Raw genomic sequence first — 57671 nt, forward strand, 5'->3', positions numbered from 1 at the left:
CCATCGCGCCCGATTACGCGCTGGGAGCGCACACGGCCTCGCTGGGGCTGGCGTTCTACGAGGGCAAGCTGTTCCCGCAGCCGTACCAGGGCGGCGTGTTCATCGGCCAGCACGGCTCGTGGAACCGCAAGCCGCACAGCGGCTACAAGGTGGTGTTCATCCCGTTCAGCGGCGGCAAGCCGTCCGGGCCGCCGCAGGATTTCCTGACCGGCTTCCTCAACCGCGAGGGCAAGGCGCAGGGCCGGCCGGTGGGCGTGGCGGTCGATGGCCAGGGCGCGCTGCTGGTGGCGGACGACGTCGGCAACGTGGTGTGGCGGGTGGCGCCGGCGGCAGCGCAATCGGCCAGCCGCTGATAAAATCCTTGTTTGGTTTTCATACAAACGAGGATTTACCATGCGCATCCTGCACACCATGCTGCGAGTTGGCGACTTGCAGCGCTCCATCGATTTCTACACCAAGGTGCTCGGCATGAAGCTGCTGCGCACCAGCGACAACCCGGAATACAAGTACACGCTGGCCTTCCTCGGCTACGGCTCCAACCCGGACCACGCGGAGCTGGAACTGACCTACAACTACGGCACCACCAGCTACGACATGGGCACCGCCTACGGCCACATCGCCATCTCGGCCGAGGACATCCACGCCACCGCCGCGGCCGTGAAGGCCAACGGCGGCAACGTCACCCGCGAACCGGGCCCGGTCAAGGGCGGCACCACCGTGATCGCCTTCGTGACCGACCCGGACGGCTACAAGATCGAACTGATCGAACGCAGCTTCGACGGTCAGGGCGCCGGGCTGTAAGCCTTCAGACCGCGGCCGCGCCCAGCGCGGCGCAGGCCGCGATCACGGCCAGGCTGACGAAATCCTTGCTGACGTACAGCAGTGGATCCTCGTTGACCTCGCCCCGGAACGACAGCACCCACAAGCGCCCCAGCCACAACATGGCCAGCGGCACGATGCCGTACAACCAGGCTGGATGACGGTACAGCTTGAGCACGTTTTCCGAATTAAAGTACAGCATAAAAATCACCACCGACACAAAGGCGCTGTTCATGCCCAGCATGCCGATCGGCGCGCGGTCGGCGGTGGCGTAGCCGCGTCCCGACGTTTTCTCCTTGCCGACCCGCTCCAGGTTGAACAGTTCGCTGTGCCGCTTGAGCAGCGCCAGTGACAGGAACAGGAAGAAGGAAAACGCCAGCAGCCAGAACGACGGCTCGATGCGCGTAGCGGCGCAACCACCCAGCACGCGCAAGGTGTGCAGCAGGGCCAGCGTGACGGTGTCCACCATCAGCAAGCGCTTGAGCCAGGCCGAGTACGCCACGGTCACACCGAAATACACCGCCACCGCCGCCAGCAGCAGCCAGCCATAGTAGGCGCACAGGCCCAGCGCAGCCAGCGCCAGCACGGCGCTCACCGTGCGCGCCAGCGAGGCCGGCAGCGCGCCACTGGCGATGGGCCGATGGCGCTTGATGGGGTGATGACGGTCGTCTTCCGCATCCATCGCATCGTTGAGCAGATAGGCGCTGGAGGCGCACAGGCAGAACGCCGCGAAGGCCAGCAGCGATTGCAGCGCGGTGGCGCCGCTGATCGCATGTCCGGCCAGCATGGGGACGAAGACCAACAGGTTTTTCAGCCAGTGGCGCGGCCGCAGTCCCTGCCACAAGGCGCGCGCGGTCGAGGGCTGGCGGCTGACTTGCAGTTCGACATGGCTCATGGCGCGCTCTTGCCGCGGTTGGTCAGCCACAGGGCGGCGAACGGAATCAGCATCGGGTACAGGCCCCAAATGGCGCGGCCGTCCACACGCACGCACAGCGCGGCGTACAGCGGCGGCAGCAACATCAATAACAGCAGCGTTTTCAACGGCCGCAGCGCGGTGGCGCTGGCGGCAGCCGCGCCGCGCATGCCCAGCAGCGCCAGCGGCACCACCACGCCCACCGCCGTCGCCAGCGAAGCCAGCGAGCGCACGTCACGCAGCGCCGTGACGACGGTGTACACGCTGGGCGCCCACACATAGCTGGGCAGGCTGGGAATCAGCCACCAGCGCACCGCCACCATCCAGCCGCCGGCCGCCGCCAGCGCGGCCAGCCCCGGCAGAATGGCGATGCGGCGCATGACCAGCAGCCACACCAGCAGCAGGATGTTTTCCTCACGCACCGCCGAGCCCAGCATGCCGGCCACGGCCGCCAGCCATGGCTGGCCGGACAGCACCGCCAGCACGAACGCGGCGCGGGCGCAGATCGAGGCCGGATCGGTCAGCAGGTAGGGCGCGTACCAGAACGTGGGCACAGACAAAATCATCAGCAGGCCGGCAATCACGGCGGCGTTGCGGCCGGCTTGCACGCGCAGCATGGTCAGCGCCATCATGATGGCGGTGGCGCTGACGCACAGCCAGTTGAACAGGGCAAAGCTCTGGCGGGTGTCGCCGGGGATGGCGGCCGCCAGCGCCGGCGCCAGCAGGCGATACGGGAACGGCGCGCGCAATTCGCTGGCCGGGATCTCGCCGCGCAGGTAGCGCGCGGTGTTAAAGTAGGCCAGCGAATCCTCAACGGTGCCGCCCCAGCGCCAAATCATGATCAACAGCGCCAGCGCGGCAAAAGCGCCGGCCATTAGGAAAAATTGCTTGCGGGTGAGTGTTGCGGAGGTAGTCATGCGGCTTTAACGATTTGCTAACAGCGCCGGATACTACCTCCTCTTTGACTTTTAGTCCATCGTTGCCGCCGAAGGGCGCAGCAGGTCGGCGATGCCGATGCGTTCGGCGAACTCCACGCGCACCCGCTCGGCCACCTCGGTCACCGCCGTCACGCCGTCGTCGACAAAGTCGGTGATGGAGCGGAACGGCCGCGTGCCGTGCGGCAGACCGACGATGCGGGCGATGTCGGCCGCCACCGCCGCCGGATCGGCCTCCGGCGGCATCAGCTCGCTCAGGCGCGCGCCGACCTGGTCCATCAGGCCGTCGTACACCGCGTAGGCGGCGCTGGTGGCCGCGTCGGCCGGCTTGCCGGCGTTGGCGAAGTGGTCGGTGCCGGCCGTGAACGCGCCCGGCACCACGATCGAGGTCTCGATGTTGAAGCGCGCCAGCTCAAAGGCCATGGTCACCGCGATCGAATCCATGGCCGCCTTGGCCGCCGCGTAGGGGCCGAGGAAAGGCGGGAAGCCGCCGCGCGTAGTCGAGCTGCTGACCCACAACACCAATCCCTGCTTCTGCGCCCGCATCACCGGCAGCACCGCCTTGTTGACCCGCTGGGTGCCGAGGAAGTTGGTGTCGAACACCTTGCTGATTTCCTCCGGCGTATAGGCCTCGGTGGGGCCGATCACCAGGTGGCCGGCGTTGTGCACCACCACGTCCAGCCGGCCGCGCTCGGCCATGATGCTGGCGACCGCCGCGTCGGCCGAGGCCTGCGACAGCACATCCAGTTCCACCGCCCGCACATCGGCGCCGTTGGCGAAGGCCCAGTCGCGCAGCTCGCGCACCCTGGCGGCGTTGCGGCCGTGGATGTCGCGCATCGAGGCGTACACGGTGTGGCCGGCCAGCGCCAGCGCTTTCACCGACAAGTGGCCGATGCCGGTGCCGGCGCCGGTGACGAGAACAATCGATTTGCTCATGATGTCCCCTCCTTACACCATGCCGCCGTTGGCGCGCAGGGTTTGACCGTTGATCCAGCCGCCGTCCGGGCCGGCCAGGAAGGACACGGCGTTGGCGATGTCTTCCGGCAAGCCGAGGCGCTCCAGCGGCGGCATCTTGGCCAGGCGCTCGATCAGCTCCGGCGTTTTACCGTCGAGGAACAAGGCGGTGGCGGTGGGGCCTGGCGCCACGGCGTTGACGGTGATGTTCTTGCCGCGCAACTCCTTGGCCAGGATGCTGGTCATGGCTTCGATGCCGGCCTTGGTGGCGACATAGGCCGAGTAGCCGGGCAGCAGCGTGCCGACCAGGCTGGACGAGAAATTGATGATGCGGCCGCCCTGCGCCAGCTTGCTGGCGGCCTCGCGCATGGTGTTGAAGCTGCCCTTGAGGTTGACGGCCACCAGGCGGTCGAAGGTGTCGTCGTCGGTGGCGGACAGCTGCGGCAAGTGCGGCGGCATGATGCCGGCGTTGTTGACCAGCACGTCCACCCGGCCCAGCTGGGCGATGGTCTGGTCAAACAGGCGGCGCACGTCGGCGCTGCTGGCGACGTCGGCCTGGATGGCGATGGCGCGGCCGCCGTCGGCGTGGATGGCGGCGGCGACCTTGTCGGCCTCGGCGGCGTTGCCGGCGTAGTTGACCACCACGGCAAAGCCGTCCTTGGCCAGGCGTTGGGCGATGGCGGCGCCGATGCCGCGCGATGCGCCGGTGACGATAGCGACTTGTTTCATGGTCTTGCTCCTTCGTTGTGTTGGTGACGATGGAGCTAGTATCCGCCCGCACAAGAATGGAATAAATCCATGAAAATTGCTATCACTATGCAATTTTCGCTAATAATCCACGTAAACGTCGTTCCGGCGAAGGCCGGAACCCATGGAACGCGAGCGCCAGGACAGCGCAAGCCTTGCATGGGTTCCGGCTTTCGCCGGAACGACGGTGACTCGGGATTAGTGCGTCAGCAGCGCGTTGATCGGCGCCAGGTCCGACTCCTTCAGCGAGCCGGCCGCCGCCTTCAGGCGCAGGCCGTTCATGATGGTGTCGTAGCGCGCCTTCGACAGATCCTTCTGGGTCGAGTACAGCAGCTTTTGCGCATTCAGCACGTCGATGTTGATACGCACGCCGACCTGGTAGCCCAGCTTGTTGGAATCGAGCGAGGACTTGGACGACACTTCGGCCGCCTCCAGCGCCTTGACCTGCGCCAGGCCGCTGTTCATGCCGAGGAAAGCCTGGCGCGCGCTTTGCGAGGCGGCACGCTTGGTGGCCTCCAGGTCGTTGCGGGCCTTGTCCTCCAACGCGATGGTCTCGCGCACCTTGCTGGTGATGGCGAAGCCGTTGAAGATCGGGATATTCCAGCTGACGCCGATGGCGTTGTTGTTGATGGTGCTGCCGCCGCTGCCGGTCTGGCGCTGGTGCGAGGTGCTGGCGATCAGGTTGGCGGTCGGCAGGTGGTTGGCGCGGTTGCGCGAGATTTCGCGCTTGGCGATTTCCACGTTCAGGCCGGCCGCGACCACGGCATAGTTCTGGCTCTCGGCCGAGCTGATCCAAGGCTCCACCGTGGCCGGCGACGGCGGCGCGATGGTCACGCCGGTGCGCAGCGGCGCCAGTTCGCCCGGATTCTGGCCGATGATCACCTGCAGCGCGGTGCGCTTGTTGTCGAGATCGTTGATGGCGGCGAACTCCTGCGCCACCACCAGGTCGTAGGCCGCCTGCGCCTCGTGGGTATCGGTGATGGTCTGGGTGCCGACCTCGAAGTTGCGCTTGGCCGAGGCCAGCTGCTCGGTGGTGGCCACTTTCTGCGCCTGGGTGGCGGTCAGGTTGTCCTGCGCGGTCAGCACGTCGAAGTAGGCCTGCGCCACGCGCACGATCAGGTCCTGCTGGGCCTGCGAGAAGGTGGCTTCGGCGGTGGCCTGGGCCAGCTTGCTCTGCTGGTAGGTTTCCCACGCGCCCCAGTTGAACAGCGGCTGCGACAGCGACACGGTGTAGGTGTTGGCGTGGTACTCGGTATCGTTCTTGACCAGGTTGCCGGTCAGGAACTCGGCCGAGGTGGCGTCGCCGGAGTTGCGGGTGTTGCTGCCGCTGGCGGCGACGGTCGGCAGCAGGCCGGAGCGCCCCTGGGTGATGCGTTCCTGGCCGGCGGCAAGCGAAGAGCGGGCGCTGGCGTAGGTCGCGTCATTGGCCAGTGCTTGCTGGTACACCTGGAGCAGGTCGGCCGCCTGTGCGTTGAGCGTCAAGAAGGCGCTGGCGATCAGCACGGCGATAAGGGGTCTCTGCATTGCAATCTCCGTTGGAGTCATCAAAAAAGTTGAACAAATCAAAAACACTACTACCCTGGCGCCGCGCCGGCCGACAGCGCGCCGGCCGTCAGTATTTGGCCATCGTGCTATCGACTTGCAGCGCCCAGGCGTGGATGCCGCCGGTCAGGTTGATCATCTTGCCGAAGCCGTTACGCTCCAGGAAGGCGGCCACCTGCATACTGCGCGCGCCGTGGTGACAGATGCAGACGATCGCCGCATCCTCATCGAGGTCATCGATGCGCGCCGGTATGGTGTTCATCGGGATCTGGACCGAGCCGTCGATGCGGCAGGTCTCGAACTCCCAGTTTTCACGCACGTCCAGCAACATCGGGTTGGGACGCGCGTCGTCCGCCAGCCAGTCGGCCAGCTCCAGCGCGGTAATCTGCTGCATGCCTGCCCTTCCCGCTTAGAACTTGAACTGCGACGGCGCCACCGCCGAGGCCAGCGGCTTGACGTTGGTCTCGAACAGGGTGCGGGTGTCGTAGCCGGCCTCGCCGGTGCGGGTGACCAGCTGCGCCTTCATCGCCGGCGCCTGGCCGATGATGACCGCCAGACGGCCGCCCACCTTCAGTTGTTGCAACATCGCCTCCGGCAACACCGGCAGCGAGCCGGACACCACGATCACATCGAACGGGGCACCGTTGGACCAGCCCTGCGCGCCGTTGCCCAGCTCCACCGTCACATTGGTGACGCCGTTGTCGGCCAGGTTCTTTTCCGCCAGCGCCTTCAGCTCCGGCGACAGTTCCACCGCCGTCACCTTCTGCGCCTTGTGGCCCAGCAGCGCGGCCAGGTAGCCGGAACCGGCGCCGATCAGCAGCGCCGACTCGTGCTTCTTCAGGCCCAGGTCCTGCAGCAGGCGGGCCTCGATCTTCGGCGCCAGCATCACCTCGCCGCCCGGCAGCGGGATTTCGATGTCGGCGAAGGCCAGCGCCTTGTGCGCGGCCGGCACAAAGTTTTCACGTTTGACAACGTGCAGCAACTCCAGGACTTCGGCGTCGAGCACGTCCCAAGGACGGATTTGCTGTTCGATCATGTTGAAGCGGGCTTGTTCGATATTCATCTTAAGACTCAGGTCGGGATTAAATAATCCGTCATTTTATCGTTGAACTGGCATCGAGGCACATATTAACGATTCGACGACGGATTCGCGGGAAATTGCGACAGGTTGCAGTTTACGGGGGGTGAACCTGCGAAAAAGGCAAGTTGGACGGAAAAACCGGGGCGGCGGATCACGCTGGATCCGCCTTCAAACCGCGCAGCGTGGTGCCGATGAAGGTCTCCATGAAGGCCTGCGGCGTGATCGGCGGCATCTCGCAGGTCGGCATGAAGGAGTGGGTCCACATCATCAGCATGATGACCGGGGCGATCAGCACCTGCGTCATGACCACCGGATCGACCGGGCGGAACTCGCCGCGCTCGACGCCGCGCGCCAGCACGCGGGCGAACAGGTTGCTGCCGCGCGCCACCACCTCCTCGTTGTAGAACTGGGCCAGCTCGGGGAAGTTGTTGCCCTCGGCCAGCATCAGCTTGGTGATGCCGCCCAGCGGGGTGGCGCAGATTTCCTCCCACCACTTCATCAGCAGGGAGCCCAGCAGCTCGCCGCTGGGGCCGTCGAAGGCGTCGGCGTCCTGCTCGGCCTCGCCGATGGTGGCGACGATGTTGGCGCGCACCACGGCCTTGAACAGCTCCTCTTTGTTGGCAAAATACAAATACAGCGTCCCCTTGGACACGCCGGCGTGTTTGGCGACGTCTTCCAGGCGGGTGGCGGCATAGCCGCGCTCAACGAACTGATCCAAGGCAGCCGCCAGCAATTCCTGCGGCCGCGCATCCTTGCGCCGCTCCCAGCGTGGCTTGGTATCTTGAGGGGCTTGCATGGGTGTAGGAGAAAGTAACTTACTTGTGAGTCATTAATATAAACGCATGGAAGGGGAGCGTCAAGCGACCCGGGCCGACGATGGTCCCCATCGGTATCCCATGAAAATCCATCGGTAGTTGCTCATATAGCCAACGTAGGGCTCTGTATCTCATCTGCGGAACTTGCAAACGCTATCTTTTGCCTGTATTGTAAAATTTCTCAAATGAAACAAATGATATCTGGAAACGATGCAAGAACTTTAACTTGATTCCCACGGTCTAGTCGAGTACTTCGAACACCAACAGGGCCCCACTGTCCAAACTTTCATGCAGATTTTTATGCCCCGAGACATTAAAGCCTTTCACCGCCTTTCATTTCTTAACAGTGTCAAACAAAGTCCCAACCGAATTTACACTTGGTACCTAAACGCGGCGTCATATCGAAGGACTTGGGTTTCCAGTAGTGGGATGCTTTGGCCCACGGCATTGATACTTTTGACTTTTGTACTTATTCAAAATGTTGGGCAACTTCGCTCGTTAGGCAGCGCTTTGGCCGCGGCAATGCACGGCTACGATGGATACTATGACGGGGGCTTCGCAGCCGGCGTCTGCGATTTGCTAATTTGGTGGGCTTGCTGCTGGCTTGCCCTGCTTGCGTGCGCAACGTTTAGCAGCACGAAAGAAGAAGCCCAAAACAAACAGATCAAAAATGAAAATAGAGCGGTGCGAACTGATTTGTCACTGCATCTGTTGTCTGCTTTGCTCGTACTCTCACCTTTGTTTGCAGGTGGGCTCGACGTATGGCGGCCTGAAGTTCTGGTATCAATCGCTACAATTTCGTTGCTGACGACTTGGGCCGCCAGGCTCGGCAAGTACTACTTCTTGTCGTTTGTCATTTGCATTGCTGTTTCCATTGTTGCTAACCACCACAAACTATGGCCCCTAGGTGCCGTGTCCGCGACAGCATGGGGGCTCGCTTTTATATTCCACCCACGGTGGCGCAAACGTAAGTGGTCCATGCTCGCGGTTGGCGTCGTTTGTATGATTACGGCTAATGTGGCCATTGTCGGTCCCATATTCGCTAACTCTCTACTGGCCAGGCAAGACCCACAACATATTTCTTGGAATGGCCGGGCCCTTCTTCTCGCTGCATGGTGGCTATTACCAGCTTTGCTTGTTTGGTCTACGAAAATTGTTCGATCACGATTTACAGGGCGTCAGATCAACTTCCTTACCATCGTGCTTGTGCTAGTTGTGTTTGTCGTTGCAGCTATATGGCCTACGTTGGTCTTCGGCTTAAATACCTTATGCCTGTTCCTTACCGGACTGCTTTCCGTTGGCAACTTAATGCGAACCAGCCGGATTGGCTTAATTCGTCGTGTCATGATTTACTCCTATCTCGTTGCTGGGGTGCTGGCAGCGAATGAACTAACCTCAACACCGGATTTTAGTAACTACGATGCTCCGCTAGCTACCGGGCAGTTTCGCTCGTCGAGCTTCTTTGAATATTATGAAAAATGGTTGAAGGCACGAGGCGAGACACCTCGGGACCATGGTCCCTTAGTCTTAGTTGCTGTGGCAGGCGGAGGCGTGCGAGCTGCCGCCCATGCCAGCGTCGCGCTTTCTCTGGCGGACGACAGCACAGCAGGAAAATTTGGCGAGCGAACGCTCATGATCAGCGCCGTTTCGGGGGGCTCACTAGGAGCAGCGACCTGGTTGGCACAGCGTGTAGATGGCTTGCCACCAGCTGATCCTGCGCGCATTCGATCGGGAGGGGCATCTCCACGTGGCTTAGCTCTCTCTCGTTTTTATAGGAACGACTTCTTAAGTCCTGTTGTTAATCGCATGCTTTTACACGATCTGCCGTTGGCAGCTCTACCTAAATTTATCGGCTATTCTGATCGGGATACTGTGCTAAAGGATACATGGCAGACGGCTTGGCAAAATCTGCTAAGCGAAGAGAACGTCCTACATAAGAAAGGCCAGTTCTTCGAAAGGGAAATGGGAGCTCTTTCGAATGATGGTTCTCTTCCCTTAATAGTTTTCAACACCACGTCCGCGACAGATGGTCGTAGTGCTACGTACTCTAGTTACCCGGGCGCAGTACGATGGTCGTGGCAGCTAGACCCCCATGCGACAGTTGGACGCGCTGTTCTCGATAGCGCGCGCTTTGCCGCAATATCACCTGTAGGTGTGGCCTGTGCACAGGATGGGGCCTTTGATATTCCACGAATGCTGACACCACCAATCAACTGTAAGCCAGGGTTTCGCCCGTTAGCTGTCGCTGACGGCGGCTACCGCGACAATTCGGGCTTGGCAGAAATCGCCGTGGTTATCGATGAATTGGCTCGATACGGAGATACGCTGGATAAAGTCTTCGTTGTCCAGATCACGAGTAATCCAGATGAAGGAATTAGACAAGTGGAAGGAACACGATTCGACAATGGGAGGTTGCTCTCAGAGTTGTTGTCTCCCGCTATCGTGCAAGAGTCCGCTCGCGGAGGGCACAGCGAAGCCTACCAACACCAAATAATGGGGCATCGCTACCAACCGCATATGTTGACTTGGGGGCTTTCTCACTACATTGAAGCTGAAAACTTATCATTGCAGCGCGAAGAAAATCGCTGGCGCTTCGCGTGGCTAAATAAGCGCGCGCATCAGGCTGATCTAGAGCGACAACTGCGGTTGCCTCCGTTAGGCTGGACGATCGATCCACAGTCCTATTGGAGGTTGTATGGCGACTCGCTAAGAATTCCAGAAATGCCCTCCATTGTAAAATGCGGAGATCTCTTGCCCCAATACTCGACTCTATGTAAGGCCTTAGAGACTGCAAACTCGGTGGTCCCTCAACCGGCACAATGAATGGGCCCGCTAAATCGCCCAGCTTCATTCAGACCGCCTTCCCGAAGGCCTCGAATTTGCGAACGGGCGCCACGAAGGGAGAATTCCGTCGCAGCGCGGCCGCACGAGATGGACGCTCTTGAAGAATCTGGGCAGCCTGGAGTGGGTCTTGTAGCAGTTCCTTCCAGGCGTCGATGTAATCCTGACTGCACAAGTTCTGCTGCTCCCAGAGCGTGATCTGCGTGTGCGCAAGCGCCAAGACCTCGTTTGCGCCAGTTGCAGGCCCGCCACGAAGAGCGATGGCCACTGGACGATGTTTAACCAGCCGTCGCTCGCTGGCGTCGGACGCATGCTGCAAGGCTTGTTTTGGATTGAGATAGTGATTTTCCATAAGCTTAGATGTCACAAGCTTGGGGGCTATGCAGTAATCGTATCACCAGGACGATCACTCCCGAGCCGAACTTGTCCTGGGAGGCTATTCGAGAGAAGTTCGAAGTCGAGTGGCGTGAAATAGCTCTAAGGTTTGTGCCGAGCTAGGCTTGGTCCATGTGGTTGTGGAGAGCAACGCGGGCCATGGCGTTAAAAAGATTGTCCAGCCGGTGGCGGAGAACATTGAGATCAGCGCCGCCGTACTTTGACCTAAGCTATCGCAGGATGGCAGGCATCCTTTCCCAAAAAGCCTCGCCAACGGCTTGCAGCGCCGCCTTCAATGACAAATCGCCGTGCGCCAGCGTGGCCGAGAGGGTTTGCGCCGCGTGATTGATGGCCAGCTGCTGTTCGACCCAGCCGAGTTCATCGAACGTGATGTGGTGCGCGCGGCCGGCCTGCGGGTCCAGCACCGACAGCAGCGTCTGCGCGGACAGGCCGGCGAAGCCCAGCACCAGCGCCGGACGCCGCTCGATGCGCGTGACGAACAACGCCAGCTCGACGTCCGCATGCGCCAGGAAGGGCGTGATCAGGTGCAGCCATAACGCCGCGACCGGGTTGCGATACGCCGGGTCTTCCGGCAACGGCAGCACCAGGCTTTTTTCCAGCTGTCCGGTGCCGCTGGCCAGCACCGGCTGCAACAGCATGCCAAGGGCCGGCAGCAGCTGACGCGTGGAGCCGGTGTAGCCGGTTCGCGCCAGCATCGCGTCGAGCGCGCCGAGCGTTTGCTGCTCGAGGAAGTCTTCGAACGCCGCATCGTAGGCGGCGACGCGCAGGTCGAGCGCGATCGGCTCCTCGGTGAGCGCCTGCAGCGGTCCGGCCGCATCGCCGGTGTCGCGCACCGAGACGGCCAGCGCCTCCAGGCGACGCCACAGGCGCGTGAGCACCAGCGGCGCGTTGCGCGCGAACGAATCCGGCTCGGCCACTTCCATCGCGCCGGCGACCAGGAACGGGTAGCGCCGGCTGAACTGGTCGCGGCTGGCAATCAGATGCCCGCCGATCGCGTGATGGCGGCGCGGGCAGACGAAGGCGAAATGCAGCGGCGCGACGGCGTCATACGCCAGTTGCCAGCGCGCGTTCCCGCTCATCAGCTCCATCGCCTTGGACAGCCAGCCGTCCAGTTCCCGCATCAGGGCCGGGCTGGCGCTGCCCTTGACGAAGTCGCCATGGCTGGGCAGCTTGCCGAAGTAACCGACCTCGACCGGCGTGAAGGCGCCGCGCCGCCCCACCGCCCGGGGCGCCATGGCGGCGTAGGACGCCGGCGAAAACCGCAGCGCCATCACGGCCAGCACCAGGCCGCCAACGGCCATCGCCACCCAGGCCGGCGCCAGGTCCGCCATGCTGTCGCGCAGCAGGCCGGCCAGCAAGGGCATCAGGCTGGCGATCAGATAACCACCGCCCTGCACGAAGGCCGCCAGCTCGCCGGCTTCCTGTGGATCCTCGAGGTGATCGAGCGTGAGAATCAAGCTGAGCGGGAACAAGGCGCCGATGCCCAACCCGAGCAGGCCGCTCGCCAGCCATGCCAGCGACAAGGGCGCCAGCACCAGGCAGGCCAGCCCGGCGACCAGCAGCGCGAGGACCATCACAAGCGGACCGCGCCGGTCCGGAAAGCGCGCCGCGAACGCCGACACCAGCAGCCCGGCCAGCACCTCCGTCATCGTCAGCGCGCCCAGCAGGTAGCCGGCCTCCTGTGGCGTCCAGCCGAGCGAGGTGTAGTACGCCGGAAGCCACGCCAGCACCAGGGTGTAGGCGCCGGTGCCCAGGCCGAAAAACACCAGCAGTTCCCAGGCGCGCCGGCGCCGCCACCAAGCCACCCGGCGCGCATCGCCCCCCAGCGCGCGGGCTGGCGGTTCCGGCTGGCGGGTCGCGGCGATCCACAGCGGCAGCGCGATCAGGGCGGGCAGCGCCCACAGACCCAGCGCCCCTGCCAGGCCCAACCAGTCGGCACCCGGCGCCGACGACGCGGCGGCGATCGCCGCACCGCCCATGATGGCGGTCGAATACAGCCCCAGCATGGCCCCTGCGCCGCCGGCATAGCGGCGCTTGATGAAGACCGGCAGCAGCACCTGCACCAACGCCACGCCGATCCCGGCCAGCACGGCCGTCACGATCAACCCGGTTTGCGACGGCCAAACCAGGCGGGCAAGACAGGCCAGCGCGATCAAGGCGACACCCAGCGTGGTGCCGGTCCGTTCGCCGAACCACGCGCGCAGGCGCCGCCCCAGCAAGGCGCACAGGCCGATGACGGCGACCGGGATCGTCGTGAGCAGACTGGCCTGGGTGTTGGTCAGGCCGGTCGCGGCGCCGATCTGGTCCAGCAACGGCCCCACGCCCGCCATCACGGGGCGCAGGTTCAACGCCACGCCGACGATGGCAATGGCCGGCAATGCGGCAACGGCTAACAACTTGGTCATGCGCTCTCTTTTCTCGATAAAAAGATTCTCGATATCGAGATAAGTATCTCACCATCGAGATAATTGGTCAACCGTGCACAAAGGCGGTACCATGGCGGCTGGGATGGCGGAACATGGCGAGGAGCGCGGATGCAAGATCGGATTGAACGCATGAAGGCGGAGTGGGCGCGGGAATACCCGGAGCTGGACAGCGATGTGATGGCGACTGTCGGCGCGCTGCTGGAAGCCGGGCAATTGCTCGAGAAGCAGCGCCTGATCCCCTTTGCCGCCAAGTTCGGCCTGCAAAAAGGCGAGTTCGATGTCCTCGCCTCCTTGCGGCGCGCCGGCGCGCCGTATGAGCTTACGCCCACCAACCTGTACGAGGCGATGTTGCTGACCTCCAGCGCCATGACCAGCCGCCTCGACCGGCTGGAACGCGCGGGCCTGGTCGAGCGGCGGCCGGACCCGGCGGACCGTCGCGGCGTGCGGGTGCGCTTGACGGCCAAGGGGCTGGATTTGATCAACGAGATCCTGCCGAAGCACGTCGCCAACGAACAGGACGCGCTGGCGCGCCTCGACGTCGCGGAGCGCAAGGAGCTGGACCGGCTGTTGGGGAAGCTCATTCAAGGACTGGCGCCGTCGCGCGAACCTTAGGGCGGCGTGCTTCCGGCAACGCGTACGCGCTACACCGCCACGACACCTACGCCATCGGCCGCACGATCTCCGGCGTGCAGAGCTTCAACTACCGGCGCGACCGCCGCGACAGCCTGCCCGGCGGCACCATGGTGCTGCACCCCGACGAGGCCCACGATGGCCAGGCCGGCACCGACGAGGCGTCCCATTACCGCGTGATGTACGTGGCCTCCTCGCTCATCCAGGCCATGCTGGGCGGGCGCGCGAGTATCTGCACGCGCATCACACGGGCGCCGTGACCCTGGCCGAGCTGGAGGCGGCGACCGGGCGTGACCGCTGGAGCCTGTCGCACGACTTCCGCCTGTTTTTCGGCACCAGCCCCTACCGCCACGTGACCATGCGCCGCCTCGACACGGTGCGCCGCATGCTGCTCGCCGGCGCCTCGCTGGTCCACGCGGCGGTGGCGGCCGGTTTCTCCGACCAGAGCCATATGACGCGCCAGTTCCTGAGCACCTTCGGGCAGACGCCGGACCGGTGGCTGCAATGCGGTTCATCGTGCTCGAAGGCGAGTTGTGCATCGATGTCCGCGGCGGCCCTCTGGGTGAGGCCACCATCACGCTGGGCCCCGGCCAGATGGCGGTGATCCCGCAGGGCATGGAGCACAAGCCGCGCGCCAGCACCGAGGTGAAGATGCTGCTGATCGAGCCGCGCGGCGTGGTCAACACGGGCGATGGGCCGGCGGATCATCGCACCGTCGCCAACGACCAGTGGATCTGACGTCCTGACCCTGGCTACCCGATCGGGAGATGGCCCGGCTGCGCAATCCGTCTACAATCCACCCGCATGCGGTTCATGAACTCAAGGCGGAACAATGGAAATGGAAAACACTCAGATTCGCACCCGGCGCACCATCGTGGCCGCCGCCGGCGCGCTGTTCATGCTGGCCCTCGCCGGCACGCCATCGATGGCGGCGGAAACGGCGCCCTACCGCAGTAACTTACCGGTCGAGGGCCGCTTCGCCGGTTTCAACGGCGCCACCACCTGGCTCAACTCGGCGCCGCTGACGCCGCAGCAATTGCGCGGCAAGGTGGTGCTGGTGGATTTCTGGACCTATTCGTGCATCAACTGCATCCGCACCGTGCCGTACATCCGCGCCTGGGCCGCCAAGTACCGTGATCGCGGGCTGGTGGTGGTCGGCGTGCATACGCCGGAATTCAAGTTCGAGGAAGACCTGGTCAACATCAACGCCGCCGTCGGCCGCTTCAAGATGGACTATCCGATCGCCCTCGACAGCCGCCAGCAGATCTGGCGCGCGTGGGGCAACCAGTACTGGCCGGCGCTGTACCTGGCCGACGCCAACGGCATGCTGCGCCATCACCAGTTCGGCGAAGGCGGCTACGACAAGATGGAGCGCGCGATCCAGTCGCTGCTGGCCGAGGCGGGACCCGGTCCGGTCGATACCTCGCTGGTCAATCCCACCGCCAACGACGAACAAATGCAGCCCGACCTGGCCAGCCTGAATTCCGGCGAAACCTACGTCGGCTACCAGAAGGCGGAAAACTACCGCGCCACGCCTCGCCTGCGTGAAGACCGCGCGCAGATGTACGCCGTCGACAAGCTTGGCCTGAACCAGTGGGGCCTGTCCGGCCAGTGGGTGGTGGGCGGCGAAAGCGCCGTCAGCGACGAAGCCGGCGCCGGCATCGCCTACCAGTTCAGCGCGCGCGACCTGCACCTGGTGGCGGGTCCGGGCGCGGCCGGCCGCAAGCTGCGCATCAAGGTCACGCTGGACGGCCGCGCGCCGGGCGCCGACCATGGCGCCGACATCGACGCCGATGGCGATGGCGTGATCGACGCCACCCGCCTGTATCAGCTGGTGCGGCAGTCGGGCAAGGTGCGCGAGCGCCGCTTCGAGGTGCGCTTCCTCGACAAGGGCGCCGAGGCCTTTGCCTTCACCTTCGGCTAAGCCAGCGTTTTCTGCCAGTAGCCCACGTCCAGCCAGCGGCCGAACTTGAAGCCGACTTCACGGAAGTGGGCCACCTTCTCGTAGCCCATCTTCTCATGCAGGGCAACGCTGGCGTCGTTCGGCAAGGCGATGCCGCCGATGACCAGGTGGCAGCCGCGCGCCGCCAGCTGTTCGAACAGCGCGGCATACAGCGCCGTGCCCAGGCCCTGCCCCGCGCACTCGGGCGCGAGGTAGACCGAGCTCTCGACCGAAAACCGGTACGCGTGGCGCACCCGCCACTTGGTGGCGTAGGCGTAGCCCGCCACCTTGCCGTCGCGCTCCGCCACCAGCCAGGGCAAGCCGCCGGCCTGCACGTCGGCGATGCGCTGCGCCATCGCGGCGTCGCTCACCGGCTCCTCCTCGAAGCTGATGGTGGTGTTGGCGATGAAAGGATTGTAAATGGCGGCAATCGCCTTGGCGTCGTCGGCAACGGCGTCACGAATCTGCATGGGCTGCTCCAGGTTTTTTTTAACATCCTAACAAAAATGGCCCGTCCGCACCGAGCGCGATCTTGAGCGCGTTCAGTGCGGCGGGCCATTTGGTCAGTTAGCGGCGCTTAGCAGCAGAGCAGCATCTTGATGCAGCAAATCGCATCGCCGCAGCAGCCGGCGTTGGCCGCCAGGGCCATGGCGGAGCTCAGAAGCAGGCCAGCGGCCAGCGCGAATTTAGTGATCTTCATGTTGGTTTCCTTATTGAGTGTATGGGATGGTTGCGGGCTGACGGCGGTCAGTCCGGCGGTGTCCACACTTCTTCATAAGGATCGGGGATGTGCTTCGTCAGCGGCGCGGCGGGCGCCGGCGCCGCCACGAGCGGCAGCGCGGCGGCCGGGCGGTTGAAGGCCACGGCCGGCGCCGGCGGCGCACAGCCCATGTCGATGCACTGGGCAATGTCGCACGCCGCCGACGGGCAGCACTTGTGCACCGGGGTCACCGCTTGCGCGGAGGAGCCCAGGATAAACAGTGCCAGCAGCAGGAGACGGAAGAGACGCATGCGTCCATTCTACGACAATTGCGTTGCGCGCGTCCGACTAAACAGACCGTGAACCGCAGAGATTTGTTGAAAGATTGCCGGCCCGGTTGTACATTTTTCTGCACTCATAACTAAAAATGTAAGGAGACACACACTATGCCTACTCGTCGCGGATTTATCGCGGCCGTGGCAGGACTGGCGCTGGCCAAGTCCTCCCTCGCCCAAACCCAAGCCTTCGTGGTGTACGACGATGAACTGAAAAACGGCTGGCAAAGCTGGAGCTGGGCCAAGGTCGACCTGTCCGTGCCGGCCGGCGGCAGCAAGCCAATCAAGGTGCAGGGCGAGCCCTGGAGCGCGCTGGCGCTGCACCACGACGCCTTCCCCACCGCCGGCTACAGCAAGCTCACGTTCAGCATCAACGGCGGCGGCCAGGGCGGGCAAACGCTGATGATCAAGGCCATGGTCGACGGCAAGCCGGTCGATTCCAACTTCATCATCCAGCCCAAGGCCAAGACCTGGACCCAGGTGGAGGTGCCGCTCAAGGAGCTGGTCCCCGATGGCAAGAACATCGACGGCATCTGCTGGCAGGGGCAGGCGAACGCCTACACGCCCTACTACATCACGCGGATCCAGTTTGAGTAAGCCGCCCGGCGGCGCCGTTGCGTCGCGGGTAAATAAACATTCCGCTTTTTGGTGATTTTCATAATTGCGGCGCAGCGGTGCTGATTGCACAATGGGGGATAAAGATAATCCCCGGAGACTTCATGGCAGATCATACCCGCGCCGCAAGCCTGCTCGCGCTCATCACCCTGGCCGCATCGGCCCACGCGGAAACCGTCACCGTCAAATCGCCCGATGGGCGCAACGTGGTGGCGGTCGACAGCGACAAGCTGACCTACACCGTGAGCCGCGACGGCAAGCGGATTATTGAACCCTCCCCGCTGGGTCTCAATCTGGACATCGGCGCCATCGGTCCGGGCGCGAAGCTGAGCGGCCACGCGGAGCGCAGCGTCAAGGACACTTACGACATCGTGGTCGGCAAGGCGCACAGCGCGCCCGATCATTTCAACGAATCGAGCCTGGCGTTCGCCGCCAACGGCAAGGCGCCGCAATTCAAGCTGCTGGTGCGCGCCTACGACAACGGCGTGGCGCTGCGCTACGTGGTGCCGGAGCAGACCGGCCTGTCGGGCTTCAAGGTGATGAGCGAGGCGACGCAATTCAACTTCGCCAAGGACTACGACTGCTGGGGCGCCAACATGGGGCGCTTCGATACCAGCTTCGAGGCGGAATACGACAAGATCAAATCATCGGGCATCCGCAACTTCCATAACTTCATGGCGCCGCTGGTGTGCAAGACCGGCGCCGGCACCACCACCTTCGCCATCGCCGAATCGGACGTCAAGGACTACCCAGGATTCTTCCTCTCCGGCCGTGGCGACGCCGGCCTGGGCGTGATGGTGACGCTGCCGCCGCGCTTCGACAACAACCGCGATTTCCGTTTCCGTAAAACCGTCTCCGCGCAGGTAAGCCTGAAGGGACAAGGCTTCCAGAGCCCATGGCGCGTGGTGATGCTGGGCGACGCGCCCGGCGACCTGACCGCGTCGTCGCTGATCCCCACGCTGGCGACGCCGTCGCAAATCAAGGACACCAGCTGGATCAAGCCGTCCAAGACCTCGTGGGACTGGTGGAACGACTGGGCCGTCAACGTGCCGAACGCGGGCGTGAACACCGCCACCTACAAGGCCTTCATCGACTTCTCGAAGGAGATGAAGCTGGACGACATCCTGATCGACGAAGGCTGGTCGGTGGGCAGCGACGTCGAACCGAATCCGCAGGCCGACGTCACCCGCGCCAAGCCGGAGATGGACATGCCGGCCCTGATGCAGTACGCGAAATCGAAAGGCGTGGGGGTTTGGGTCTGGGTGCAGTGGCAGCAGTTGGACAACCAGATGGACGCCGCCTTCAAGCAGTACGCCGCCTGGGGCATCAAGGGCGTGAAGCTCGACTTCATGAACCGCAACGACCAGGAAATGGTCGATTGGTATCACAAGGTGCTGGCCAAGGCCGCCGAGCATAAGCTGATGGTCGACCTGCACGGCGCCTACCCGCCGAATGGCCTGAACCGCACCTGGCCCAACTACATCACGCAGGAAGGCGTGCTGGGAGCGGAGAACAACAAGTGGAGCGCGCGCATCACCGCCACGCACAACGTCACGCTGCCGTTCACCCGCATGATCCTCGGCCCCATGGATTACACGCCGGGCGGCTTCCGCAACGTCACGCCGTCGACCTTCGCGTATCGCAATCATGAGCCGGCGGTGATGACCACGCGCGGCCAGGCCGTCGCCATGTACGTGGTGTACGACAGCCCGTTCCAGATGGTGTCCGACAGCCCGGCCGCCTACAAGAACGCCGACGGCTCGTGGGCCGATGGCGCGGAGTTCATCCAGACCGTGCCAACGTCGTGGGACGAAACCCGCATCATCGCCGGCGACATCGGCCAGTACATCGTCTCCGCCCGCCGCAAGGGCGACACCTGGTACATCGGCGCCATGACCAATGAGGCCGGCCGCACTGTGAAGGTGCCGCTGTCCTTCCTCGGCAAGGGCACGTTCAACGCCCATCTGCTGCAGGACGGCGCCGACGCCAGCCACCTGAAGGCCAGCGATGCCAAGGTCAACGCCACGCAGAGCATCACGCTCAAGCTGGCGCCATCCGGCGGCGCGGTGGCGGTAATCAAGCCGTAAGACGGGACGCGGCCTCGGCCGCGTCTTATTTTCGTGATAATATTGAATGCGAATCATTATCATTCAATATTCACGAAAGTAATTTATGCACGTAAAACCGGAACAAGGCGCCGCCATGGCCCTGCTGGCGGCGGCTGCGCTGTGCCCAGCGCACGCCGAGGACGGCGCTCAACCAGCCGATACCGCCCTCCCGCAAGTCACCGTCAGCGCGGAACGCGACGACAACTTCGCCGGCGGCCAGGTGGCGCGCAAGGCGCGTCTCGGCATGCTGGGCAACATGGACGTGATGTCCACCCCGTTCAACGTCAGCAGCTACACCGCGCAGGCCATCGCCGACCAGCAGGCGGTCAGCGTGGCCGACGTGCTGGCGCGCGATCCCTCGGTACGCGCCACCGGCCAGACCGGCGGTATCCTCGATGCGTTCTTCATCCGTGGTTTTGCGATTGGCGAAGGCAATGTCGGCGAGATCGCGCTGGACGGCCAGTATGGCGTGGCGCCCAACTACCGCGTGTTTGCCGACTACGCGGAGCGGGTGGAAGTGATCAAGGGACCGGCCGCGCTGCTGTATGGGATGTCGCCCAACAGCGGCATCGGCGGCGTGGTCAACGTGGTACCCAAGCGCGCGCTCAACACCGACCTGACGCGCCTTTCGATGGACTACGGCAGCGACGCCCAGGGTGGCGCCCATGCGGACATCAGCCGCCGCTTCGGCGCCACCCGCCAGTTCGGCGTACGCATCAACGGCAGCGTGCAGCGCGGCGACACGCCGGTCGACAAACAATACCGCAAGGCCGGCGTGGGCGCGCTGGCGCTCGATTATCAGGGAGACCAACTGCGCGTGACACTGGATGCGCTGGCCCAGACGGAGCGCTTCGACGCGCCGTCGCGCCCCTTCCTGGCAGCGGCCGGCGTGGCCGTGCCGTCAGCACCGGAGGGCGGCAACAATGTCACGCAGGGCTGGGAGTGGGCGAGGATCGAAGACCGCTCGCTGTTGCTGCGCGCCGAATATGACGTCTCGGAGCGGTTGACGTTGTTCGCCAACACCGGCGGCGCGCGCACGCATGTGGCGCGTCTGTTTGGCACGCCGACCATTCTCAACGCGGCCGGCGATACCCGTGTCACACCCGATAACTTCCGCCTCGACGCGGAACGCGCCACCATCGACGGCGGCCTGCGCGCGGCGTTCGACACGGCCGGGGTGCGGCACACCGTCACGCTGCAGGCAAGCCGCTACCGCGACCAGTTGGATCGCGCATCGGTCAGCGGCACGGCGATGCTGTCGAATATCTATACGCCGGTCTCCGCACCGGTGCAAAGCCCCGCCGCGCCGGCCTTCGTGCCGAAGATTTCGGAGACCCATCTGTCCGGTGCCGCGTTGGCGGATACCGTGACCGCGCTGGACGAACGTTTGCTCATCACGCTGGGCGTCAGGCGCCAGCAGGTGAAGTCGGAGAATTTCAACGCCGCCGGCGCCACCACCGCCCTGTATGACAAGCACGCCACCACGCCGATGGTGGGCGTGGCGTACAAGCCTTGGCGACAGTTGTCGCTCTATGCCAATCGCATCGAAGGATTGAGCAAGGGCGACACCGCGCCGCCGACCGCGTCCAACGCCGGTGAAATTTTCGCACCGTACAAGTCGAAGCAGAACGAAATCGGCATCAAGCTGGAACGCGGCACGCTGGCCGCGACACTGAGCGCCTTCCAGATCAAGAAGCCGAGCGGCCAGTTGACCGGCGCTACGTACGGCGTCGATGGCGAGCAGCGCAACCGTGGCCTGGAACTGGCGCTGTTTGGCGAAGCCGCGCCGGAGCTGCGCCTGACAGGTGGCTTTACCCTGATCGACGCCGAGCTGACGCGCACCAACAGCGCGACGACGCTGGGCAGGACGCCGGTCGGCGTGCCATCCTCGCAAGCCAATCTTGGCGCCGAGTGGGACGCGGCCTGGCTGTCGGGCTTCACCTTGACGGGCAGCGTGTCCCATACCGGCAAGCAGTACGTCAACCAGGCCAATACGCAAAGCATTCCGGACTGGACGCGCCTCGATTTCGGCGCGCGCTATCGCACCAAGGTCGCCGGCAAGGACACGGTGTTCCGCGCCAGCGTGATGAACGTGGCGAACCGGAATTACTGGTCTGGCGTCGCGTCCTATGGAGCGTTCGTTCAGGGTGCGCCGCGCACATTGCTGCTGTCGGCCGCTATCGATCTCTAAACTTCGACCATGCGCCAGCCTTCGGTGCCGGCGTGCAGGCGATGCGTAAGGCGCAGCGCCTGCATGAAGGTTTCATCGTGCGATACCACCATCAACGCGCCTTGGTACTGGCGCAGCATGGCCTCCAACGCTTCCAGCGCGGCCAGGTCGAGGTGATTGCTCGGCTCATCCAGCAATAATAGCTGCGCCGGCGGATGCGCGTACAGCGCGCAAGCCAGAGCCACTTTCAACCGCTCGCCGCCACTAAGCGTGCCGACCGGCGCGGTGGCCAGTTGCGCGTCCAGCCCAATTTGCGCGAGATGCGTACGCAGCATGGATTCGCCGCCTTCGCGATTCGCGTCCAGCAGGTGCTGGATGGCGGAGCGCTGCGGCGCCAATCCTGCCAGTTGCTGATCGAGATACGCCGTCCGCGCGGTCACCACGCAGACTCCAGTCAACGGCGTAACCTGGCCGGCCAGCAGCTTAAGCAAAGTGGATTTGCCGCAGCCGTTGGGACCAGTCACGCCGATGCGCTGCCGGCCAGTGATCGCGAGATTGATGGTGCGCGTGGCCTGCGGCACATATGGCAGTCCCACATCTTCCAGCTCGACGAGCCGCAGGCTCGCGGCCTGCGGCCCGGCCAGCGCGTGCATGGCGACGCTGGCATCGGGCGCGACCTGCCGCGCGGCTTCCAGCACCCGCTGCGCCAATGCATCCCGCTGGGCCACGTGCTGTTGCCGCAGCTTGCCCGTCGTGCCCTGCGCACGGTTCTTTTGCCCGCCCAGCAGAATCTTGGCCTGGTTGGCGTCACGGCCATCGCTGGCGCCTTTTGCGAGTCGGCGCTCCTGGCGCTCCTGCTGTTCGCGCATGGCCTGCGTCTCGCGCTTGCGCTCCAGCTTGCGCTGCTCCAGCTGCCGCTGCGCACTTTCGCGTTCCGCGCGCTTGTACTCGGCGTAGAAGGAATAACCGCCGCCGTAGCTGCGCAGACCGAGCGGCGACAACTCGACAATACGCTCCATTTGCTCCAACAGTTCACGGTCGTGGCTAATCACCAGCAGGCCACGCGGCCAGCGCCGCAACTGCGCCATTAATTCCAGGCGGTTGGCGCGGTCCAGGTGGTTGCTTGGCTCATCAAGGATCAGGAAGGAAGCGCCGGACAGCCAGGCGGCGATCAGCGACACGCGCATCGCTTCGCCGCCGCTAAGCGCCGCTGCCGGCGTATCGGGTCGCAAATGCGGCAAGCCGTTGCTATCCAGTTCCTGCTGCAAGCACTCGCGGATATCCCAGCGTTCGCCGACGACGTCGAAATCGGCCGGATCGGCGCTGCCGTTCTCGATGCGCTCCAGTGCCGCCAGCGTGGCGTGCACGCCGGCCAGCGACGCGACAGTGCCCTCTTCCGCGATGTGCTGCGACAGGTAATGCACCGCGCCGCCACGCACGATACGACCGGACGACGGCGGCAACTCGCCCGACATCAGGCGCGCCAGCACAGATTTTCCCGCGCCATTGCGGCCGACGAGGCCAGTGCGGCGCTGGTCGAAAACTTCGTTCAGGTCTGAGAAAAGCACGCGGCCATCGGCCAGCGTGAAGGAGACGCCTTCCAGCGTCAGACAGGTATTCGTCATGGTGAGCCCAATAATGATGTGTCAAAACCGTCCCGGTGGGACTGGCGGTTAAGCGGACAACAACATTAATTGCGCATCGGACGAATACCTCATGTGTGAATGCGCCAAATATATCAGCGCGGCGGCCACGCGTCCACCTGATTCAGCATCGCGAACCAATCCTCAAGATGCCAGGTGTGGGTGATGCGGTCCTCCGTCAGGTGATGAAACTCGTGGATGGCGATCGCGATTGGCTTGCCGGTGGCGGGAATGCCAAAGAACTCGCCGCGATGCGTGCCGGTGATCTCCGCGCGCACCGCCGCGCGCCCGTCGCGGCCGAAGATGTCGTGGATCGTAATCTTCACATCCGGGAAGGCGGCGGTGAACATGGCGACGATCGGCCGCATGCCGTCCCTGCCCGGCTGCTGCCCGGGGCCGAGCGGAATGTCCTGCCAGTCCGCCGTCACCGCCAGGTCGAGCAGGCCGGGATTGTGTTCGTTGAAGGCGCGGTAGAGGTTTTCAATTGCTTGCTGCTGGGCCGTGGTCAGGCCGTTTTCCTGCATGGTCATGATGGGTTCCTATCTAAGTAAGTCACCCGTTCACTGTAGCGCCGCCGCACCACGCAAGTCCAATCGATAATGAATATGCGGTATTATCCATGCCATGGATCTTCATGGAATCGACCTTAACCTGCTGGTGGCCTTCGACGCCCTGATGTACGAGCGTAACGTCACGCGCGCCGGCGTGCGCATCGGCCGCACGCAGCCGGCCATGAGCGCCGCGCTGTCGCGACTGCGCCTGTTGCTGAAGGACGAGCTGTTCGTGCGCAGCGCCAGCGGTCTGCAGCCGACACCGCGCGCGCTGGAACTGGCCGCGCCACTGGGCGAAGCGCTGTCCAGCATCCAGCGCACGCTGGAGTTCACGCAGGAATTCGATCCGCGCCATTCCGCCATCCGCTTCACACTCGGGCTGTCCGACCATCCGGCGTTTGCGGTGCTGCCGGCGCTGCAGAAGCGGTTGTCGCAACTGGCGCCGGGCATCAAGTTGCGCGTCAAGTCATTCACCGCGCGCGACGAAGCGCTCGCGCTGCTGGACGCGGGCGAAGCCGATGCCGCCATCGGCGTGCCGGGCGGCAGCACGCCGCGCATACCGACCATGCCGCTGTTTGAAGAACGCTTTGTGTGCGTGGCGCGCAAGAAGCATCCGCTCACCAAAAAGAAAATGACGCTGAATGCCTTCCTCGCCTGCCAGCACTTGCTGGTATCGCCGGAAGGCGACGGTGTGGGCCACGTCGACACTGTGCTGACGCAACTCGGCCGCAAGCGCGATATCGCCGTCACGCTGCCGCAGATGTACGCGGCCCCCTCCATCGTCGCCAACAGCGACCTGCTGGCAACCATGATGGAGGGTGCCGTGCAGGGCAGCGGATTGCGCGAGCAGCTCGCGCTGCTGTCGCTGCCGAAGGAGATCACGCTGGCGCCGGTGCCGTTCGTGCTGCACTGGCACCGCCGCAATGATGCCCATCCGGCCCAGCGCTGGCTGCGGGAGCAGATCGCGCTGGTGTGCCGTCATAAGGCTTAGTCCCAGGCCGGGGCCAGGCCTTCCGGGCTGGTGAGACGGCCGTTGCGCTCCAGCGCGGCGATCAGCGCCATGTCCTCGTCACTCAAGTTCAGATCGAGCGCTTTCAGATTGCTGTCCAGATTGGCGCGCTTGGTGGACGATGGAATCACCGCGTAGCCCAGCTTCATAGCCCATGCCAGCACCACTTGCGCCGGCGTGGCCTCATGGCGCGCGGCGATCTTTTCAATCACCGGATCGCCCAGCACTTTGCCGTAGGCCAGCGTCATGTAGGACGTGACGTGGATCCCATGCTCACGCGCGAACGCCACCACTTTGCGGTTTTGCAGATACGGATGCAGCTCGATCTGGTTGGTGGCGATCGCCTTGGCGCCGACGACGTCGATAGCCTGCCGCATCAGCTCCACCGTGAAGTTGGAGACGCCGATCTGGCGCGTCAGCCCCTGCTCTTTGGCTTCCGCCAGCGCCGTCATGAATTCCTTCACCGGCACCGCGCCGCCAGGCGAGGGCCAATGGATCAGCAGCAGATCCACGTAATCGGTGCGCAGACTGGCCAGGCTCTCCTTCAGGCTGGGCACCAGTTTGTCGCGCGACAGATTGTCGATCCAGATCTTGGTGGTGATGAACAGCTCCGAACGCGGCACGCCGCTGGCGGCGATCGCCGCGCCAACCTCCGCCTCGTTGCCATAGATTTGCGCGGTGTCGATCGCGCGGTAGCCGGCTTCCAGGCCGTTGCGTACCGAATCGGTCACCACCTCGCCCTGCAGGCGGAATGTGCCCAGTCCTAATGCGGGAATACTCATGTCTTACTCCTTGTCGGTCGGCAACGGCGCGTCGGCGGCCACCAGTTTTTGTTCGCGCATCTCTTGCCAGAACGCGGGTGGAATGGCTTCGTTCAGCGCCGCGTGATCCTCCGCGATACGCTCCGGACGGCTGGCGCCCGGTATCACCGCCGCCACCGCCGGATGGGCCAGCGCGAATTGCAAAGCCGCCGCCTTCACGCTGATGTCGTGTTTTTGCGCGATGGCCTTGATGCGCTCCACACGGGCCACAATTTCCGGCGATGCCTTCTGATACTCGAAGTGCGTACCGCCGGCCAGGATGCCCGAGCTGTATGGGCCGCCAACCACGATGTCGACGCCGCGCTTTCGCGCCGCCGGCAGCAGACGTTGCAGCGCGCGCTCATGATCGAGCAGCGTGTAGCGGCCGGCCAGCAGGAAGGTATCCGGCTTCGGTTCGTTCAGATCGAGCGTCAGCTCCAGCGGCTCGACGCGGTTCACGCCCAGGCCCCAGGCCTTGATCACGCCTTCATCGCGCAGGCGGTCCAGCACGCGGAAGGCGCCGGTGCGGGCGATCTCGAATTGGGCCAGCCATTCGTCGCCGTAGAAATCCTGCGCCGCGTCGTGCACGTAGACGATGTCGAGGTAATCGGTCTTCAGGCGTTTCAGGCTGTCCTCGATGGAGCGTAGCGTGGCGTCGGCGCTGTAGTCGTTGAGGATCTTGTTGCGCAGGCCATGTTCAAACACGCCGCCCTTTTCGCCCATGTCGCGCGCGGCCGGGTCTTCCAGTTCGTCCAGAATCACGCGGCCGACTTTGGTGCTCAGCACATAGTCCTCGCGCTTGTGGCGAGCCAGCGCCTCGCCAAGACGGAGTTCGGCCAGGCCGGCACCGTACAGCGGCGCGGTGTCGAAGTAGCGGATGCCCTGCCGCCAGGCCGCATCCACCGTGGCCAGCGCCTCGTCGTGCGGGATGTCGCGGAACATATTGCCCAATGGCGCCGTGCCGAAGCCCAGCTTGCCCTGTAGTTTGTGACGGATACTCATCTTGATTTCCTTGGTAAATGAAGAAAGTGATGCCAGTTTAGGTTGACCGAATCAGACTGTCCAAGACATAATTTGCACAACTTAAGTCTACTGAGGTCTCAAATGTTAGACATCCGCCAACTGCAATACTTCGTGGCCGTGGCCGAGGAGGAGCACGTGGGCCGCGCCGCCGAGCGCCTGCACATCTCGCAATCGCCACTGAGCCGGCAGATCGCCCAGCTGGAGGAAAAGCTGGGACTGACGCTGTTCGAACGCAGCCAGCAGCGCATCCGCCTGACCCGCGACGGCCGCACCTTCCTGGCCGAGACGCAGGCCTTCCTCACCCACGCCTCGCGGCTGGAGGGGCTGGCCAGGCGGCTCGGGCGTGGCGACGAGGGTGGCCTGTGCATCGGCTACATCGAGAACGCCATGCACGGCGGCGTGCTGCCGGCCGGACTGCGGGCGTTGCGCGCCACGCGGCCAAACGTGCACGTGGCCTTGTATAGCCTGCACTCGTCCGAGCAGCTGGAGGGCCTGCGCCAGCGCAGCCTCGATATCGCGCTGGTGTGCGATCCGCCGCCGGCCGGCGATCCCGATCTGGAAGGCGCGCAAATCCTCAGCGACCCGATGATCCTGGCGCTGCCGGAAGCGCATCCGCTGTGCGCGGTGAAGCAGCTGAAGCCGGACGACCTGGCCGGGCAGGAATTCATCGTCGTGCGTCATCAGGAAACCGGCGACCATCATCACAACTTTGTGGCGGCCTGCGTGCGCTCCGGCTTCACGCCCAACATCAAGATGGAGGCCAGCGAGCCGACCACCGCGCTGGGACTGGTGGCCGCCGGCCTGGGCGTGGCGCTGGTGCAGCAAGGCCTGCGCCATCAGGCGCCGCCCGGCGTGGTGCTGCGCGAGCTGCCCTGGTTCAGCTATCGCGCGGCGCTGTGGGCCGCGTGGCACCGCGTGAACCTGCGGCCGCTGGTCGCCACCTTCCGTGAAACACTGCTGGAATTGGCGGCGACGGCGCGCTAGCAATCGGCTACACTAACTGGTCATATCTTTTTGCGTCGCTTGCCATGCCCGAGAAGAATCTGCCCGAACTCATCACCCTCAAACGCCTGATCGACGAAGGCGGACGGCATCTCGAAGTTGGCACTTCCTGCACGGTGGCCATGGACGGCCGCCAATTCCCGGTCTACACCATCGCGCTGGGCAATCCGAGTCCGGACGTGCCGGCGCTGGGCTTCTTCGGCGGCATCCACGGGCTGGAACGCATCGGCACACAGGTGGTGCTGTCGTTCATGGAAAGCCTGCTGGCGCGGCTGCGCTGGGACGCCACGCTGCACCAGCAGCTGGAATCGATGCGGCTGGTGTTCATGCCGCTGGTGAACCCGGGCGGCATGTGGCAGGCCACGCGCTGCAACCCGCAAGGCGTGGACCTGATGCGCAACGCGCCCCTGAGCGCGGTGGAGAAAGTACCGTTCATGCTGGGCGGGCAGCGCTACAGCCATCACCTGCCTTGGTATCGCGGCGCCGAGGGCGCGCCGATGGAGCCGGAGAGCCGCGCCGTGTGCGAGATCGTGGAACGCGAGCTGCTGTCGCGCCAATTCAGCATGGCGCTCGATTGCCACTCCGGCTTCGGCCTGCGCGACCGCATCTGGTTCCCGCACGCGCACACCGCCACGCCAATCGCGCACCTGGCCGACATCAGCGCGCTGGAAGAGCTGTTCAGCACCGCCTACCCGAACCACAACTATGTGTTCGAGCCGCAGAGCCGCCAGTACCGGACCCACGGCGACTTGTGGGACTACCTCTACCTCAACAGCGACAACGTATTCCTGCCGCTGACGCTGGAAATGGGCTCGTGGTTGTGGGTGAAAAAGAACCCGCGCCAGATCTTCGACCGCATCGCCATCTTCAACCCGACCGCGCGCCACCGCCTGCAGCGCGTGCTGCGGCGGCACCTGATCCTGTTCGATTTCCTGATGCGCGCCGCCAGCAGCCACGGACGCTGGACGCCGGAAGGCATGGCGCGCAAGGTTCAGCATCGGCGCGCGCTGGCGCAGTGGTATCACTCATGAGCAATTGGATCTTACTGCGTGGGCTGATGCGCGAACAGCGCCACTGGGGCCGCTTCCCGGGCGAACTGGCAGACGCGCTGCCGCACACGAACATCATCACACCCGACCTGCCGGGCAACGGCCAGCGCCACGCCATGCGCAGCCCGACCAGCGTGGCGCAGATGGTGGAGTTCTGCCGCGCCGAGCTGCGAGGGCGTGGCGTGCCGGCGCCCTACTCAGTGCTGGCGCTGTCGCTGGGCGGCATGGTGGCGGTGGAGTGGGCCAGCCACTACCCGCGGGAGATCGCGCGCTGCGTGCTGATCAACACCAGCATGCGTCCGTTCAGCCGCTTCCACCAGCGCCTTCGCTGGCAAAACTACCCATCGATATTGCAGCAGCTGGCGCAAGGCGGCATCGAGAATCAAGAACGCCTGATCCTGCGCCTGACCAGCCGTGCCGGCGACGCCGGACAACGCGCCGGCCTGCTGGCGCGTTGGCTCGAATACCAGCGCGAGTTCCCGGTCTCGCGTGGCAACGCGTTGCGTCAACTCTTGTCCGCCGCCCGCTTCCGCGCGCCGGCGCGCAAGCCCGCCGTGCCCCTGCTGGTATTGAGCAGCGCCGGCGACCAACTGGTCGATCCACGCTGCTCCGAGCGGCTTGCCCACGCGTGGCAAGCGCCGCACGCCGTGCATCCCAACGCTGGGCATGACCTGCCGCTGGACGATGGCCCATGGGTGGCGCGGGAAGTGGCGAAATGGCTGGCCGGCGCCGAAGCGCGGTAAAATATCGGCCCTATGAACCCGACCGCCTCCACGCTGGAGTGCCGGCCGAACTGCGGCGCGTGCTGCACGGCCCCCTCCATCACCAGCCCCATCCCCGGTATGCCGCATGGTAAACCGGCCGGCGTGCGCTGCGTGCAGCTGGCGGAAAACAACCTGTGCCTGATCTTCGGCCAACCCGAGCGCCCCACCTTCTGTGGCGGCCTGCAGCCGTCCGCGGAAATGTGCGGCGACAGCCGCGAACACGCCATCCACTGGCTCACCACCCTCGAACGCGCAACCGCGCCGGCCTGATTGCTTAGCGGCGCGCGGCCATTTGGGACAGGAGCCGGATCAACTCGGCCTTGAAGCGGGCGACCAGGGTCGGGCAAGTGCGAATGACGGTTGGATGGCAAACAGTGGCGGTGGACATGGCGTTCTCCTTCAAAGAAAACTTGTTCATGGAGTTTTAACTGCTTATGGGTTATATTTTCTGCTACCACTGAAGTGTTATCAAACGAGTTATTTTCGCTATTTGAATAAGAAATCCTAGGTCATGACAAAACCGTTGCGCTCCCTGTCCGGCCTTCTCGATTTCGATTGCGCCGCGCGTTGGGGAAGTTTCAAGCTGGCGGCGCAGGAATTGCACAAGACGCCGGCCGCCATCAGCCTGCAGGTCAAGCAGCTCGAAGAGGCGCTGGGCTTCGATCTGTTCGTGCGCCATCCACGCCACATCACCCTGACCGAGAAGGGGCAGGAGCTGGCCGCCACCGTGCGCCGCATGCTGGCGGAACTGAATACCAAGGTCGCCGCCCTGCAAACCGGCGATGACGAAAAAATCTTGCGCATCTCGACCACGCACTCGCTGGCGATCAAGTGGCTGGTGCCCCGCATCGCGCGCTTCACGCAGCAGCATCCGGACCTCGATATCCGCATCGACTCCAGTGATCAATTGGTGAACATGGACGACGGCAGCACCGACATCGCGCTGCGCACCTACGACGTGGTGCCCGGCGATCCCGACCTGCTGTTCCACGATAGGCTGGTGGCGGTGTACAGCCCATCGTTGCTGCCTCCCGGCGAAACCGAGATCACCCTGGCCGACCTGCACCGCTATCCGCTGCTGCACGAGTTCACCACCGACACCTGGATCGCGCTGCTGCGCCAGAACAATGCGCTGAAGGGCAAGTACAACTTCTCGCGCGCCTACACCAACTTCGCGGTGATGGTGCAGTCGGCGGTGGCTGGACAGGGCATCGCGCTGGTGTCGCATGCCATCGCCAGCGAGGATCTGCGCAACGGCATCCTGAAGATGGTGAAGTGCGAAAGCGCGCCCTATGGACGCGGCTACCGCGTCATCATCAGCCGCGGCAAGCAAGGCATGAGCAAGATCACGCACTTCTGCGCCTGGCTGCGCGAAGAGGTCAGCGAGATGCAGAAGGGGCTGATGTGCTGACCGTTCGCTTGATCGCAGCCCTGCTGCTGACCGCCACCACGGCGCACGCCGCCGACAAGGCACCGCTACGCTACATCGAAAAGGTCGACGGCTGGCTCACCTCCGGCTTTCAGCCGCCCTCCGTGTTCCAGGACCGGCTGGGGGCGGCGCTGGCGCGTCAGCTGGGTCGTCCGGTGCAATACCTCCAACTGCCGCGCACGCGCCTGATGCGCGCACTGGAATCCGGCGAAGGCGATATCCTGTGCAGCTACCTGCCCGAGTGGCTGCCCGGCGACGTGGACTGGACCCAGGCTTTCATCCCGATCAGCGAAGTGGTGGTGTCATCGCCACGCGTGAAGCCGCCCGCCAGCGTGGCCGACTTGCGCGGCAAGCGGCTGGGAACGGTGCTGGGCTTCCGCTATCCGGAACTGGAGAAGATCATTGGCAAGGACTACATCCGCGACGACGCGCCATCGACCGCGCTGTCGATACGCAAATGGCAGGCCAGGCGTTTCGATTATCTGATCGCCCCGCGCTACGTCGTCGACCGCCACATGGCGGATGGCAGCCTGCCGCCCGGCTCCCACGTGCTGACGGTGTACGAGGTGAACTCCAAGTGCGCCGTCTCGCGCAAGAGCCAGGTCAGCGTCGCCGAATTTAACAGCGCCATCGAGGCGCTGGAAAAAAGCGGCGAGCTGACGAAAATACTCAAAATGCGCTAGCGCTACTGTGTCAGCTTGAGCGATCCTTCAAGCCGGATGTCGTCCGAGGCGCTGCCGACCATCAGCTTGAAATCTCCCGCTTCCGCGCCCCACTTCAACTGGCTGTTGAAGAAGGACAGCGTGTCGCGGTCGATGGTGAAGCTGAGGCGCCGCGTCTCGCCCGGCTTCAGGTGCACTTTCTGGAAGCCCTTCAACTCCTTCAAAGGCCGCACCACCGACGACACCATGTCGCGCAGATACAGCTGCACGATCTCCGTGCCAGCCACCTTGCCGCTGTTGGAGACGTCGAAGGACAAGCTGACCTTCTGCCCTTGCGTCATGGTCGGGCTGCTCAGCGTGAGGCCGGTGTATTTGAAGTCGGTATAACTCAGACCATGGCCGAAGGCGTAGCGCGGCGTATTCACGGAATCGATGTAGGCTGACTTGTAGACCACGTTTTTCTCATCCGTCACCGGGCGCCCGGTGCTGTACTGCGCATAGGACAGCGGAATCTGGCCCACGCTGCGCGGGAAGGTGATCGGCAGCTTGGCCGATGGGTTGTAATCGCCAAACAGCACGCTGGCGACCGCGTTGCCACCTTCGCTGCCGGGGAACCAAGCATAAACGATGGCGTCCGCCTGGTCCGCGATGGTGTTGAACACCAGCGGCCGGCCTGCCAGCATCACCACCACCATAGGCTTGCCGGTTGCCTTCAGCGCAGTGAACAGCGCCTCCTGCTGGCCCGGCAGCGTGATGTCGGTGCGCGACTTGGCTTCGCCACTCATATCCCAGGTTTCGCCCACCGCCAACACCACGACGTCCGCGCGCGAAGCCGTGGCCACGGCTTCGGCAAAACCCTCGGTGGTCGCGCAGCCCGGGGCACAGGCCTGTGCGTAGCTTATTTCCGCCTTGCCGGCGTGACCGCGCATGCCCTCGACGATGCTGACGACGCGCGCGCGATTGTCCTGCACCACCCAGCCGCCTTCCAGGTCGCGTTGCGAGTCCGCCAGCGGGCCGATGACCGCGATACGCTTGCTGTCGCGCGACAGCGGCAGCAGCTTGTTCTCGTTCTTCAGCAGCACGATGGATTTCTGCGCCACGTCCAGCGCGGCGGCGCGGTGCGACGAGTCATTCAGCACCGTTTTTTCGCGCGCGGGGTCGGAATAGCGGTATGGATCGTCGAACAAGCCAAGTTCAAACTTTTTGTAAAGAATGCGGCGCACGGCGTCATCCAGCACGGACATCTTCACCTTGCCGGCCTTGACGGCGGCCTCCAGATGCTGGGTATAGGCATAGCCCTCCATGTCCATGTCACTGCCGGCGTTGATGGCCTTGACGGCGGCGTCGGACAAATCGGCGGCATACCCGTGCGGCACCATCTCGCGCACCGAACCCCAGTCGCTGACCACGAAGCCTTTGTACTTCCAGGCCCCCTTCAGGATGTCACGCTGCAGCATGGCGTTGCCGGTGGCCGGAATGCCGTTCAGCGTGTTGAAGGAATTCATGAAGGTGGCCGCGCCGGCATCGGCGGCGGCCTTGAACGGCGGCAGGTACACCTCATGCAGCTGCTGCTCGCTCATGTCGACCGCGTTGTAGTCGCGGCCAGCGACGGCCGCTCCGTAAGCGGCGAAGTGCTTGGCGGTGGCCATCACACTGTCGGTCGCGCCCAGCTTCTTGCCCTGGAAGCCGTGCACGCGCGCGGCGGCGATCCGCGAGCCGAGATAGGTGTCCTCCCCCGCGCCTTCCATCACGCGGCCCCAGCGCGGATCGCGCGCCACGTCCACCATCGGCGCGAAGGTCCAGTGTATGCCGGCGGCGGCGGCCTCCTTGGCGGCGATGCGCGCGGACAGTTCGATCGCCTCCATGTCCCACGACGCGGCTTCGCCCAGCGGCACCGGGAACACGGTCTTGTAGCCGTGGATGACGTCGAGGCTGAACAGCAGCGGAATCTTCAGGCGCGATTGCAGCGCCAACGCCTGGATTTCGCGTGTGTCGGCCACGCCGGTCACGTTCAGCATGGAGCCGACCTTGCCGGCGCGGATGTCGGCCAGCTTGTCGGCATAGGCGCTGCTGGTCGGGCCGGTGAACTGGCGGCCGGAGAGCTGGTGCAGCTGGCCGACCTTCTCGGCCACCGTCATCCGCTTCATCAGGTCCGCTACCTTGCGGTCGATCTGGGCGTCCTGCGCTTGTGCGGCGAACGCGATGGTGGCGGCTACGGCCGCGACGATATGGAGTTTTTTCATTTGTACTGTTGTTGTTTTTGTTCGTAATAGGACTTCAGCGTGTAGAAGGCTTGCTTCTTCTTGCCGGTCTCCGAGATCAGGCCCTTGCGGTTCCAATAGTCCTGGAAGTATGGATGCGGACGGCGTGGCGAACGGAAGTCGGTCAGCACCCACGGCGTCATGCCGCGCAGGCCGGGAATCGCCTCCAGCAGCTTGAAGGTGTTCTTGTACAGCTGATCCTGGTATTCCTCGCTCCATTTGGTATCGCTGTCGGCGTGGTAGCCGCCCAGCGCGTCGGCGCCGAACTCGGTCACCAGCACCGGCTTGTTGTAATTGACCTTGAAGGAGAACTTCATCATCTCCTTGTTGTTGGACCAGTACCAGCCGGCGTACTGGTTAAAGCTGGCGAGGTCGATCTTGTCGGCCAGCGGGTCTTCCACCGTCACCACGTCACCGGTGCGATGCACTTCCAGCGCCGCGCCGACCAGACGTGTGCGGTCCAGCGAACGCACGGTGTCGGCCAGCTTGCCCATGAACTCCGTGCGCACCGGGCTGACCGGCGTCTCGTTACCGATGGACCAGATGATGACGCTGGCGCGGTTCTTGTCGCGCACGACCAGGTCTGTCAGCTGCTGTTTCGCATTGGCGTAGACTTCCGGCTTCTCCCACGAGATGGTCCAGTACACCGGTACCTCGGCCCACACCAGCAAGCCCATTTCATCGGCCAGCTTGATCATCTCTTCGCTGTGCGGATAGTGGGCCAACCGGACGTAGTTGCAGTTCATGTCCTTGGCCCATTGCAGCATCATGCGCATGTCGCCTTCGCCGCGCAGGCGGCCGGGGATCAGCGGATTCTCATCGTGCAGCGAAATCCCGCGCAGGAAGACCGACTTCCCGTTCAGCAGGATGTCGTGGCCACGCGTCTCGATGGTGCGCAGGCCGATGCGGTCGTTCAGCGTGTCGGTGGCGCCGGCGATGGTGACGTTGTACAGCTTCGGATCTTCCGGCGACCAGTAGCGCACCTTGTTCTTCGGCAGGGCGATGCTGATCGCGGCGCGGCCGTTGGCGTCGGTGCGCACAGTGGTTTTCACGCCCAGTTCCGCGATGGAGATGGTGACGTCCTGCGCGCGCTTTGCGCCGGCCATTTGCACGTGGCCTTCGATGCGGCCCATGTCGCCCTTGGCCAGCTGGATCTGGTAATCCTCGATGTAGGTGTCCGGCGTTTCGGCCAGCAGCACGTCGCGCGTGATGCCGCCGTAGTTCCACCAGTCGGTGTTGACGGTCGGGATATCGTCCTGGTGGCGCGTGTTGTCGGCCTTGACCACCACCGTGTTCTCACCCTTCAGCAATCGCCCGGTCACTTCGAACTGGAACGGCGTGAAGCCGCCCTTGTGGCTCCCCAGCTTCTTGCCGTTGAGGTAGACGTGGGCTTCGTAATTGACCGCGCCAAAGTAGAGGAAGTAGCGCTTGCCGTCCTTGGGGGCGGCGTTGAATTTCTGGCGCATCCACAGCGTGCCCTCGTAGAACTCCAGCCTGGACGCTTGCGAGTTCCAGTCGCCCGGCACCGCCAGCGTGGGCGAACCATCGAAGTTGTATTCGACCGCATCGTCCTTGTCCTTCGGCTTGCGATCGTCATAGAAGCCGCCGGCGCCGGTGGCCGACTGGTCGAACGGCTGGCGGCGATAGTTGTAGAAGCCTGTTTCGTAAGGATCGATGATGTAGCTCCAGCGGCCATTCAACGACAGCGGCTGGCGGCCATAGATGTTTTGCAGCGTGGGCGGCTGCTTAGCCAGTTCGGCGCGGGGGCTGGCGCCCTTGTTGGCCTGCGCCTGTCCCGGCGCCTGGTCGTCCTGCGCCGTCGCCGCAAAATTCACGGTCAGGCAGCTTGCTAACAGCAGCAGCTTCCACACTTGTCGCATCCATGTCTCCTTATTGGTATTTGATGGTCCACTTGATCGTCAATGGTTCTTTCATGGTCAGCTTGCCGGTGCCGCAGGTGACCAGCGTCTTCATCGGCCCATACGGCGCCATGAAATCCTTGCTGCCGTTGGTCGGTGCGAATTCGCATTGCTGCAAGCCGCTCACACTGTACTCCTTTACGGCGCCCTGCGCGAACGTAACCGTATTGTCCTTGATGCTGGCCTGGTCCGAGAACGAGGCGAATTCCAGCGAGATTTTCTCCACCTCCTGCGCGCCCACTGGCGTGTAGACGTCGGTGCGGGTCATCATGCCGTGTTCCAGCGTGTAGGTGGTGCGCAGCTTGATGCGGCCGTCCTTGACCGGCGAGCGCTTGCCGAGGCGATCCAGCTCGTCCTGGCGATAGCTGACGGTGTAGCGCTGGCCGTCCTTGCCGGTCTTGATGTCCTTGATCCACGCCGCGCCGATCAGCTGCGCGCCATCGGCCATGGTGAACTTGGGCAGCAACTGAGGATGCGCGCCGCCGCTGTCGGCCACACCGGATACGATGTCGGGCGCGAACGGCAGCGGATAGTAAGGACTGTTGTCATGCTGGCTCACGCCGCCGTTGATCATGTTCAGGCTCACCACATGCGGGCCGTCGCGGAAAATGGACAGCGCGCGGTCATACTCGCCCTGCGCGAAGATGGTGGTGCTGAATGGCGGGCGGTTCTTGTCCAGCCATGCCTGCAAATCCGCCTTCGGCTGTACGTCCTTGAAGCCGGCCTTGTTCCAGGTATCGTTGGTGTAGATCAGTTGATGCAGCAGCGAGAAGTTCTCGCCCAGGATGCGGTGCTTGCCGCGATAGGTATCGGTGCGGCGGCCCTTGCCCCACATGTCCAGCGAGTGCATCGCCGGGTCGTACCAGAAGTTCATGTAGCGTTCCGCGATGCGCGAGGAGAAGGCGTAGGCGTACTGCTTCTCTTCGGGCGTCAGCACGTCCAGATAGGCGGACACCGACAGGATCTCCACCAGCGCCGTCTCGCCATATGGACCGAGGCTGCGGCCGAAGCTGAAGCCCTGGCCCTCGGTGTTGGCGACGTTGAGCGCGATATCGGCCGCCTTGCGCAGCAAGCCTTTCAGCTCCGCGGTCGGTTGCAGGCCGGTTTCCAGGAAGCGCTCGCAGATCTCCGCGATCAGCAGGATGCTGTAACGGTCGAAGCGTCCTTCGCCGTCGGTCTCGTCGGAGAAGCCGAACTTGCCGGAGTATTTTTTGTAATGCGTGAGCATTTTCTCGAGCAGGACCTTGCCTGCGCTGTCGTCTTCCCAACCCATCATCATACGCAAGCGCGCGATGCTGAACGCCACGCCATAGTAATTGGTCGGCAAGTTGATCAGATCCCATTGCGGCGTGACGAAAGTGCGCCAGTCCAGCTGCTTGCGCAGCTTCTCCAGCGTGGCCGGGCTGACGGCACGCTCCAGCAGGCCGGCCTCCTTCAGCTTCACCAGCGCGCCGATGTAGTAATAAATGCCCCAGGTGTGGTTGTCCATGCCGACCGTCATGTCGGCGATGTCGCGATAATCCTTGAGCTTTTGCTCCAGCGACGGATCGTCCTTGGCGGTGTTGAGCAGCACGTGGCCCAGGCCCGCCGCCACCTTCCCCGGCAAGAACTTGTCGCCGCTCTTGAACGGCGAGGCGCCGTCCAGCACCATGTTCTCCCTTTCCGCCACCAGCTTCCTGAAGAAGAAATCCAGTTGCTGATAAGCGTTGTCTTGAACGATGCGGTTCATCGGCGCCGCCGATGCGGGTGCGCACGCGGTCATCACGGCCAGCGCAGCGGAGGTCAGGGAAATGAATTTCATGTCGTCTCGATTATTATTGGAAAACGTTTTACAGATAGTATGTGATTTCGCTGCTAAGGTAAACACTTACAAGGCAGGAAAAAGCTGGCTTTTTGACGAATCGATTGACCTGACGAAGAATTTCGCTATACTGCCGATTAAACGTTTAACCATAACCTGCAAAAGCAACCATGACCACTACCAAACCATTCAACCGCATCCTGCTGACCGGCGCCGGCGGCGGCCTGGGCACCGTCCTGCGCGAGCGCGCCAAGGCCTGGGCCAATATCGTCCGCCTGAACGACGTCAAGGACCTCGGCCCGGCGCGCGAGGGCGAGGAAATCGTGATTGGCGACCTGGGCGACCGCGACAAAGTCATGCAGATGATGGAAGGCGTGGACGCGGTGCTTCACTTCGGCGGCATTTCGGTGGAAGACAAGTTCGAGCCGATCATGAATGCCAATATCCTCGGCCTGCATCACCTGTATGAGGCGATCCACAAGTGCGGCGTCAAGCGCGTGATCTACGCCAGCTCCAGCCACGTGGTGGGCTACTACAAGACCACCGAACTGGTGGACGCCGGCATGCCGCTGCGTCCGGACGGTTTCTACGGCGTGTCGAAAGCGTTCGGCGAGGCACTGTCGCGCTACTACTACGACCGCTTCGGCACCGAGACCGTGTGCCTGCGCATCGGCTCCTCGTTCCCGGAGCCGAAGAACCCGCGCATGATGGTCACCTACCTGGCCTACGACGATCTGGTCGAGTTGATCCGCTGCTCGCTGTTCACGCCGCGCGTGGGTCACACCATCACCTTCGGCACCTCGAACAACGCCATCAAGTGGTGGGACAACAAATACGCTTCGCACCTGGGCTATGTGCCCAAGCACAGCTCCGCGGAATTCGCCGGCCATTTCCCGGATAGCGCGGATTATCCAGCGGCTGGCGACGCACCAACCATCTATCAGGGCGGCCCATTCGTGACGGCAGGCCCCATGTACAAATAAAACCCGGTCATCCCGGCGAAGGCCGGGATCCATAGAACGCCGCTGGTGAGATGTACTCAGCATGGATCCCGGCCTGCGCCGGGATGACGATGGCTAAAGGAGACGTATGAAATCATCACAGATTCGCATTGCCGTATTGGCCGCCGTGGCGGCCATATTCCAGACCGCGCCGGCCATTGCGGCCGAAGCGCCTAGCGCACTGACGGCGGCGCCGGCGGCCGCCATCAATCCTAAAGCCGTGCTGTCCACCATGGAGCGCGTGGCCGACTGGCAGTTGGCCAATCCAAGCAAGCACCGTCCGGACGACTGGACGCAGGCGGTGGGCTACAACGGCATCATGGCGCTGGCGAACATCTCCGGCAACAGCAAATACCGCGATGCGATGATCGCCATGGGCGAGAAGAACAACTGGAAGCTCGGCCCCAATCACTATCACGCGGACGATCACATCGTCGGCCAGACCTACGCCGAGCTGTATCTGCAAACGCGCGATCCGAAAATGATCGCGCTGTTGCGCGCCAGCTTTGACGACATCCTCGCCAACCGCCGTACCGGCTCGCTGGAATTCACCGTCAAGGGCAACCAGGACCGCTGGTCGTGGTGCGACGCGCTTTACATGGCGCCGCCGGCCTGGCTGCGCCTGTGGGCCATCACCGGCGACCAGCGCTACCTCGATTTCGCCATCAGCGAATGGTGGGTGACCTCGGACTACCTGTACGACAAGGAAGAACACCTGTACTTCCGTGACTCCAACTACTTCGACAAGCGCGAAGCCAACGGCAAGAAGGTCTACTGGAGCCGGGGCAACGGCTGGGTGATGGGCGGCCTGGTGCGCGTGCTGCAATACCTGCCGGAGAACCATCACGAGCGCCCGCGCTTCGTCCAGCAATACAGGGACATGGCGGCCCGGCTGCTTACCCTGCAGCAGCCGGACGGCCTGTGGCGCGCCAGCCTGCTCGATCCCGACACCTATCCGATGAAGGAATCGAGCGGCTCGGCGCTGTACACCTATGCCTTCGCCTGGGGCGTGAATCAGGGCCTGCTGGACGCCAAGGCCTTCAAGCCCGCCGTGCAGAAAGCCTGGACCGCGCTGGTGGCCAACGTGCAGCCGGACGGCAAACTGACCCACGTCCAGCCTATCGGCCTGGCCCCCAAAGTCTTCGACGAGAATCTCACCGAAGTGTACGGCGTCGGCGGCTTCCTGCTGGCCGGCAGCGAGGTATATCGCATGGCGGTGCTGGAAAAGACCAAGCCGCGAACGGTGAGCGTCTCCAATCCCACCGGCGGCGTGCGCGGCGACGAGCTGGCGGAAGCGCCGCTGGCGCCCGGCCTGCGCAAGCCGGTGGTGATGGACGCCGCCACTTCGGCCATCGTCAACTCGCAAGTGATCGGCAAACAGATCCTGTTCCCGGTGAACCTGGCGGCGGGCGAGACGCGCCGCTACCTGGTGCTGCCGGCCGAACGCCTGGCCGCCGTGCCGCCGGCGGACGTGAAAACCCACGCGCGCTTCGTGCCCGAACGGCTCGACGATTTCGCCTGGGAGAGCGACCGCACCGCGCACCGCGTGTACGGTCCGGCCATCATCAAGGATCCGAAGGAGCACCTGATCAGCAGCGGTGTCGACGTGTGGGTGAAGAAGGTGCGCACGCCAGTGATCGACAAGTGGTACAAGCGCGGCGAGTATCACCACGATGAGGGCGAAGGACTGGACTACTACAGCGTGGGCCAGAGCCGCGGCTGCGGCGGCACCACCATCGTCGATGATGGCAAGCTGCATAACTCGTCCAACTTCACCAGGTACAAGGTGCTGGCCGACGGCCCGCTGCGTGCCGTGTTCGAGCTGACCTACGGCGCCTGCGACGCCGGCAACGGCCGCACGGTGTCCGAAGTGAAGCGCTTCTCGATCGACGCCGGTTCCAACATGACGCGCGTTGAAACGAAGTTCGCCAGCAATCGCAAGGGTCCGTTGAACGTCGGCGTCGGCATCGTCCAGCGCGATGGCGAAGGTCACTACACCGCCGACGGCGCCGATAACTTCAACAGCTACTGGGAGCCCGCCCACGGCGACGACGGCAGCATCGGCTGCGGCGTGATCCTGCCGGCCGGGGTCAAGGCCTTCGACGTGATCGACAAGCAGCAGCTGTCGCTGGGCACGGCGCAACCGGGCCAGCCCTTCGTCTACTACTTCGGCGCCGGCTGGAGCAAGAGCGGCGACTTCGCCGACGCCGCCGCCTGGGACGCCTACGTGCGCGGCTACGCGCAAAAGCTGAAGGCGCCGCTCAAGGTCAGCAGTCAGTAAACGGCCCGCCAGCCTGGTGCTGGCGGTTTTTTTAACCCGCGATGGAAGCGCTACCACCATCTAGTTGAAGCACCCAAAACCTATAACACTGGAGACACCACATGCACACGAAACAACCCCAACCGCGGCGCATCACCGCCGCCGTCGCCCTTGCCCTGCTGGCCGGCGCGGCAATGGCGCAACAGGAAGACAGCGGCAAGCTGGAATCCGTGATCGTCACCGCCAACAAACGCGCACAGAACCTGCAGGACGTGCCGGCCTCCATCACCGTGCTGAACGACGCCGTCCTGCAGCGCGCCAACGTGCGCGACCTGGAGGACGTGCCGGCCCTGTCGCCGGCGCTGACGCTGTCCTACGGCACCCAGCCGGGCAACTTCAGCATCAACATGCGCGGCATTGGCACCTTCTCGCTGGGCATCGGCGTCGAGGCCGACGTGGCGGTGATCGTCGACGACGTGCCGCTCGGCATGCAGGCCGGCGCCTTCAAGGACCTGGCCGACGTCGGCCGCATCGAGGTGCTGAAGGGCCCGCAAAGTACGCTGTTCGGCAAGAGCTCGATCGCCGGCGCCATCAACATCACCACCAAGCCGCTGGGCGGTCCGTGGAAGACCACCGCCACCACCTACGTCACCAACGACGATGAATGGCGCGTCGGCGTCAGCACCGGCGGCGCCGTGTCCGACACCCTGCGCCTGCGCGTGGCGGCCAGCAAGACCAACTTCGACGGCACGCTCAACAACCTCACCACCGGCAAGAAACTGAACGGCAGCAAGGGCGACAACCTCAGCGGCAAGCTGGAATGGCAGCCGCTCGACCAGCTGACCCTGACCCTGACGCCGCACTACAACCGCACCGAGAAATTCTGCTGCTCGACCGCCTTCACCTCGATGTCGCCGGGCGCGCTGTACCGCAACGCGCCGCAGCTGCCGCCGTCGGTGGTGCTGGCCGGCATCCACATCGGCCCGGACAACCGCGACGTGCGCAACGATTATCCGACCGGCGGCAAGTTCCACGACGCCGGCACCGGCGTCAAGCTGGACTGGGCGTTCGACGACAACGGCCCGCTGAAGGGCCACACGCTAACCTCCATCTCGTCCTACAGCCAATACCACATGGACGATTACCAGGACAACGACAACACCGACGTCGACATCCTGCCCTTCCTGTTGTTGCCGAATGGCCAGCCGACCGGCATGCATGGCGGCCTGTACCAGTACGGCTACTTCGACGTCAAATCGACCACCCAGGAATTCCGCCTGACCTCGCCGGACAAGGGCGCGTTGCGCTACGTGGCCGGCCTGTGGTACGGCAAGAACGCGCTGACGCGCGAGCTGACCAAGGCGCCGCTGATCCAGGCCTACGGCACCGCCTACGGCGCCGACGCCTGGAACACCAGCAAGGCCATCTACGGCCAGGGCTCGTGGGACTTCCGTCCGGACACCAGCCTGATCGTGGGCGCGCGCTACAACGACGAGGACACCGGCTACAACTTCCGCCGCTACACGGTGCCGCCGCAGGCCAAGGCGCTGACCGAGTTCTACACCAAGTCCGACAACGACAAGAGCAGCACCTACAAGCTGGGGCTGGAACACCGCCTGAACAAGGATGCGATGGTGTACGCCATGGCCTCGACCGGCCACAAGGGCAAGGCCTACGACCTGACCTCGGGCTTCACGGCGGCCACGGCCAAATTGCCGGCGGTGGCGCCGGAGACCGCGCGCAGCTACGAGCTGGGCTGGAAACAAAGCCTGTGGGACAACCGCGCGATGTTCAGCGTGGCGCTGTTCCGGACCGACTTCAAGCACTTCCAGCAATCGTCCAGCTTCTTCGACGACGACGGCACCTTCCGTACCGGCCTGAACAGCATCGGCGGCTTGCGCACGCAAGGCCTGGAGGTGGAAGGCAACGTGCGCGTGACGCGCGCGCTGCAGCTGAACGGCAGCTTCGCCTACACCGAGGCCACCATCCAGGAATTCGAGAACGGGCCGTGCTACAACGTCATCAACGCGGCCGGGACGGCCGGCACGCCGGGACCGGGCTGCGCGCAGAACCCCAAGTACAACAACACCTTCGTGCAAAACCTGGCCGGCAAGACCCTGCCGAACGCGCCCAAGGTCAAGGTCAACCTGGGCGGCCAGTATGACCTGATACTGCCATCGGCCAGCTTCAACGGCTTCCTCGCCGGCTCCACGCGCTACCAGAGCCGCACCCAGTTCTCGCTGAACCAGGACCCCAACACCATCCAGGGGGCGTACGCGATCACCAACGTCAGCTTTGGAGTGAAGGACAAGCAGGACCGCTACAAGTTCACGGTGCTGGTCAACAACCTGTTCGACAAGCGCTACGCGACCGGCCTGAACAACGCGATCGCCAACGGCACCTGGAGCCCGAAAGCGCCGAACACGCCGGTGGCGGTCAACACCACCGAATGGATGCCGCCGCGCGACTTCCAGCGCTACTTCGGCGCCCGCCTCGACGTCACCTTCTAACCCACTCCGGGGTCAGGTCCTCCATTTCTACACGGCCCCAGCCGTAGCGGGACGCTACGGCTGGGGCCGTGTAGAAATGGAGGACCTGACCCCGGATCTCCCTCGCGACGCTGGCAGATGGTCGCTCTTTGGCCCCCGCGCCCACCGCGGGGGCTTTTTTTTAACCAAATGCAAAATTACCGCCGCGCGGACCGCATTACTGTTGAGTCAGATTCGTAAAATGTTAACTCGGACATGGTAAGCTTCGACCCCGGCACCCTCCTCGCTGCACCCTGTTACTCCAACTTCCACCGTAACTACTTAATTTCATGGATATTGTTCTCGCGCTGAAAGCCCTCATCATGGGCCTGGTTGAAGGTTTCACGGAATTCCTGCCGATCTCGTCCACCGGCCATCTGATCCTCACCGAGCACCTGCTGGGCTTCCAGGGCATGGAAGAAAAAATCAATGTGTTTGAAATCGTGATCCAGGCCGGCGCCATCTTCGCCGTCTGCTGGGAGTACCGCGCGCGCATCGCCAAGGTCACCACTGGGCTGACCACCGACCGCAAGCAGCAACGCTTCGCGCTCAACATCGCCATCGCCTTCCTGCCGCTCGCCATCCTCGGCCTGGCGCTGGGCAATGTGCTCAAGGAGCACCTGTTCAAGCCGGTGCCGGTGGCCCTGGCCCTGATCGTCGGCGGCATCGTCATCCTGGTGGTCGAGCGCCATGTGGCCGCCAATCCGGTGTCCGTGCGCGTGCATTCGGTCGACGACATGACGCCGCTGGATGCCTTAAAAATGGGCATCGCCCAGGCCTTCGCCCTGATTCCCGGCACCAGCCGCTCCGGCTCCACCATCATCGGCGGCATGATGTTCGGCTTTTCGCGCCAGGCCGCGACCGAGTTTTCCTTCCTGCTGGGCATTCCCACCCTGCTGATCGCCTCCGCCTACTCGCTGTTCAAGGCGCGCGAGCTGCTGGCGGTGTCGGATCTGCCGATGTTCACCATCGGCACGGTGTCGGCCTTCATCTCGGCGTTCTTCTGCGTGCGCTGGCTGCTGCGCTATGTCGCTTCCCATACTTTCACGATTTTTGCCTGGTATCGCATCGCTTTTGGCCTGCTGGTGCTCATCACAGGTTACACTGGCGTGATCGTCTGGAAGGACTAAATCTTTTATAAAGTAGTTGCAGTAGCATCATGAATCATCAGGAAACCAACGAACGCGCCCTCCACTTGCTGCAAACCGTGTTTGGCTATCCCGCCTTCCGCGGCCAGCAGGGGGAGATTGTCAGCCACGTGGCCGGCGGCGGCGACGCGCTGGTCCTGATGCCCACCGGCGGCGGCAAGTCGCTGTGCTACCAGATCCCGGCCCTGCTGCGCGACGGCGTCGGCGTGGTGGTGTCGCCGCTGATCGCGCTGATGCAGGACCAGGTCGACGCGCTGGAGGAAGTCGGCGTGCGCGCGGCCTTCCTGAATTCCACCCAATCGTACGAGGAAGCCAGCCGCATCGAGCGGCTGGTGCGCACCAACCAGCTGGACCTGGTCTACGTGGCGCCCGAGCGCCTGATGACGGACCGCTGCCTGAACCTGTTCCAGGATTCGAAGATCTCGCTGTTCGCCATCGACGAGGCGCACTGCGTGTCGCAATGGGGACATGACTTCCGGCCCGAGTACATCAAGCTGTCGGTGCTGCACGAGCAGTTCCCAAACGTGCCGCGCATCGCCCTCACCGCCACCGCCGATCCGCAGACGCGCGCCGAAATCGTGCACCGCCTGCAGCTGGACGACGCGGCGCAATTCGTCTCGTCCTTCGACCGCCCCAACATCCGCTACCAGATCGTCGAAAAAGCCAACGGCCGCAAGCAGCTGCTGGACTTCATCACCACCGAGCATGGCGGCGATTGCGGCATCGTCTACTGCCTGTCGCGCAAGAAGGTCGAGGAGACGGCGGAATTCCTGAACGAGAACGGCGTGCGCGCGCTGGCCTATCACGCCGGCATGGAGCACGCCAAGCGCGCCGCCAACCAGGCCAGGTTCCTGCGCGAAGAGAACATCGTCATGTGCGCCACCATCGCCTTCGGCATGGGCATCGACAAGCCGAATGTGCGCTTCGTCTGCCACCTGGATCTGCCCAAGAGCATCGAGGGCTACTACCAGGAGACCGGCCGCGCCGGCCGCGATGGCGAGCCGTCCAGCGCGTGGATGGCCTACGGCCTGCAGGACGTGGTGCTGCAGCGGCGCATGATCGACGAATCCGAGGCCGACGAAACCTTCAAGCGCGTGCTGGGCAACAAGCTCGACGCGATGCTGGGCCTGTGCGAGACCCTGAGCTGCCGGCGCGTGCGCCTGCTCGACTACTTCGGCGAGAAAGCCGGCCCCTGCGGCAATTGCGATACCTGCCTGATTCCGCCGGTGTCCTTCGACGGCACGGTGCCGGTGCAGAAACTGCTGTCGACCGTGTACCGGGTCGACCAGCGCTTCGCGGCCGGCCATGTGATCGACGTGCTGCGCGGGCAGGAGACGGAGCGCATCAAGACCTGGCACCACGATTCGCTGTCGGTGTTCGGGATTGGCGCCGACCGCAGCGAGCAGGAGTGGCGCGCCATCCTGAGGCAAGTGATCGCGCTCGGCCTGCTGACGGTCGATCACGAACAATTCAGCTCCCTGAAACTGACCGACGCCGCGCGCCCGGTGCTCAAGGGCGGGCAGAAGGTGCAGCTGCGCCAGTACCAGAAGCCGGTAAAGCAGAAGCCGAGCCGCGCGGCCAAGGGCTATGTGGAAAGCGACCTGTCGGCGCAGGAGCAAAAGATCTTCGACCGCCTGCGCTCCTGGCGCATGGGCACGGCGCGCGAGCACAACGTCGCCGCCTACATCATCTTCAACGACGCCACCCTGCGCGAAATCGCCAAGGCGCGGCCGATGGCGCTGGACGACCTGCGCGGCATCTCCGGCGTGGGCGAGAAAAAGCTGGCCTCCTACGGCGACGAAATTGTCGCCCTGATTCAGGAAATGGATTAGTCAGCGGCTGGTGATGACTCTGCTACGATTCGGGGTCAGCTCTGACATTCGGACAGGCAGAGATAATGTTTGAGAAATCTCAATGCGGCCTACGAAAAACCAAAGTCTGAAATACAAAAGCAGCAGGCATTTACGTATCAGTTTTGATTAACTCGGTTCTTACAAATATCAATAGTGGTAGCCGCGTGTCCGAATGTCAGAGCTGACCCCGAATTGCTCGCGGGGTTAGGCGGTGACGATGTTGCGGTAGCGGCTGGGCGCTGCGCCGAGGGCGGCGCGGAAGCGGTGGCTGAAGTGGCTCAGGTCGGCGTAGCCGCAGGCGTCGGCGATTTGCTGCAATGGCTGGCCGGTGGTCTTCAGCAGCACGCGCGCGTGCTCGATGCGGCGCGACGCGATCCAAGCGGAAGGCGACATCCCAAACGATACTTTGAACATCCGCGCCAGGTGGAACTCGGACATGCACGCCAGCGCCGCCAGCATGCCCAGGGTGATGTTATGCCCCAGGTTCGCCTCGATGTAGTCCGCCAGCCGCCGCCGCACCACCGGCGCCAGGCCGCCGCGCACGCGCGCCTGCTGCAGCGGCACCGATTGCGCCAGCAGCAGGTGGCTCAGCGCTTCGTGCGTGATTTCATTGGCGCGCAATTGCGCGTCCGGTCCGTCCCACGACATGCCGGCCAAGGCCCCGCACAGGCGGGCGATGCGCTCATGCTCGAAGTAGGTGCGGTCGGCCAGCGTCAGCTCGCGCGGTTCGCGGTCCAGCTCCACCACCGCGCGCCGCGTGAAGTGCTCGGGCAGGAAGTAGAGGTGCATGAAGTGCATCTGCCCGCGCACGGTCCACGAGGACTCGTGCCAGTCCGGCAGGGTGCACAGCCTTTTGGGCCCACCGTACAGGCCCGGAAGTTCGGAACGCTCGGTGCGGTGGCCGCCGTCCAGATAACAGGACAGCGTATGATGGCCCGGCTGGTTGTAGCTGGTCTCCGCCACCGGCGTGTCGCGCCGCCAGATGGCGACCGCCAGTTCGTCCCCCAGCCACGCGAAGCGCTCCAGCTGCGCATCGGTTTCGGACATGGTCTTGAATACGGAATGCGACAGCTGCCCGTCCGGCAAGGCGGACAGCAAGGTGGCGGGCAGGTTGTTGGCGCGGGAGGACATGGAGAAAGTCTAGCACGCGGCGCCGCCCCATGCCGGCGGCGGCCGCGATATGCGCAATTTCAGACAAGTCGCCACGCCGCCGCGCCGGCATGCTGTCCCTACTATGAATATTTTCCTCTACCTCCTCACAGTCCTGATCTGGGGCACGACCTGGATCGCTATCACTTTTCAACTGGGCGTGGTGCCGGCGCCGGTGTCGATCGCCTATCGCTTCTGGATCGCCGCCGCCGTGCTGTTCGCCGGCCTGCTGCTGACGCGCCGTCAATGGTGGCCGCCACGCCAGGCATGGCCTTATCTGTTCGCGCAGGGCATGGCGCTGTTTTGCCTGAACTTCCTGTGCTTCTACTACGCCAGCCAGTGGGTCACCAGCGGCCTGGAAGCGGTGGTGTTCTCCACCGCGCCGCTGTGGAACGCCATCAACGGCCGCATCTTCCTCGGCCGACCGATCAAGCCGCAGGTGATGCTGGGCGCGCTGCTCGGCCTCGGCGGCATCGTGCTGCTGTTCGCGCCGCAGATGGCCGGCCACTGGCATGACAGCCATACCCTGCTCGGCCTCGCGTTGACGCTGGGCGGTACGCTGTGCTTCTCGTGCGGGAATCTGCTGTCCAGCCGCATGCAGTCCATGAACCTGGGCCTCACGCCATGGCTGACCAACACCTGGGCCATGCTGATCGGCTCCACCACGCTGGGCGTGGCGGCGCTGGCCATGGGCATGCCGTTCACGCTCGATCCGTCGCCGCGCTATCTCGGCGCCCTGCTGTATCTCGCCATTCCCGGCTCGGTGATCGGCTTTACCGCTTACCTGATGCTGGTCGGCCGCATCGGGCCTGACCGCGCGGCCTATTCCACGGTATTATTCCCCATCGTAGCGCTGACCATTTCGACCATTTACGAAGGCTACCATTGGACGCCGCTGGCCCTGTGCGGGCTGGCGCTGGTACTGGCGGGGAATCTGCTGGCGTTTCTGCCGCCGTCCCTGCGCGCCAGGCTGATGGGAGCCGCATAGACCAGGAGATCGCATGAACCGTATCGGCCTTTTCGCCGCACTGGCCCTGAGCCTTTCCGCCCACGCCGGCAACCAGCCGGCCGATACGGTCTACCGCAACGGTTATGTCTACACGGTGGACGCCAAGGACAGTGTGCGGCAGGCGCTGGCCGTCCGTGCCGGCCGCATCGTCTACGTGGGCGATGACGATGGCGTGAAGGCTTATACCGGCAAGAAGACGGAAGTGATCGATCTGCGCGGCCGCATGCTGATGCCCGGCCTGATCGACGGTCATATGCATCCGCAATCCGGCGGCAGCCGCCTGCTCAACTGCAGCCTGAATTATGAGTCGCTGACGGTGGCGCAGTTCCAGTCGCGCATCCAGGCCTGTCTCGATAACGACAAGAAGTCCGGCGCCGACCGCTGGCTCGTCGTGGTCAACTGGTTCCAGCAGGGGATGCTTCCCGATGGCGTGGCAACCACCGCCGCCACCCTGGACGCGCTCAAGACCGACCGTCCCATCATCGTGCGCTCGTCGTTCGGCCACTCGGCGCTGCTGAATTCCAAAGGCATCAAGCTGGCCAGGATCGAGCGCGACACGCCCAATCCCGCCGGCGGCGTGATCACCCGCGACGACAAGGGCAATGCCACCGGCCTGCTGGAGGATGCCGCGCAGGACCTGGCCATGAACCTGCTGCCGCCGTTGACGGTGGCCGAGAATCTGGCCGCCTCCAAGGCAGCGCTGGCGGCAATGCGTCAGCAAGGCATCACCACCTTCCTCGACGCCTATACCGATCCGGAAACCATGACCGCCTTCCGCGATCTGCAAAAGCAGGGCAAGCTGACGGCGCGCGCGCATTTCGCGGTGCTGATCGATCTGGATAAAGGCGCGACGCCGCAAAGCGCGGTGGCGGAGCTGCTCAAGCAGCGCAAGCAGTTCGACCAGGGGCCGACGAAAGTGGCGCCGTCAATGCAGGTGCGCCACGCCAAGCTGTTCATGGATGGCGTGATTTCCGCGCCCGCCTTCACCGGCGCCATGATCGAGCCCTACCTCGTCAACAAGGGCACGCCGGACAAGCCGGACTGGCAGCCCGGCCCGCACAACGGCCCGCCCAGCTACTTTTCGCCGGAAGCGCTGCGCACCACGCTCAAGGAACTGGCGCGCGCGCACATCGATCCGCACATCCACGTCGACGGCGACCGCGCGGTGCGCGAGTCGCTGGACGCCATCGAGGACGTGCGCGCCACGCCGGAAGGCAAGCGTATGCGCCCGGCGCTGGCGCATGATGAAATCGTCGCGCCCGAGGATTACGCGCGCTTCGCCAAGCTGGATGTGACGCCGGTGCTGTCCTTCCAGTGGGCCAAGCCGGCGCCGGACACGGTGGGCGCCTTGAAGGATTTCATGGGGCCGAAGCGCTACGCATTGGTGGAGCCGCAAGCGCTGCTGCTCGACGCCGGCGCGCGCATCGCCTATGGCAGCGATTGGCCGGTCGATCCGCTGGATGAATGGTTCGCGCTGAAAGTGGGCGTGACCCGCACCGCCGCGCCCAACGCCGGCAAGGAGTACCAGGGCCGGCTGACCGATCAACCAGGCCTGCCGCGTGCCGCCGCCCTGCGCGCGATCACGCTCAACGCCGCCTACACGCTGCGCCAGGAAACGCAAACCGGCTCACTGGAAGTGGGCAAGCTGGCAGACCTGATTGTCCTCGACCGTAACTTCTTTACGATACCGGCCGAGGACATCGCCAACATCAAGGTGCTGCAGACCATGGTGGGCGGGAAAATCGTCTATGAGTCCAAGGGCATGCGGTAAGATGTCGGCCTTTGCACAACACAGCATGCCATGACATTCGCCATTTCCCTGTTGATCATCATCGCCACGGCGGCCGTGGTGTACGCGATCATCAAGACCAATCCGAACCAGCCCAAGCCATTGCCTCTGCCCACCGGCGTGCCGTATGAGCCCAAGCTGCCGGATGCGGCGCCCGCGCTGCACTGGTCCGACGGCGGCCGCTTCATGGTGGAGGTGATGACGGAATCTCGCTACCAGCCGACTTTAAAAGCGCTGGCGGGCGAGCATGGCGACCAGGCCGCCGCCACACAGTACGTGGCCACGCTGATGCCGGACGATCACAACGCCTATGAGAACGAGGCGGTGGCGGTGTTCATCGAAGGCCGCATGGTGGGCTATCTGGCGCAGAAGGCGGCCGTCAAGTTCCGCGAGCTGCTGCGCAAGAAGGAAGCCAAGGGACAGCTCAGCACCACCGACGCGCAAGTACGCGGCGGCGCGCTGTGGGAGGGCAAGCGGCTGCAGTATGTGGTGGTGCTTGACGTGGAGCCACTGGAAAAATGAAGCTGCTCGCCACAGCACTCATGGCAGCCGCCGCGCCGCTGTGGGCCGCGGAGCCGCCGCTGATCGTGCACTACAACGAGCGCCCGCCGCATCACTACACCGAGCACGGCGTGCCGCAAGGTCCCGCCATCGCCAAGGTGACCGAGGCGCTCGCCACTGCGCACATTCCCTACAGGCTGCGCGGCACACCCGCCAAGCAGCAGCTGATCATCCTGCAAAAGAACGAGGCGCCGGCCTGCATGCTGGCGTGGGTGGATCTGCCCGGCCGCGACGACAAGGGCAAACTATCGGAAAAGATCTATGACGACCGCCGCCTGTGGTGCACCAAGGCGACGCCGGATGAGACAATGCAGCGCCTGAACGCGGCGCTGCTCAAGTGATTACTTCTTGGTGAAGACCAGATCCCACACGCCGTGGCCCAGCTTCAGGCCGCGGTTCTCGAACTTGGTCAGCGGACGGTAGGCCGGTTGCGGCGCGTAGCCGTCGGCGGTGTTCCGCAGGCCCTCTTCAGCGCTCAGGACTTCCAGCATCTGCACCGCATAATCTTCCCAGTCGGTGGCCAGGTGGATGTAGCCGCCCTGTTCCAGCTTCCGCACCAGCTGCTTCACAAACGGCGCCTGGATCAGACGGCGCTTGTTGTGGCGCGCCTTGTGCCACGGATCCGGGAAGTAGATATGCACGCCATGCAGCGAGCCATCCGGGATCATGAAGTTCAGCACCTCCACCGCGTCGTGCTGGATCGCCTTGAGATTGGTCAGCCCCTGCTCGTTGATCAGCTTGAGCAGGCTGCCCACGCCCGGCGTGTGCACTTCCACCCCGATGAAATCCTTCTCCGGCATCACGCCGGCGATGTGCGCCGTGGTGCCGCCCATGCCGAAGCCGATTTCCAGCACCACCGGCGCCTTGCGCCCGAACGCCTGCTCGTAGTCCAGCGGCGCCTTGGTGTACTCGATCAGGAACTTCGGTCCCAGCTCTTCCAGCGAACGCGCCTGCGCCGTCGACAGGCGACCGGCACGGGTCACGAAACTGCGGATGCGGTGTTCGGTCGGGTCGTACAGCATCGGCCGCGCTGGGCCGTCTTTGGGCGTATCGGAAGACATGGGCGAAAATCGTGGGAAATTATTTGAGGCGGCATTATATCAGGCTTAACCTGTGGTTTTTCCAAATCGATTGACACTTGCTAGCAGTTGAGGTCTAATCGTTCCTGAGGCGTGAAATCGTTTTCAAACGTAGCAATGCCCTCCATTTCGATCCTGACAAACTTATTAAAAATGACCGATTTCACGCAATTCCCACCCTCGTTCACCTGGGGCGTCGCCACCAGCGCATTTCAAATTGAAGGCGGCGCCAGCGCCGACGGCAAAGGCCCGTCGATCTGGGACACCTTCAGCCACACGCCGGGCAAAGTCATCGACGGCACCAACGGCGACGTCGCCTGCGACCACTATCACCGCTACCCGGAAGACGTGGCCATCATGGCCAGCCTGGGCGTGGACGCCTACCGCTTCTCGATGGCCTGGTCGCGCGTGCAGCCGCAAGGCAAAGGCGCCTGGAACGAGGCCGGCTGGGACTTCTACGACCGCCTGCTGAAGGAACTGGAAAGCAAGGGCATCGCCGCCCACATCACCCTGTACCACTGGGACCTGCCGCAGGGCCTGCAGGACGAGGGCGGCTGGCTGAACCGCGACACCGCCTACCACTTCGCCGAGTACGCGGCCGAGGTGGCGCGCCGCTTCGGCAACCGGGTGAAAACGATTGCCACTCACAACGAGCCGTGGTGCACGGCCAACCTCGGCTACGGCAACGCGCAGTTCGCGCCGGGCGTGGCCGACCTCAAGCAATCGATCCAGGTATCGCACCATCTGGTGCTGTCGCACGGCCTGGCCATGAGCGCCATGCGCAAGGTCGGCAGCTCGGCCCAGCTGGGCATCGTGCTGAACCAGTGGACCGCCGATCCGGCCACCGACAGCGAGGCCGACAAGGCCGCCGCCGAGTTCGAGTACTCGCGCTCGGTCGAGTGGTTCATGGATCCCATCTTCAAGGGCAAGTATCCGGAACTGGCGCTCAAGGTCCACGGGGACAACGCGCCGGTGGTGCACGACGGCGACCTGGAAGCCGCCCACCAGAAGATCGACTTCCTGGGCGTGAACTACTACTTCCGCGCGTTCTGCTCGACCGAAACGCCGCCGCGCCAGCCGGAATGCAAGCTGGGCAAGACCGACATGGGCTGGGAAATCTACCCGGACGGCCTGACCGAGCTGCTGCTCAAGCTGCACGCCGCCTACGAACTGCCGCCGATCTACATCACCGAGAACGGCATGGCCAATCCGGACACCGTGATCAACGGCGAAGTGCCGGACGAGGCGCGCATCGATTTCGTCAAGCGCCACCTGAAGGCCCTCAACGACGCCCGCCTGCAAGGCGTGAACATCCAGGGCTACTTCCTGTGGTCGCTGCTGGACAACTTTGAATGGAACTCGGGCTACGCCAAGCGCTTCGGCATCGTCCACGTGGACTACGCCACCCAGAAGCGCACCCTGAAGCACAGCGCGCTCTGGTATCGCGACTATCTGATCCAACAGCGTCCGCAAAAGACCGCGCACGCCGCCTGAGCAACGCAACCGTAGTACCGCCGCCGGTCCTGGCCACAGGGCCGGCGGCATCCGTTCAAGCCGGCCGCAGAGCTGGTGCTACACTCCAACGAGAACGACGAGGACGACACTATGACCACCGCGCAATCCACCGTGCAGAACGAGCCGCAACCGCCGCACGACCAGCAGTCGCCCGGCGCCCAGCCGCCATCCCTGTTGCGCGCCATGTTCGCGCGCGGCACGCCCATGCTGTGGGTGCCGAGCGGCTACTTCGCCATGGCGCTGACCTACATGATGCTCACCAGCGTGACCTCCATCATGTTCAAGAACCTCGGCATGGACAACGGCCAGGCCGCGCAATACGCCAGCTACCTGATCCTGGCCTACACCATCAAGCCGCTGTTCGCGCCGTTTGTCGAAATGTACCGCACCAAGAAGTTCTTCGTGCTGGCGGCGCAGCTGATCGTCGGCCTGGGCTTTGCCGGCGTGGCGCTGGCCATGTCGCTGCCCGACTACATGGTTATCATGGTGTTCCTGTTCGGCGTGTTGTCGCTGGTCGGCGCCACCCAGGACATCGCCTCCGACGGCGTCTACGTCACCGCGCTGGACACCAAGACCCAGTCGCTGTTCTGCGGCATCCAGAGCCTGAGCTGGAACATCGGCCCCATCGTCGCCTCGGGCGGCATGGTGTACCTGAGCGGCTGGCTGCACACCCACTACTTCAAGCACCAGGCCGGCACCTTCGGTCCGGAATGGATCGATTCGTGGCGCATCATCTTCTTCATCGTGGCCGGCATCACCATCCTGACCGCGCTGTGGCATATGCGCGTGATGCCGGACGGCGCCAAGGCCGAGAACGCGCCCAAGTCGGTGGCGGAAGCGGCCTTCATCCTCAAGGATTCCTTCATCACCTTCTTCCAGAAGCGCGACGTCTGGCTGATGGTGGGCTTCGCCTTCGTGTTCCGCCTGAGTATCGGCCTGCTGGAGAAGATCGGCCCGTTCTTCATGGTCGACCCGGTGGCGCAGGGCGGCCTCGGCCTGTCGAACGAGATGCTGGGCCTGATCTACGGCACCTACGGCCTGATCGCCGTGCTGCTGGGCTCCCTGCTGGGCGGCATCTTCGTGGCGCGCCGCGGCCTGCAAAAGACCCTGTTCCTGCTGTGCTGCGCGGTCAACATCCCCAATGTGACCTTCCTGCTGATGTCGATCTACCAGCCGGACAACCTGGTGGTGATCTGCGCCGGCGTGGCGATCGAGAAATTCTTCTTCGGCTTCGGCTCGGTAGGTTTCATGATCTACCTGATGCAGCAGCTGGCGCCGGGCAAGTACACCACCACCCACTACGCCTTCGGCACCGGCCTGATGGGCCTGTGCATGATGGTGACCGGTGTGGTCAGCGGCCACCTGCAGCAGCTGCTGGGCTATGTGCACTACTTCTGGCTGGTGATGGCGGCCACCATCCCGTCCTTCCTGGTCACGTGGTTCGCGCCGTTCCACCATAAGGAATAAGCGGGAACCACGCCGCCCGCAGGCGCATGCACGGCTGCTCGACCAGACGGTAAAGCAGCCAGCCGCCGCCCACACCGGCAAGCATGACCAGCGCGATACCCGGCGCGCCATGCTTGTCGATGCCCATCCCCTCCGACACCACCTTGAACAGCGGCTTGTGCGCGAGGTAGATGGCGTAGGACCACAGCGCCAGGCTTTCAGCGCCCGGCACGCGCACACGCCCCATCGGTCCCAGCGCCGCCAGCACCAGCAGGCCGAAACTCATCGACAGCAGCGTGAAGCCGAAAGCGGTGATGAAAAACGATTCGTCCTCAAAGCGCGCCAGCAGCCAGCATGCCACGCCCAGTCCCGCCGCCAGCAGCGGTTTGCTGTGCAGGAGCACGCGCTCGTACAGCGGACGATGGAAGTTCTTCAGCATGGCGATCGCCACCCCCGGCAGCAATTCGTCAAAGCGCGCGAAGCTGGAGTAGTACACCTCCTGCGAAAACGGCTGCATGCCGTCAGCCCACGCATGCACCCTGAAGGAAATGGCGGCCGCCACGGCCAGCGCCAGCGCCGCCCATGCCGCCGGCGCGCGGCGCAGCAACAGCAAGGCCAGTGGCAGCACCACGTAAAACTGCTCCTCGATGCAGAGCGACCATGAGTGGGTGAAGGTCTGGCCGTATTGCAGGCCGAAGTTCTGCGTGAAGGTGAGGAAGCGCCACAGCGGCGCGGTGGCCGAGCCGCCCAGCGCCACCGGGAACAGGCAGTACGCCGCCAGCACCACATAATAATTCGGCAGCGTGCGCAGCAGGCGGCGCCCGAAGAAGGTCGCCAGCGGCACGCGCTGCGCCAGCAGCTGGTTGCCGATCAGGTAACCGCTCAATACAAAGAACAGATCGACGCCGGCCCAGCCGACGCGGCCAAGCGCACCGAAGTCGCCGCCCCCGGCCACCACGCCGTAGTGGTACATCAGCACCAGCGCGATGGCCAGCGCGCGCAAGGTGTCCAGGCCGTGAATCCGGGTAGTCATAATGCCCTTTCAGTCAATGGAAAAGGCGATTCTGCCGCCGCCGCGCCGCCCAGGCATGCGCCTTGTGACGAAAGCCGGAATCGGCGTGACGCACGCCGCCAACCGTCATATCGCCCCTGCTATACTCGCTGCCGATGACGACCCTGCCCAATCCCCTGCTGTCCGCCGCCCGCATGCTGCTATTGAACGCGCTGGCCTGGATTGCGGTCAGCGCGGTGGGCGCCCTCGGCGCGGCCAGCGCCAGCGGCTACCTGCGTCTATGGCAGCAATGGTGCATCGACTATGTGCCGATGATGATGCTCAGTTCCGGCCTGTGCCTCGCCCTGCTGCGCTGGCCCACGCTGTTTGCCTCGTGGCGCAAGGTGCTGCTCCTGTTCGTGGTGGTGATGGTGCTGTTCCAGCCGCTGCAATGGCTGTACCTCGACTGGGTGCGCGACGACGACACCCTCGGCCTGCAAAGCGCCTACCTGGCGCGCCTGCGCATGCGGCGCTTCAGCTGGTTTATCACCGGCGCCACGTTCGCCATCATCGTCGCCATCGGCAACTGGCGGCTGGCACGGGCGCGCGAGCGCGATCTGCAGCGCACCCACACCGAGAACCTCGAGCTGTCGCTGGCGCTGGAGCAGCAGCGCATGCTCGCGCTGCGCGCGCAACTGGAACCGCACTTCATCTTCAACGCGCTGAACGCGATCAGCGCCCTGGTGCGCGACGGCGACAAGGCCGTGTCGCTGCAAGGCATCAGCCGCCTGAGCGACCTGCTGCGCTATGCGCTGTCGGCCAGCCTGCGCGATTCGGTGCGGCTGGGCGAGGAACTGCGCTTCGTGCGCGACTACGCCGACCTGCAGCGCCTGCGCTACGGCGAGCGCCTGCAACTGCACGTCCACTGCGACGACCTGAGGCTGCACGAGGCACCCTGCCCGCCGCTGCTGCTGCAACCGCTGATCGAGAACGCCCTGCGCCACGACCTCGATTGCCACGACGGCGCCAGCGATATCCAGGTGCGGATCGAGCAGCGCGGCGACATGCTGTCGATCAGCGTCTCCAACCCGCTCAACGCCAGCGTGCCGGCCAATCCCGGCACCGGATTGGGCCTGCAAAACACGCGCGAGCGCCTGCGCATCTTCAATCCATCGGCGGCGCTGCACACGGAGCGGCGCGGCGAGCGCTTTTACGCGGAAATCGAGCTGCCGTGGGAATGATCAACTACCTCATCGTCGACGACGAAGCTCCCGGCCGCGCCAACCTGCGGCTGGCGCTAGCCGCGCATCCGGACTGGCGGCTGCAAGCCGAATGCGACAGCGCGGCGGCCGCGCGCCGCGCGCTGGCCGACGCGCCGGCCGCCGTGGTCTTCCTCGATATCCAGATGCCGGGAGAATCCGGACTGGAACTGGCGCGTGAACTGAGCCGGATGGCGGCGC

At 64.1% G+C, this 57671-nt stretch carries 51 protein-coding genes and 3 pseudogenes (2 of these 54 running past the window's edge); 30 read left to right on the forward strand and 24 right to left on the reverse strand.

Translation table 11 applies throughout. The features are described 5' to 3' along the window. Both FHW83_RS19640 and gloA read left to right on the forward strand, forming a co-directional pair. Positions 1–353 carry the 3' end of a sorbosone dehydrogenase family protein gene (locus tag FHW83_RS19640; protein WP_176648036.1) on the forward strand. The gene continues 958 nt to the left of window position 1, outside the view, so only the last 353 of its 1311 coding nucleotides appear in the window; its start codon lies beyond the left edge, outside the window; its stop codon occupies positions 351–353. Positions 354–393: 40 nt separating this feature from the next. After that, a complete protein-coding gene (gene gloA / locus FHW83_RS19645) occupies positions 394–801 on the forward strand; it encodes a lactoylglutathione lyase (protein WP_176648037.1) in 408 nt (135 codons plus the stop codon). A 4-nt stretch (positions 802–805) separates the two neighbouring features. On the opposite strand, the gene FHW83_RS19650 is transcribed toward gloA, so the two are convergent. The 8 genes from FHW83_RS19650 to FHW83_RS19685 all read right to left on the reverse strand — a co-directional run bounded on the left by FHW83_RS19650 (position 806) and on the right by FHW83_RS19685 (position 7787). Beyond that, on the reverse strand, positions 806–1714 hold the full coding sequence (locus FHW83_RS19650; protein WP_176648038.1) for a UbiA family prenyltransferase: 909 nt from the start codon (positions 1712–1714) through the stop codon (positions 806–808). Continuing rightward, entirely contained in the window at positions 1711–2649 is a 939-nt protein-coding gene (locus FHW83_RS19655; RefSeq protein WP_176648039.1) for a hypothetical protein, read from the reverse strand. The genes FHW83_RS19650 and FHW83_RS19655 overlap by 4 nt, the downstream gene beginning before the upstream one ends. 51 nt (positions 2650–2700) lie before the next feature. Next, the gene (locus FHW83_RS19660; protein ID WP_176648040.1) at positions 2701–3603 is read right to left on the reverse strand and encodes an SDR family oxidoreductase; all 903 of its coding nucleotides are present in this window, start codon (positions 3601–3603) and stop codon (positions 2701–2703) included. 12 nt (positions 3604–3615) lie between these two features. Continuing rightward, complete coding sequence (locus FHW83_RS19665) at positions 3616–4350, reverse strand: SDR family oxidoreductase (protein WP_176648041.1); 735 nt, start codon at positions 4348–4350, stop codon at positions 3616–3618. A 216-nt stretch (positions 4351–4566) separates the two neighbouring features. Further along, the gene (locus FHW83_RS19670) at positions 4567–5892 is read right to left on the reverse strand and encodes a TolC family outer membrane protein (protein WP_176648042.1); all 1326 of its coding nucleotides are present in this window, start codon (positions 5890–5892) and stop codon (positions 4567–4569) included. An 88-nt stretch (positions 5893–5980) separates the two neighbouring features. After that, on the reverse strand, positions 5981–6304 hold the full coding sequence (locus FHW83_RS19675; protein WP_092276611.1) for a rhodanese-like domain-containing protein: 324 nt from the start codon (positions 6302–6304) through the stop codon (positions 5981–5983). A gap of 15 nt (positions 6305–6319) precedes the next feature. Then, entirely contained in the window at positions 6320–6973 is a 654-nt protein-coding gene (locus tag FHW83_RS19680; RefSeq protein WP_176648043.1) for a protein-L-isoaspartate O-methyltransferase, read from the reverse strand. Between the two features lie 169 nt (positions 6974–7142). Beyond that, positions 7143–7787, reverse strand: a complete 645-nt coding sequence (locus tag FHW83_RS19685; protein ID WP_176648044.1) for a TetR/AcrR family transcriptional regulator — start codon at positions 7785–7787, stop codon at positions 7143–7145. 475 nt (positions 7788–8262) lie between these two features. On the opposite strand from FHW83_RS19685, the gene FHW83_RS19690 reads away from it, so the two are divergent. After that, the gene (locus FHW83_RS19690; protein WP_176648045.1) at positions 8263–10629 is read left to right on the forward strand and encodes a hypothetical protein; all 2367 of its coding nucleotides are present in this window, start codon (positions 8263–8265) and stop codon (positions 10627–10629) included. 28 nt (positions 10630–10657) lie between these two features. Here the strand turns inward: FHW83_RS19690 and FHW83_RS19695 are convergent, their stop codons facing one another. From FHW83_RS19695 to FHW83_RS19705, 3 genes and pseudogenes are all read right to left on the reverse strand, one after another. After that, entirely contained in the window at positions 10658–10999 is a 342-nt protein-coding gene (locus FHW83_RS19695; RefSeq protein WP_176648046.1) for a hypothetical protein, read from the reverse strand. 253 nt (positions 11000–11252) lie between these two features. Continuing rightward, positions 11253–12263: a type VI secretion system-associated protein TagF gene (gene tagF / locus FHW83_RS19700; RefSeq protein WP_373997241.1), complete on the reverse strand. Its 1011-nt coding sequence runs from the start codon at positions 12261–12263 to the stop codon at positions 11253–11255. Further along, positions 12246–13448 (reverse strand): annotated as a pseudogene (locus tag FHW83_RS19705) (MFS transporter); the annotation flags it as partial. The pseudogene FHW83_RS19705 and the gene tagF, both read right to left, overlap by 18 nt. A 129-nt stretch (positions 13449–13577) precedes the next feature. Between FHW83_RS19705 and FHW83_RS19710 the strand changes: the two are divergent. From FHW83_RS19710 to FHW83_RS19725, 4 genes and pseudogenes are all read left to right on the forward strand, one after another. Further along, positions 13578–14081, forward strand: a complete 504-nt coding sequence (locus FHW83_RS19710) for a MarR family winged helix-turn-helix transcriptional regulator (protein ID WP_176648047.1) — start codon at positions 13578–13580, stop codon at positions 14079–14081. A 14-nt stretch (positions 14082–14095) separates the two neighbouring features. Beyond that, positions 14096–14604, forward strand: a pseudogene (locus tag FHW83_RS19715) (helix-turn-helix transcriptional regulator); the annotation flags it as partial. A 5-nt stretch (positions 14605–14609) separates the two neighbouring features. Next, positions 14610–14837 (forward strand): annotated as a pseudogene (locus tag FHW83_RS19720) (cupin domain-containing protein); the annotation flags it as partial. Positions 14838–14937: 100 nt separating this feature from the next. After that, positions 14938–16023, forward strand: coding sequence for a thioredoxin family protein (locus tag FHW83_RS19725; protein ID WP_218106358.1), 1086 nt, complete (start codon positions 14938–14940; stop codon positions 16021–16023). Here the strand turns inward: FHW83_RS19725 and FHW83_RS19730 are convergent. The 3 genes from FHW83_RS19730 to FHW83_RS19735 form a co-directional block, all read right to left on the reverse strand. Further along, complete coding sequence (locus FHW83_RS19730) at positions 16020–16511, reverse strand: arsinothricin resistance N-acetyltransferase ArsN1 family B (RefSeq protein WP_176648049.1); 492 nt, start codon at positions 16509–16511, stop codon at positions 16020–16022. The genes FHW83_RS19725 and FHW83_RS19730 overlap by 4 nt on opposite strands. Positions 16512–16618: 107 nt before the next feature. Next, entirely contained in the window at positions 16619–16741 is a 123-nt protein-coding gene (locus tag FHW83_RS31095; protein WP_255490469.1) for a hypothetical protein, read from the reverse strand. Positions 16742–16788: 47 nt separating this feature from the next. Next, positions 16789–17052, reverse strand: a complete 264-nt coding sequence (locus FHW83_RS19735) for a hypothetical protein (RefSeq protein ID WP_176648050.1) — start codon at positions 17050–17052, stop codon at positions 16789–16791. A 135-nt stretch (positions 17053–17187) separates the two neighbouring features. Between FHW83_RS19735 and FHW83_RS19740 the strand changes: the two genes are divergently transcribed. From FHW83_RS19740 to FHW83_RS19750, 3 genes are all read left to right on the forward strand, one after another. Next, a complete protein-coding gene (locus FHW83_RS19740; RefSeq protein ID WP_176648051.1) occupies positions 17188–17673 on the forward strand; it encodes a hypothetical protein in 486 nt (161 codons plus the stop codon). Positions 17674–17795: 122 nt separating this feature from the next. After that, on the forward strand, positions 17796–19778 hold the full coding sequence (locus FHW83_RS19745) for a glycoside hydrolase family 97 protein (RefSeq protein WP_176648052.1): 1983 nt from the start codon (positions 17796–17798) through the stop codon (positions 19776–19778). An 85-nt stretch (positions 19779–19863) separates the two neighbouring features. Further along, the gene (locus FHW83_RS19750; RefSeq protein WP_176648053.1) at positions 19864–21990 is read left to right on the forward strand and encodes a TonB-dependent siderophore receptor; all 2127 of its coding nucleotides are present in this window, start codon (positions 19864–19866) and stop codon (positions 21988–21990) included. Here the strand turns inward: FHW83_RS19750 and FHW83_RS19755 are convergent. Together FHW83_RS19755 and FHW83_RS19760 are read right to left on the reverse strand one after the other, a co-directional pair. Then, a complete protein-coding gene (locus FHW83_RS19755; protein ID WP_176648054.1) occupies positions 21987–23594 on the reverse strand; it encodes an ABC-F family ATP-binding cassette domain-containing protein in 1608 nt (535 codons plus the stop codon). The genes FHW83_RS19750 and FHW83_RS19755 overlap by 4 nt on opposite strands. Positions 23595–23707: 113 nt before the next feature. Then, complete coding sequence (locus FHW83_RS19760) at positions 23708–24142, reverse strand: ester cyclase (RefSeq protein ID WP_176648055.1); 435 nt, start codon at positions 24140–24142, stop codon at positions 23708–23710. 94 nt (positions 24143–24236) lie between these two features. On the opposite strand from FHW83_RS19760, the gene FHW83_RS19765 reads away from it, so the two are divergent. Continuing rightward, positions 24237–25154 carry a LysR family transcriptional regulator gene (locus tag FHW83_RS19765; RefSeq protein WP_176648056.1) on the forward strand — a complete coding sequence of 306 codons (918 nt, stop codon included), beginning with the start codon at positions 24237–24239 and terminating at the stop codon, positions 25152–25154. Here the strand turns inward: FHW83_RS19765 and dkgB are convergent. After that, positions 25151–25954, reverse strand: coding sequence for a 2,5-didehydrogluconate reductase DkgB (gene dkgB / locus FHW83_RS19770; protein WP_176648057.1), 804 nt, complete (start codon positions 25952–25954; stop codon positions 25151–25153). The two genes, FHW83_RS19765 and dkgB, sit on opposite strands and share 4 nt — an antisense overlap. Positions 25955–25957: 3 nt before the next feature. Then, a complete protein-coding gene (locus FHW83_RS19775) occupies positions 25958–26974 on the reverse strand; it encodes an aldo/keto reductase (RefSeq protein ID WP_176648058.1) in 1017 nt (338 codons plus the stop codon). Between the two features lie 102 nt (positions 26975–27076). Here FHW83_RS19775 and FHW83_RS19780 point away from each other — a divergent pair, with 102 nt between their 5' ends. The 6 genes from FHW83_RS19780 to FHW83_RS19805 all read left to right on the forward strand — a co-directional run bounded on the left by FHW83_RS19780 (position 27077) and on the right by FHW83_RS19805 (position 31922). Further along, positions 27077–27979, forward strand: a complete 903-nt coding sequence (locus tag FHW83_RS19780; RefSeq protein WP_176648059.1) for a LysR substrate-binding domain-containing protein — start codon at positions 27077–27079, stop codon at positions 27977–27979. 44 nt (positions 27980–28023) lie between these two features. Further along, complete coding sequence (locus FHW83_RS19785) at positions 28024–29028, forward strand: M14 family zinc carboxypeptidase (RefSeq protein ID WP_176648060.1); 1005 nt, start codon at positions 28024–28026, stop codon at positions 29026–29028. Continuing rightward, the gene (locus FHW83_RS19790; RefSeq protein ID WP_176648061.1) at positions 29025–29789 is read left to right on the forward strand and encodes an alpha/beta fold hydrolase; all 765 of its coding nucleotides are present in this window, start codon (positions 29025–29027) and stop codon (positions 29787–29789) included. Before FHW83_RS19785 ends, FHW83_RS19790 begins: the two co-directional genes overlap by 4 nt. A gap of 12 nt (positions 29790–29801) precedes the next feature. Then, a complete protein-coding gene (locus FHW83_RS19795) occupies positions 29802–30080 on the forward strand; it encodes a YkgJ family cysteine cluster protein (RefSeq protein WP_176648062.1) in 279 nt (92 codons plus the stop codon). Positions 30081–30321: 241 nt separating this feature from the next. Then, the gene (locus FHW83_RS19800) at positions 30322–31221 is read left to right on the forward strand and encodes a LysR substrate-binding domain-containing protein (RefSeq protein WP_176648063.1); all 900 of its coding nucleotides are present in this window, start codon (positions 30322–30324) and stop codon (positions 31219–31221) included. Continuing rightward, complete coding sequence (locus FHW83_RS19805) at positions 31215–31922, forward strand: transporter substrate-binding domain-containing protein (protein WP_176648064.1); 708 nt, start codon at positions 31215–31217, stop codon at positions 31920–31922. Before FHW83_RS19800 ends, FHW83_RS19805 begins: the two co-directional genes overlap by 7 nt. Before the next feature lie 2 nt (positions 31923–31924). Here the strand turns inward: FHW83_RS19805 and FHW83_RS19810 are convergent, their stop codons facing one another. The 3 genes from FHW83_RS19810 to FHW83_RS19820 are packed head-to-tail and all read right to left on the reverse strand — an operon-like array spanning position 31925 to position 37882. Further along, the gene (locus FHW83_RS19810) at positions 31925–34144 is read right to left on the reverse strand and encodes a glycoside hydrolase family 3 N-terminal domain-containing protein (protein WP_176648065.1); all 2220 of its coding nucleotides are present in this window, start codon (positions 34142–34144) and stop codon (positions 31925–31927) included. After that, a complete protein-coding gene (locus FHW83_RS19815) occupies positions 34141–36042 on the reverse strand; it encodes a glycoside hydrolase family 2 protein (RefSeq protein ID WP_176648066.1) in 1902 nt (633 codons plus the stop codon). The genes FHW83_RS19810 and FHW83_RS19815 overlap by 4 nt, the downstream gene beginning before the upstream one ends. 10 nt (positions 36043–36052) lie before the next feature. Beyond that, entirely contained in the window at positions 36053–37882 is a 1830-nt protein-coding gene (locus FHW83_RS19820) for a hypothetical protein (protein WP_176648067.1), read from the reverse strand. Between the two features lie 170 nt (positions 37883–38052). On the opposite strand from FHW83_RS19820, the gene FHW83_RS19825 reads away from it, so the two are divergent. From FHW83_RS19825 to recQ, 5 genes are all read left to right on the forward strand, one after another. Continuing rightward, on the forward strand, positions 38053–38865 hold the full coding sequence (locus FHW83_RS19825; RefSeq protein ID WP_176648068.1) for an NAD(P)-dependent oxidoreductase: 813 nt from the start codon (positions 38053–38055) through the stop codon (positions 38863–38865). Positions 38866–38971: 106 nt separating this feature from the next. Continuing rightward, a complete protein-coding gene (locus FHW83_RS19830) occupies positions 38972–41164 on the forward strand; it encodes a glycoside hydrolase family 88 protein (protein WP_176648069.1) in 2193 nt (730 codons plus the stop codon). 101 nt (positions 41165–41265) lie between these two features. After that, a complete protein-coding gene (locus FHW83_RS19835; protein ID WP_176648070.1) occupies positions 41266–43653 on the forward strand; it encodes a TonB-dependent receptor in 2388 nt (795 codons plus the stop codon). Positions 43654–43961: 308 nt separating this feature from the next. Then, positions 43962–44801, forward strand: coding sequence for an undecaprenyl-diphosphate phosphatase (locus FHW83_RS19840; RefSeq protein ID WP_176648071.1), 840 nt, complete (start codon positions 43962–43964; stop codon positions 44799–44801). Between the two features lie 29 nt (positions 44802–44830). Next, a complete protein-coding gene (gene recQ, locus FHW83_RS19845; RefSeq protein ID WP_176648072.1) occupies positions 44831–46651 on the forward strand; it encodes a DNA helicase RecQ in 1821 nt (606 codons plus the stop codon). 225 nt (positions 46652–46876) lie between these two features. Here the strand turns inward: recQ and FHW83_RS19850 are convergent, their stop codons facing one another. Continuing rightward, entirely contained in the window at positions 46877–47803 is a 927-nt protein-coding gene (locus tag FHW83_RS19850; protein WP_176648073.1) for a helix-turn-helix domain-containing protein, read from the reverse strand. Positions 47804–47906: 103 nt separating this feature from the next. On the opposite strand from FHW83_RS19850, the gene FHW83_RS19855 reads away from it, so the two are divergent. The 4 genes from FHW83_RS19855 to FHW83_RS19870 are packed head-to-tail and all read left to right on the forward strand — an operon-like array spanning position 47907 to position 51521. Continuing rightward, positions 47907–48809, forward strand: coding sequence for a DMT family transporter (locus tag FHW83_RS19855; RefSeq protein WP_176648074.1), 903 nt, complete (start codon positions 47907–47909; stop codon positions 48807–48809). 13 nt (positions 48810–48822) lie between these two features. Then, complete coding sequence (locus FHW83_RS19860; RefSeq protein ID WP_176648075.1) at positions 48823–50601, forward strand: amidohydrolase; 1779 nt, start codon at positions 48823–48825, stop codon at positions 50599–50601. A 30-nt stretch (positions 50602–50631) separates the two neighbouring features. Further along, positions 50632–51141, forward strand: a complete 510-nt coding sequence (locus FHW83_RS19865) for a hypothetical protein (RefSeq protein ID WP_176648076.1) — start codon at positions 50632–50634, stop codon at positions 51139–51141. Then, complete coding sequence (locus tag FHW83_RS19870) at positions 51138–51521, forward strand: hypothetical protein (protein WP_176648077.1); 384 nt, start codon at positions 51138–51140, stop codon at positions 51519–51521. Before FHW83_RS19865 ends, FHW83_RS19870 begins: the two co-directional genes overlap by 4 nt. Here FHW83_RS19870 and trmB read toward each other — a convergent pair whose 3' ends face one another. Next, complete coding sequence (gene trmB / locus FHW83_RS19875; RefSeq protein ID WP_373997238.1) at positions 51522–52241, reverse strand: tRNA (guanosine(46)-N7)-methyltransferase TrmB; 720 nt, start codon at positions 52239–52241, stop codon at positions 51522–51524. 171 nt (positions 52242–52412) lie between these two features. Between trmB and FHW83_RS19880 the strand changes: the two genes are divergently transcribed. After that, positions 52413–53753 (forward strand): GH1 family beta-glucosidase, encoded by a 1341-nt coding sequence (locus tag FHW83_RS19880; RefSeq protein ID WP_176648078.1) that lies wholly within the window; start codon positions 52413–52415, stop codon positions 53751–53753. Positions 53754–53957: 204 nt separating this feature from the next. Next, positions 53958–55241: an MFS transporter gene (locus tag FHW83_RS19885; RefSeq protein ID WP_176648146.1), complete on the forward strand. Its 1284-nt coding sequence runs from the start codon at positions 53958–53960 to the stop codon at positions 55239–55241. Here FHW83_RS19885 and FHW83_RS19890 read toward each other — a convergent pair. After that, on the reverse strand, positions 55207–56253 hold the full coding sequence (locus FHW83_RS19890; RefSeq protein WP_176648079.1) for an acyltransferase: 1047 nt from the start codon (positions 56251–56253) through the stop codon (positions 55207–55209). The two genes, FHW83_RS19885 and FHW83_RS19890, sit on opposite strands and share 35 nt — an antisense overlap. Positions 56254–56387: 134 nt before the next feature. On the opposite strand from FHW83_RS19890, the gene FHW83_RS19895 reads away from it, so the two are divergent. Together FHW83_RS19895 and FHW83_RS19900 are read left to right on the forward strand one after the other, a co-directional pair. Further along, positions 56388–57452 (forward strand): sensor histidine kinase, encoded by a 1065-nt coding sequence (locus FHW83_RS19895; protein WP_176648080.1) that lies wholly within the window; start codon positions 56388–56390, stop codon positions 57450–57452. Next, positions 57449–57671, forward strand: partial view of a LytTR family DNA-binding domain-containing protein gene (locus tag FHW83_RS19900; protein ID WP_176648081.1) — the start only. 527 nt of this gene lie beyond the right edge of the window; 223 of the gene's 750 nt are visible here — the first part of the coding sequence; the start codon lies at positions 57449–57451; its stop codon lies off the right edge, out of view. Before FHW83_RS19895 ends, FHW83_RS19900 begins: the two co-directional genes overlap by 4 nt.

The organism is Duganella sp. SG902, from assembly GCF_013376005.1.
Classification (GTDB): domain Bacteria; phylum Pseudomonadota; class Gammaproteobacteria; order Burkholderiales; family Burkholderiaceae_D; genus Rugamonas.

Coding starts and splice junctions, on each gene's coding strand:
- gloA (WP_176648037.1), top strand. CDS start 394: ATGCGCATCCTGCACACCATGCTGCGAGTTGGCGACTTGCAGCGCTCC.
- FHW83_RS19650 (WP_176648038.1), bottom strand. CDS start 1,714: ATGAGCCATGTCGAACTGCAAGTCAGCCGCCAGCCCTCGACCGCGCGC.
- FHW83_RS19655 (WP_176648039.1), bottom strand. CDS start 2,649: ATGACTACCTCCGCAACACTCACCCGCAAGCAATTTTTCCTAATGGCC.
- FHW83_RS19660 (WP_176648040.1), bottom strand. CDS start 3,603: ATGAGCAAATCGATTGTTCTCGTCACCGGCGCCGGCACCGGCATCGGC.
- FHW83_RS19665 (WP_176648041.1), bottom strand. CDS start 4,350: ATGAAACAAGTCGCTATCGTCACCGGCGCATCGCGCGGCATCGGCGCC.
- FHW83_RS19670 (WP_176648042.1), bottom strand. CDS start 5,892: ATGCAGAGACCCCTTATCGCCGTGCTGATCGCCAGCGCCTTCTTGACG.
- FHW83_RS19675 (WP_092276611.1), bottom strand. CDS start 6,304: ATGCAGCAGATTACCGCGCTGGAGCTGGCCGACTGGCTGGCGGACGAC.
- FHW83_RS19680 (WP_176648043.1), bottom strand. CDS start 6,973: ATGAATATCGAACAAGCCCGCTTCAACATGATCGAACAGCAAATCCGT.
- FHW83_RS19685 (WP_176648044.1), bottom strand. CDS start 7,787: ATGCAAGCCCCTCAAGATACCAAGCCACGCTGGGAGCGGCGCAAGGAT.
- FHW83_RS19695 (WP_176648046.1), bottom strand. CDS start 10,999: ATGGAAAATCACTATCTCAATCCAAAACAAGCCTTGCAGCATGCGTCC.
- FHW83_RS19710 (WP_176648047.1), top strand. CDS start 13,578: ATGCAAGATCGGATTGAACGCATGAAGGCGGAGTGGGCGCGGGAATAC.
- FHW83_RS19725 (WP_218106358.1), top strand. CDS start 14,938: ATGGAAAACACTCAGATTCGCACCCGGCGCACCATCGTGGCCGCCGCC.
- FHW83_RS19730 (WP_176648049.1), bottom strand. CDS start 16,511: ATGCAGATTCGTGACGCCGTTGCCGACGACGCCAAGGCGATTGCCGCC.
- FHW83_RS31095 (WP_255490469.1), bottom strand. CDS start 16,741: ATGAAGATCACTAAATTCGCGCTGGCCGCTGGCCTGCTTCTGAGCTCC.
- FHW83_RS19735 (WP_176648050.1), bottom strand. CDS start 17,052: ATGCGTCTCTTCCGTCTCCTGCTGCTGGCACTGTTTATCCTGGGCTCC.
- FHW83_RS19740 (WP_176648051.1), top strand. CDS start 17,188: ATGCCTACTCGTCGCGGATTTATCGCGGCCGTGGCAGGACTGGCGCTG.
- FHW83_RS19745 (WP_176648052.1), top strand. CDS start 17,796: ATGGCAGATCATACCCGCGCCGCAAGCCTGCTCGCGCTCATCACCCTG.
- FHW83_RS19750 (WP_176648053.1), top strand. CDS start 19,864: ATGCACGTAAAACCGGAACAAGGCGCCGCCATGGCCCTGCTGGCGGCG.
- FHW83_RS19755 (WP_176648054.1), bottom strand. CDS start 23,594: ATGACGAATACCTGTCTGACGCTGGAAGGCGTCTCCTTCACGCTGGCC.
- FHW83_RS19760 (WP_176648055.1), bottom strand. CDS start 24,142: ATGACCATGCAGGAAAACGGCCTGACCACGGCCCAGCAGCAAGCAATT.
- FHW83_RS19765 (WP_176648056.1), top strand. CDS start 24,237: ATGGATCTTCATGGAATCGACCTTAACCTGCTGGTGGCCTTCGACGCC.
- dkgB (WP_176648057.1), bottom strand. CDS start 25,954: ATGAGTATTCCCGCATTAGGACTGGGCACATTCCGCCTGCAGGGCGAG.
- FHW83_RS19775 (WP_176648058.1), bottom strand. CDS start 26,974: ATGAGTATCCGTCACAAACTACAGGGCAAGCTGGGCTTCGGCACGGCG.
- FHW83_RS19780 (WP_176648059.1), top strand. CDS start 27,077: ATGTTAGACATCCGCCAACTGCAATACTTCGTGGCCGTGGCCGAGGAG.
- FHW83_RS19785 (WP_176648060.1), top strand. CDS start 28,024: ATGCCCGAGAAGAATCTGCCCGAACTCATCACCCTCAAACGCCTGATC.
- FHW83_RS19790 (WP_176648061.1), top strand. CDS start 29,025: ATGAGCAATTGGATCTTACTGCGTGGGCTGATGCGCGAACAGCGCCAC.
- FHW83_RS19795 (WP_176648062.1), top strand. CDS start 29,802: ATGAACCCGACCGCCTCCACGCTGGAGTGCCGGCCGAACTGCGGCGCG.
- FHW83_RS19800 (WP_176648063.1), top strand. CDS start 30,322: ATGACAAAACCGTTGCGCTCCCTGTCCGGCCTTCTCGATTTCGATTGC.
- FHW83_RS19810 (WP_176648065.1), bottom strand. CDS start 34,144: ATGAAAAAACTCCATATCGTCGCGGCCGTAGCCGCCACCATCGCGTTC.
- FHW83_RS19815 (WP_176648066.1), bottom strand. CDS start 36,042: ATGCGACAAGTGTGGAAGCTGCTGCTGTTAGCAAGCTGCCTGACCGTG.
- FHW83_RS19820 (WP_176648067.1), bottom strand. CDS start 37,882: ATGAAATTCATTTCCCTGACCTCCGCTGCGCTGGCCGTGATGACCGCG.
- FHW83_RS19825 (WP_176648068.1), top strand. CDS start 38,053: ATGACCACTACCAAACCATTCAACCGCATCCTGCTGACCGGCGCCGGC.
- FHW83_RS19830 (WP_176648069.1), top strand. CDS start 38,972: ATGAAATCATCACAGATTCGCATTGCCGTATTGGCCGCCGTGGCGGCC.
- FHW83_RS19835 (WP_176648070.1), top strand. CDS start 41,266: ATGCACACGAAACAACCCCAACCGCGGCGCATCACCGCCGCCGTCGCC.
- FHW83_RS19840 (WP_176648071.1), top strand. CDS start 43,962: ATGGATATTGTTCTCGCGCTGAAAGCCCTCATCATGGGCCTGGTTGAA.
- recQ (WP_176648072.1), top strand. CDS start 44,831: ATGAATCATCAGGAAACCAACGAACGCGCCCTCCACTTGCTGCAAACC.
- FHW83_RS19850 (WP_176648073.1), bottom strand. CDS start 47,803: ATGTCCTCCCGCGCCAACAACCTGCCCGCCACCTTGCTGTCCGCCTTG.
- FHW83_RS19855 (WP_176648074.1), top strand. CDS start 47,907: ATGAATATTTTCCTCTACCTCCTCACAGTCCTGATCTGGGGCACGACC.
- FHW83_RS19860 (WP_176648075.1), top strand. CDS start 48,823: ATGAACCGTATCGGCCTTTTCGCCGCACTGGCCCTGAGCCTTTCCGCC.
- FHW83_RS19865 (WP_176648076.1), top strand. CDS start 50,632: ATGACATTCGCCATTTCCCTGTTGATCATCATCGCCACGGCGGCCGTG.
- FHW83_RS19870 (WP_176648077.1), top strand. CDS start 51,138: ATGAAGCTGCTCGCCACAGCACTCATGGCAGCCGCCGCGCCGCTGTGG.
- trmB (WP_373997238.1), bottom strand. CDS start 52,241: ATGTCTTCCGATACGCCCAAAGACGGCCCAGCGCGGCCGATGCTGTAC.
- FHW83_RS19880 (WP_176648078.1), top strand. CDS start 52,413: ATGACCGATTTCACGCAATTCCCACCCTCGTTCACCTGGGGCGTCGCC.
- FHW83_RS19885 (WP_176648146.1), top strand. CDS start 53,958: ATGTTCGCGCGCGGCACGCCCATGCTGTGGGTGCCGAGCGGCTACTTC.
- FHW83_RS19890 (WP_176648079.1), bottom strand. CDS start 56,253: ATGACTACCCGGATTCACGGCCTGGACACCTTGCGCGCGCTGGCCATC.
- FHW83_RS19895 (WP_176648080.1), top strand. CDS start 56,388: ATGACGACCCTGCCCAATCCCCTGCTGTCCGCCGCCCGCATGCTGCTA.